Source organism: Chloroflexus islandicus (assembly GCF_001650695.1).
In the GTDB taxonomy this organism is placed as follows: domain Bacteria; phylum Chloroflexota; class Chloroflexia; order Chloroflexales; family Chloroflexaceae; genus Chloroflexus; species Chloroflexus islandicus.
The window spans coordinates 1-57,671 of record NZ_LWQS01000047.1 but is presented as its reverse complement, the minus strand read 5'-3'; the positions used below and the strand labels follow the sequence as shown (position 1 = coordinate 57,671).

Below are 57,671 nucleotides of genomic sequence, written 5' to 3'. Positions count from 1 at the left end.
CTTCGTCGGTGAGAATGTCGCCAAACATATTCTCGGTCACGATCACATCAAAATCAGCCGGACGGCGGATGAGATGCATGGCGCAAGCATCAACCAGCATGGTCTCAAATTGCAGATCAGGGAACTCCTCGCGCATCAGCCGAGTCGTGATACTGCGCCACAACCGGCTGGTTTCGAGCACATTCGCCTTATCAACCAGAGTCAGCTTGCCGCGGCGGCGGCGGGCCAACTGCGCGGCCACCCGCACCACCCGGACAATCTCCTCTTCGGTATAGATGCAGAGATCGCTGGCCCATTCGCCATCAGGGCCACGTTCGCGCCGCTTCTCGCCGAAATAGATTCCGCCGGTCAACTCGCGCACCACGATCAGATCGACGCCTTGCAGCCGTTCAGGACGCAACGGCGAAGCATCGATCAAGCGTGGATGCACCTGCACCGGGCGCAGGTTAGCAAACAAACCGAGCGACTTGCGAATACCAAGCAACCCCTGTTCGGGCCGCACCTTCGCCTGCGGATCATCCCACTTGGGGCCGCCGACCGCACCGAGCAACACCGCATCAGCCTCGCGGCACAACGCCACGGTTTCGGCAGGCAACGGCTCACCGGCAGCATCAATCGCACACCCACCGATCAACGCCTCGCGCAGAGTAAAGGTGTGGCCAAAGCGGGCCGCCACCGCCTGCAACACCTTCACCCCCTCCGCCACCACCTCCGGCCCGATCCCATCTCCGGCTAATACTGCAATGACAGCTTGCACAGCAATCCTCGCAACACAATCTAGATCGTGGTTATGAAATGGTAAGAACGCCTCAGTATGATACTACTAAGTTTGCTAGTCGTGTGACAGATGCTAGAGCGAGGAAAGAAACGTATGGCGACTCGGCGAGTCGAATCATTTCTAGTGCGGATTGTCGTAGCCGAGAACGAAGACGCGGCAGCACAACGGTGGAGCGGGCGGATCCAGCATATTGGCACCGGCTTTGAGTGCCGCATTGACCAACTCGACGAACTCTTAGCCTTTATCAACAATCACTTGCAACAGCACACCCCCACCGAGGCTAACAAAACCGCCTCTGAGGCTACTAGCTAGCTACGATGCACGCTTACCGCGCACCTGTTCAAACAATGCCACTGTCTCAGGCAACGGATCAACGCCGAGATCATCACGCAGCGCGGCAACGCACCGTTGGTACAACCGGATAGCCGTGCTGCGCTCACCAATTGCCCCATACCCGCGAATCAACAACTGGTACGCCTCTTCTTGCGCTTTATCGTATTCAAGCACCCGCCAACCCAACGCAATGGCGTCGTGATACTTCCCCTCGTCAAACAGAATGCGGCCCAAACTGAGCGCCGCATCGGTAAACAACAACCCCAATCGCTCCCGTTCCACCACCGACCAATCTTCGTATAAACTATCAGGCAAAAATTGGCCAGTATAGAGGGATACCGCTACTTGGAAGGCCTCACGCGCCTCGGTGCGCCGGTTGCGCTGCAATTCGCGCCGGCCTCGCTCTACGGCTTGCACGAAATCAGCCACATCATACGAATGATCGCTCTCGATATTAAAGCCGTAGGTATCACCTTGCTGAAGGATATAGTAGGTTGGCGCACCTTCTGGCCGATCCGGCTCCAGCGCCTTAATCAACCGGCTGATCGTCACCCGCAGATTATTGGACGCCGACTCGCTATCGAGACCGGGCCAGAGCATATCCATAATCTGCTCGCGCGGCAGCATACGCCCGCGCTCGATCAGCAACAATTGCAGCAACTGGCGCGCCTTGACGCTCCGCCAATCGCGATCGCGCACCTCTTGATCGCCGCGCAAGACTTGAAAGCCACCCAAAGCGCGGATCATCAACCGGTAGGGCGGGCGATAGCTCAACCGCTCAAGCGCATCCTGAGCAGCTTGGCGAACGTGGGGCGAGCGATCTTTCAATAATGCCCGCAGCGTGCCATACGCATTAACAACACTCAAATCGCCGATCAGGCCCGCGCTGCGCACACGCAGCGCAACCGGAAACGACTCATCGAGCAACGGGATAAGGATCGAGGCCAGCGTCGTCGTGTCAAACTGGCGGAGGGCAGCGATCATCGCCCGGCTCGACAACCCAAGCTGCAATGCCGTCTTGATCGCCCAGAGCATCGCCGGGCGCGGCAAAAAGGGCAGCGATTCTACACCGGCGCGATCGCAAATCGCACATGCCGAGAGCAAATCTTCCTTAATCGTAGGCGAGTTACTCTGACACTGGGCCACCAAATAGGCCCGGTAGATATGGATCAAGGCGCGGAACAAACCATCGTAGCGCCGATCCATGAACAAGAGCAGTTCATCTGCTATCGCCAACGCCTGATCACGTTCGCCGCCTTCACCGATCGCAATCAGCAACAGGCTCTGCAACCAGAGATCCTGCGTATTAAGATACCGGCTATCGCAATAGGGGAGATGCTGCGCACTTACCACCGGCTGTTCACGCAGTTTCTGCCAGAACGCCAGCGCCTGCGCCGCCGCTGCGGCAGGCTGGTGGTTACGCAACAACCCATAGATTTCCACGATCCGGGCCCGCGCCCCCAACAGGCGGTCATCAAGATGGGCCACGATTTGCCGCACGCGCTGTAACGACGTGGCGGCCTCTTCATACCGATCATGTTCGATCAACAACAGGGCCAAGATTAAGGCGGCGTTGCCGGCCAGCACACTACCGGGAGCATAATCGCTCAACCGGTAATAACATTCTTGCACTTGATCGAGCGCGGCTTCGCCTTTCCCCTGCTGGTAGAGCGCCATAGCCTGCAACAACAGCAACGACTGGCGCAGCATATCGTTGCGATCGATGCGGGGCAACTCAAGCGCAGCATTGATTGCCGTCATCGCTTCTGCCGGACAACCCTGCTGGGTATAGATCGACGCCCGCAGCGCAGCCAGCAGCCATTGCCACAGCACACTGAGCGGGCGGCGATCGGCCCAGCGCGCGATCCGCAATGCGGCCCGAAACCGCCCTTGGCTATAGGCGAGCGCCATCAAGCCAACCAACGCCGCGCCGCGCGACCACGTATCGTTGGCGCGCGCCGCTGCCGCAATGACGCGGCGGCACACCGCCGCAAACTCAACCGGCGCATCAGACCAGAAGAGGAGGACTGCCATATCGCGCAGCGCGCGCAGCTCTTGCGCCGGAGCGCCGGCCAGCCGGTATTGTTCGGCTGCTTGGCTGATCAACTGCAACGCGCGCTCGCGATCGGTATTGAACAAACTCCAGCCTTGCATGTGGAGCAATTCAGGATCGCGCTCGCGCACTTCCGGCGGGAGACGCTCGATCCAATTCCGCAAGCTGTCGCGCTGGGGCGAGTCGATCAATGGCCACGCATGCTCGCGCAGAGCGTGCGCGATCGCTGCCGGGTTGCCGGTCGCCGCCAAATGGCGCAACGCCGCCTCGATCTGATCATGGCGCGCCAGCACCATCCCAAACCGTTCGTGGAGGTCACGCACCGTCACTCGATCAAACCGGGTCAGCGCTCGATCGGCTAACAGGCGCTGCCAGAGCGGGTGAAAGCGGAAAATCCGCTCGCCATTGGACGCACCGGTATCAACCGTTAGCGGCAAGCCGAGTGCAATTGCTTGCTCGATCAGTTGGGCGCTATCATCAACACCCAACGCCTCATCGAGCAACGAGGGGTTGGCTTGGCCAAGCAGAGCGGCGCAGATCAAGCGATCGACCAAGCGTGGCGGCAACGCCGCCAACACCTCTGAAGCCAAATACTCAAACAGATCGTGCTGATTTGTTGCCAAGCCTTGCAGATACACCCGGCGCTGCTCAGGCGTCTGGCGGGCCAGCGTGCGCACCGCAAGCTGCACGCTCAACATCCACCCGCCGGTGCGTTCGAGCAGCAGATCGAGTTCATCATCCGTCAACGACACCCCAGTTCGTTGCAACAACTCGATCGCCTCGTGCCGTTGCAACAACAGATCATTTGCTCCAATCTCAAGCAACAACCCCTCAGCGCGCAGGCGCGGGAGCGGGGCAAACGTCAACGGCCGGCGCGAAGCCATCACAATATGCAAATTTGGCGGCGCGGCGCGCAAGAGATAGCCCAGCAGATCAGCCGTAATCGGCCCATCGCTCACCAAATGCACATCGTCGAGGATCAACATCGTTTGTGATTGCAACTCACGTTGCACGTCGCTCAGCAATGCGCCGGCTACCAGCGGCCAATCTCGTTCCAAACCGGATACGCTCTGCAAGATGCGCAATGCTTGCTCACCAGCCTGAGGCAAAATCCGCTGAATCGCACCGATCAGATACGCGAGCAGCAAGGCTGGCTCTTGATCGCTCGCCTCAAAACCAAGCCACGCCACTTGCGCTCCGGTGCGCGCGAGTTGATCGGCCCACTGGGCCAATAAGGTGGTTTTGCCATACCCAGCCGGCGCCACGACCACCGTCACCGGCAGCAGGCGCGCTTCGGCTAATAACGCCTGCAAATCCCGGCGCAGCATTTCATCGTCGCGCACCGGCGGCGGCGAGAGCTTGAGGGGTAATAATGGGGCGCTTACCGCAACCGATGGCGCATGTTCGGCCAATTCGGTCATGGACTGCTCCTTAACCTACCAGAAAAAGCCACACATAGGCGACGTTTGTCATTGTTCGCGTATCAGCGCAATTGCCGGACAAAGTATGATACAGTTGTATACTATACCATAATGTGTATTGTAACACGACCCATAAAGCTATGCGCACGCTCCTTGCCGGTATTCCGGCTCCCCATCATGCACTGCTGTATACCCGCGCCGAACGCGATCAAGCGGTTATCTTCGAGCCAGCTTGCGCACCCTTGTTACGACCAGTGATTAATGCAGGCGCGCTTCGTCCGTGGTACACCCCGACAGGCGATCACTGGCTGCTCGCCCTGCCACCGGGTTATAGCCAGAACCATGCGATTAGCAGCGTTGAGGATCTGGTCAAGCGGCACCCCGGCCTTGGCCAGCGTCTGAGCGCTTACGCTGACGTATCAGAGCCGTTATGGTGGGAATTGCCTCCCGCAGCGAAGCCGGCGCTCGCCGCCCCCATCCCGCGCATCTTGATCGGCGTTGGTGAACACCCGGCCATCGCATGGGATGCCGGCAATGCGATTCCTATCGCCCCGATCCGCATCCTCGCGCCTGCCGATCATGTGTTACTTGCCTTGCTCGCGGCCAGCGCCGGTCGCCGCCGCTTGCAGCAGGCGACTGACACCATTGTCTTGCCAGCGCCGCCAACCACCATTGCCGGTCGCCTTGCCGAGCTAGCGGCGCAGGCAGTAGCAGTGGCCCACGAGCAACATACCCTCACCCGCGAGTTTGCCCGCCGTCTGCTGGCCGATTTCGGCCCTCCCGGCAGCACGCTGAGCGTGGCGCTCCAACGGTGGTGGGAACTCGAATTTCGCGAACTGCTCGCCGAAGTTGTCCGCGCCCTGCGCAACCCGATCCCGGAACCGTTCCAGCCCTTCTGGGCCGCGCGCCACGCCGAAGGCCGCTCCCGTTACTATGCGCTTGCGAGCGAACTGGCAGCGATCGAAGCTGCGATTGATGAGCTCGCTCAACCATTATGGCAGGCCCAAGAGCAATGAATACCACACCCTATCTTATTCCGGCTGCCCCGGCCCGCACCGAGATCGTCGTGCGCGGGTCACGGTTCATTGCCCAAGCAATCCCGACACCCACCGTTGCAGCGGCACGGGCCGCAATCGCCGCGGTGCGCGCCGAGATGCCCGATGCCACCCACCACTGTTACGCTTATGTGGTCGGTTATGGCGCCAGCACGATCGCCGGCATGAGTGACGATGGCGAACCAGCCGGCACCGCCGGTCGCCCGATGATGGCCGTCTTGCGTGGCGCCGATCTCGGCGACATTACCGTGATCGTGACACGCTATTTTGGCGGCACACTCCTCGGCGTTGGCGGGCTCGTGCGCGCCTATAGCGATGCTACCCGCGCGGTGCTCGCCATCGTGCCGCGAACCGAACGGATCATCTACCAACGGGTGATGATCCGCCTCCCGTACCCCGATTACGCGCCCATTCGGCGGTTGCTTGAAGCGCACGCCGCTGTCATTGTTGATGAGGCGTTCGCCGCTGATGTGACGATGGTTGTCGATCTGCCGGCCAATCACGCCGCCGCGATTGCCCAGCAGCTCGGCGAGCAGAGCGCTGGCCGAGCACGCATCGAGCCAGCAGCAGCTATGGTATAATTGCAGGTGATGTACGCACTGCATCCTGCCACCGTCCATATTCCGATCGGGCTGCTGCTCGCCAGCAGTCTCTTTACGTTGATCGCGCTGCGCACCGGGCGCATGCAATGGGATCAGAGCGCATTTCATTGCCTGATCTTCGGCTTGCTCGGCGCGCTCGTTGCTATTGCCAGCGGATTATTCGACGCTGCGCGCCAATTGGCCGGCCTTGCCATCGATGATCCAGTGATTTCATGGACGAACGGCCACGCTGCGGCGAGTTTGGCCGCCAGCGCGTGTTATGGCCGGGTCTGGCTGATGCGGCGCCGGCAACCAGCTATTCTCAACGACCCTGCCCAACGTAACGCCTATCTCGGCTGGCATATCGCCGGCGCGATCTTGCTTCTTGTGGGTGGGTGGTTAGGTGGCCGGCTCGTCTTTGGGTTTGATCTGGGCCGCTAGTGAGGGCGTCATGTTTGCTTATGTCGTCTACGGGTTGCTCTACATCATCATTCACTTCTTCCGCCTGATCGGCTGGTGGCGCTGGTCGATCGAGGGGGTTGAGCGATTGCCTCCTCGCGAACAAGGCGGGATGATTCTGGTGATGAATCACATTAATTGGGTGGACATCCCAGCCGTTGGCGCGTTGCTGCCATTCCGCTATCGATTGTCATGGCTGGCCAAGATCGAGATTTTTGCTAACCCCATCGCCGGCTGGTTCTTCCGCAATATGAATGTGATCCCGATCCGGCGCGGTAAGCGCGATCTGGCGGCGCTCGATGCGGCTGCCGAAGCGTTACGAAATGGCGCCGTGCTGCTCATCTTCCCCGAAGGCCACCGCAGCCGCAATGGCATCTTGCAGCCGGGACGCGGCGGCGCGATCCGGTTGGCGATGCAGGCCGGCGTCCCGATCGTGCCGATGGCAATTACCGGTACCGAGCACGGCTTCCGGGGCACCTTGCGCCGCGAACCGGTGCATATTACGATTGGCGAACCGTACCGGATTGAGCCGTTGCCCGACAATAAGATCCCTGCCGATGTGATGGAACGTCTTACTACTGAGATGATGCTCAAAATTGCCGCGATGCTGCCGCCCGCCCAGCGTGGCCCGTATGCCGCACTGCTCGAAACGACGACATCAACAAGGCAGTAGCAGTGGCGGGTTTGGATGCCCGCCGCTATTGCCCTACCGGTTCTAAGAACTGCGTCCCATCCGGCGCGATCACAGCGCACCAACCGCGCTGATTGCCAACCTCAACCTGCCACCACGTGTATCCATCGGCGAGCACCGGCCCCTCGCGCAACACCACTGCTCTCCCGCCGGGCAGCGAGCCAACCACCCGTGCCTGCAAACCGGGTGCGGCCCGTAACCGCAATGGCGCATTCCCCACATTGACCACCACCGCTCGCCCGCCAATCTGCAAGGTTGGCGGTGGCGGGGTCGGGCTCGGCGTCGGTGAAGGGAGCGGTGTCGGCGAAGGGGGGAGCGAGGTCGGGGTAGCTGACGCGATCGCGGCGACCGGTGAAGCGACCGGTTGGGCAACGGCGGGAGAGCCACGCTGCCCGATCAACCACACTGTGACCGTTATGCCAAGCGCAATAACGGTGATCACAATGAAGAATCCGGCCAACGGAAACCGCGACTGGCGGCGGCGCCGCACCGAGTCGTACCCTTGCCGGTAGTAGTAGTAGTGCTGGTAATAGAAAGGGTTGAACTCGCCCCGTTCGGCATCAGCGGCGCCGCGTTCATACATCTCGCTCGTGGTTGGCATAGGCGCAGCGAATAAACCGGTGCTACTTGGTTAAGACCAGATCTTCGCGCCCCATCTCTCGCAGCATGGTTGGATACATTGTGTATACGGGTTCGACAGCCGGCAAGAGCTTCAGAATTTTGGGAATCGGGCCCTTGGCGATGATCTGCCGGCGAGCCAATGCTGTCATGAGATTAATCTTGCCGTGCCAGAATTGGTGCGCGATATCAGCCTTCATACTCATCTCAACATCTGGCTTCAGGCTGACCTCACCCCAAAAGACATCGCAGTATGCACCGGGTTGGGTTGGTGGATGCGCGGCATCAATGGTAACAACGCCATGCGGTTCTTCATACCGAAACTGAATCACAATCCGGCCTTCACAAATCCGCGGCGCTATTTGCGCATCACACTTCACCCGATCGTAGAGTGTGCCTAAAATGTGCCGCAGTTCTTCCTCGTCTTTGAAGAATGGCATACTTCATCTCCTGCGCCATCGACACTATGATGACGCACTGTCGTAGGAAAGTCCTGTGAATGTGATTATACGCGGTTCACAACCAGAACGCAAGCCGAAATAACGCATCGCGTTAGATCAGCTTGCACTATTGCTATTGATCGTGCGCCGCTTCCCCCAACCGGATCTCACTCGCGTGGATGCCGGCCAACCACGCTGCACCACTCATCGGACGCCGGCTAGCCGGCTGCACCTCAACCAACTCGAGCGCATCGCTGCCGGTTTGCACAAGCGGATGACCGCGCATACTGCGTCCAATCACCAACCCCGGCGTCGCCGCAGCCGCTGTAGCGGTCACTGCCGCGCTGATGACCCGCAACGGCTGGCCTTGCCAAACGGTATACGCCCCCGGCCATGGATCGTAGGCCCGCGTCATCCGCTCGATCACAATCGCCGGTAGCGACCAATCGATGCGCCCATCTTCTTTTTTGAGCATCTTGGTCACGGTCGCTTGGCTGTGATCCTGCGGACGCGGTTCGATCTCACCGCGGGCATAGCGCGGCAATGTCTGCACCAACAGTTCAGCCCCCAAGCGAAACAGCTCATCGGTTAGCGGGCCGGCCCGCGCTGTTGGCGGCAGATCAACTACGGCTTGCGCCAAAATCGGGCCGCTGTCCATCCCCGGATCGAGCAGCATGATCGTTACGCCGGTCACCGTCTCGCCGGCTAAAATCGCGCCGGCTACCGGGGTTGGGCCCCGGTAGAGCGGCAGCAACGAGGGGTGGATGTTGAGATAGCCGAGCGGCGGGATCGCCAATACTGCCCGGCGCAAAATCTCGCCATACGCCGCCACCACACCCACATCAGGTTGCAACGCCGCCAGCGAGGCGACCACCGCCGGATCGCGCAATGTTTCAGGCTGGAACACCGGCAGGCCGTGGGCAAGCGCTGCTACTTTGACCGGCGGCGGCGTCAGCCGGCGATCACGTCCGGCTGGACGATCAGGTTGGGTGACAACGCCAACAATATCATACCCGGCAGCGACCAATGCGTCGAGCGCATGCACGGCAAATGATGGGCTGCCTAAAAATAAAACTCGCATGATGCTACTCCTTGCTCGCGCTTGCCCGCAACACGGCAAGCAGCGGCATATAGTATAATAGAGTTCGGTGTCTTTCAAAGCGAAGTCTGTGACCTTATGCGAGCAATTGTTTTTGATGGCGACCTACGGTATAGCGCCGATTACCCCGAACCTACACGCCCGCCGGGAGAAGCGCTGATCCGTCCCCGTCTGGTGGGTATCTGTAATACTGATCTCGAAATCACGCGCGGGTACATGAATTTTCGTGGCGTTCTAGGCCATGAATTCGTTGGCACTGTAGTCGCCGCCGATAACCCAGCTTGGCTTGGGAAGCGGGTCGTAGGCGAAATCAATGCCGCCTGCCGCCGCTGCCCCACCTGCTTGCGCGGCAATGAAAGTCATTGCCCATACCGCACCACGCTTGGCATCGACCGGCGTGATGGTGCGATGGCCGATCTTTTTACCCTGCCCGAAACCTGCTTGCACGAAGTGCCAGAGAGCGTCAGCGATGAAGCAGCCGTCTTCACCGAACCGCTGGCCGCTGCGCTGGAAATTGTCGAGCAGAGTCATATTCGCCCAACCGAACGAGTGGCGGTCGTCGGCGATGGCAAGTTAGGCGCAATGATCGTGCAAGTCTTGCGCCTGACTGGCTGCGATTTGACGCTCATTGGCCGGCACCCCGAACGATGGGAACTCTACCGGCGGCAAGGCACGACGTGCGTACCGAGCACTGATGTGCCGCCCCACCCGTTTGATGTCGTGATCGATTGTACTGGCAACCCGGCCGGTTTGGCAATCGCTCGGCAACTAGTGCGCCCGCGCGGGCGGCTAGTGCTCAAGAGCACATTTGCCGCCGAAACCCACCTGAATCTGAGCATGCTGGTGGTTGACGAAGTGCAACTGATTGGCTCGCGCTGTGGCCCCTTCGCCCCGGCGCTCCGCTTGCTCGAGCGCGGCTTGATCGAGACCCAACCCCTGATCAGCGCCCGTTATCCGCTTTCCGCAGGATTAGAGGCGTTTGCCGCCGCACCCGGCCAACTTAAGGTTTTGCTCAGTGTCTGAAGAAATCCATTTGCCGACGGTTCTGATTGCCGATGACGACCCTAGCCTGCGCTTTTTGCTTAGCGATACGCTGGCACGCGCCGGCTTCGCTGTGCTCGCCGCCGAAGACGGTCTCTCCCTTATCCGTATCGCGCAAGAGCAGTTGCCCGACCTGATCTTGATCGACCTCATGCTGCCCGGTATCGATGGCTACGAGGCGATCCGCCAATTACGCAACGATACCCGTACCGCCCATTTGCCGATTATCATCGTCACCGCCCGCACGAATCCGGCTGATGTCGTGATTGGCTTTGACACCGGCGCTGATGATTATGTCACCAAACCATTCAATGAAGCCGAATTGATTGCCCGCATTCGCTCGTTGCTACGCCGCACGACTCAGCGTTCAGTCCGTAACCCGCTCACCGGTCTGCCCGGTAATCTCCTGATTAGCGAAGAGATTCGCTATCGCCTCCAGCGCGGTGAGGCGTTTACGCTGCTGTACATTGATTTGAATGATTTTAAGGCCTTTAACGATGCTTACGGCTTCGCCCGCGGCGATCAGGCGATCCGGCTCGTGGCCGAGATTTGTGAACAGGCGCAGAACCACTTTGCCGAACATTCAACCTTTCTCGGACACATTGGCGGCGATGATTTCGTCATGCTTTGCCCCACCGAGATTGCCGTCGAGCTAGCCCGCTGGATCGTCCACCAATATGAGCAAGCGTGCGGTGCGCTGTACGACGAAGCTGATCGCGCGCGTGGCTACTTGATTGGGCACGACCGCGCCGGCAACCTTGCTCATATCCCGATCGGCGCCATCGCCATTGGCGGCGTATCGAGCACACCTACCACCACCGTTGACGAGTTATCGCGCGCCGCCGCGATAATGAAACACACTGCCAAAACGTTTGGCGGCAGCGCGATCGTGATTGATGGCACGCGGCTGCGCTGATGCGATGGCGATGCACCGATCAGAGAACCGTTGCCTCTCAACGGTTCTCTGATTCACCTATAACCCTGTAAGCCATTCTTCTGGCTCACTTTGAGCAACCACAAAGTCAAATTCCTTCCTACTCGCTTGAAATATCGTTAAAACTGCTTACAATAAGAGGCAATGTGGCGCAGGATGGCAAGGAGCCGGAACATGCAATGGCCTTGGCAACGGGTGCGAACAGAGCGCATTATCGAACAAAGCAACGAACATCCCGAACAGCGCCGGCATGGGCGCGGTTGGCGCCGGCTGTTGCTCATACTGGCATTGCTCGGCATCGCCGTGAGCATCTTTTTGCTCCTGCGCCCCTCTGATCCGCGCTTTGTGATTGTGATTACCCCCTTTGCTGACCACGATGACCGCACCGGTTCCCAGATCGCTGGCGCGCTGGCGCGCCAACTCCGTGCCCAAGGCGGGAATCTCGTCCAAGTCATCACCAGCGCCACCCGCCCGGCCAATAGCGCCGAAGCGTTGGCGCTGGCCCAGCAAACCAATGCCGATGTGTTAGTCTGGGGCGCCGTCGAACCCGGCGGGATGATCGATAGCCCGAGCTTGCGACCCGAATTGATCTATCTCCCCCACAATATTGATGTCACGCAAGCATGGCAGGGCTTTGCCATTCGCTTCGCGCTCCCCAACCGGTTTTCCGTGAGTACCGCACCTATTAGTGGCCAAGCCGCCCTCGCGCCTTACTTGCTCGCCTTGGCCGCCTATCACCACGGAGAAGCCGATCTGGCAATCGATCAACTCCAACGTTTGCTTGACCTGCATCCGCAGTTGTCGCCGCTCTTGCCGCAATTGCTGCGCGGTAATCTGCTGTGGGCCCGTGGCTGGTATACCGCTGCTGCGGCTGAATATCAACCCATCCTTGCCCTCGCAGACGGCGAGCGGGCATTGGTTGCCAACAATCTCGGCGCTATTTTGTTCGACGCCCGTCATCCCGATGCGCCGCGCTATTTCGCCGAAGCGATCGATCTGCTCGATGGCCGCGATCTCGGCCAATTGCGCGTCAATCTGGCGCTCTGGGCCTTGCGCGAACAGCGCGCGCGCGACGCCGTCTCTGACCTCGAACAAGCGCGCAATTTGCTGCCAGTGCATCCCGATTTAGAACTCCTCATCGCAACCGCCTACCGCGAAAGTGGCCGGCTTGACGATGCAGCGATGGCGCTCAACCGGCTGGCGCCGGCGAAAACGGTGCTGCTGGCGCGCATCCCCATCGCTGTCCGCACCCCGGTTGAGACGCGCCTCAACGCGATCCTCACCGAAGAGCGCGCCTTGATTCATCTCGAACGCTTGCTGCCGCTGGCTGGCCCACTCTACTGGGCGCTGGAAGCCGCCGATCCGTTGCCGCCTGCCACCGAACTGCGCAATGTCCGCGACCAACTGCGCACCGCAACCGAGCTCAGCAGTCGCTCGGTGAGTCTGTGGCGGCAGCAAGCCGCCAGCGAAGCGGCTATCTTCCCCGGCGCTGGCTTGATGGCAACCGGCCAAGCTGAGCAGAGTGAAGCAACCGCGCGTCGCCAGCGTCTTGCCCTTGCGTTGCTTGATGCAGCGTTGCAAGCGATCGAAGGCCGCAATACGCCCAACCCTGCCGGCCAGTTGATCGGGGCGCTCTTTGGTTCGGCAAGCGCGGCTAATCCAACCATTGAAACGCTGAGCCAACTGCGCGATCAACAACCTGATAATGTCTCGATCTTGCTCGCACTCGGCTTTGCCTTGCGGATTGACCAGCAGCTTGACCAAGCTGCGCAGACCTATCAACAGGTTATTGATCTTGCGCCGCAGTTGCCTGATGGGTATGCCGGCGCCGGCAAGGTAGCGTTAGCGCGCAACGACCGGGCCGGCGCCTTAGCGGCGTTTCGTGCCGCACTGGAACGCAACAACCGTTTCTTTCCGGCCCACGTGGCGCTGGCCCGCCTCGCCGAAAGCGATGGCGATTGGCCGGCGGCGATCGACCATTGGCGCGCCCTCGTCGCTTGGCAAGAATCGCCGTACACCATCATTAACCTGAGCCGGGCGCTTCGGCGCAGCGGTGCGAGCGGATTCGCCGAAGCTGAACGCCTCCTTGCCCCTCTCGCCACGACCAACGCCGAGGCCGCCATCGAGCTGGCCCGGCTTTATAACGATGCCGGCCTGCCGGCTGAAGCCGCAGCGGTCTACCGCGACGCACTGCTCCTCGCACCACGCTCGACTGTCGCGGCATTCGAGTTGGGCGAAACGTATATCAAATTGGGTGATCTGAATTCGGCTGAACGCATGCTGCGTGAAGCCATCGCGTTCGATGATCGCAATCTCGATGCGCGGCTGAAGCTGGCCGAGCTGTACGAAGGCCCCCTCAACCAACCGAATCGCGCGATCGACCAGTATCGCGTGGCGCTTGGGCAAGGCGTCAATGACCCCGCCCGGCTGCTGAGAATCGGTCAGGCTGCGCTGGACGGTAATAGTGCAACGGTGGCCATTCAGGCCTTAGAGCGCGCCCTTACCCTCCAACCCGACTCGGTAACGGCCCGCCAATTGCTCGCCCGCGCCTACTTTGCTGGCAACCGGCTCGATGCAGCGGCGCAAGAGGCCCGCCGCGCGCTTGAACAAACCGCGAATCGCTCCGATCCTGAGGCGATTGCTGCGCGCGCGAACGCTTGGCTGACGCTGGCCGATGTCGCGCGTCGCCGGAATGATCCGGCCGCAGCCGGCGAGGCCTACCGGCAGGTGCTGGCGGCAGATCCGCAATCGATCGCTGCTCATATTGGGTTGGGCGAACTAGCCGGCGGGCAAGGCAATTGGGGAGTTGCCCTTGCGTACTTTGAAACGGCAGCCAATTTGCCCGGTGGCGATACCAACGCAACAGCCCAGTTTTGGCTCGGCGAGGCGCTGCTGCGCAATGGTCAGTTGGCCCGCGCCCTCGCCGCATACCAGCGCGCCTTGGCCCTCCAACCACAGTATCCGGAGGCGCTGTTGGGCATGGCCCAAACCCAATACGCGCTGGGCCGCGCTGATGAAGCATTGCAAACAGTTGAACAGGCGATCCGGCAGCAGAGTAACTATGCCGAGGCCCACCTGTTTCGCGGCAAGCTCCTGCAAGAGGCTGGCCGGTTCAGCGAAGCTCGCGCCGCTTACGATGCCTCCATCAGTGCCAATGATCGCATTGCCGAGAGTTTCTACCGGCGCGCGCTCTTAGCTATTCGCTCCAACGATTACGACCAAGCCATCCGTGATCTCAATCGGGCGGTGGCCCTCCAACCTAACTTCCCCGAAGCGCATTATTGGCTGGGCCGCGCCTACTACGCCCAAGGTCGCAATGCGAGTGCGCTGCAAGCGATCCAGCAGGCGATTACGTTGAATCCCGATTATAGCGAAGCCATCTTCTACAGCGGTCTGATCGCTGAAGATCAGGCCAATTTCACCGCCGCCCGCGCCGCGTACCAGACCCTGATCGCTCGCGAACCAACCAGCGAATGGGGCCAACGCGCCCGCGCCCAACTCGAACGCTTGCCATGAATACGCTGCGCCAATATCGGATTGCATTGCAAATCTTCCAGTCGAATCGCCTCCGCCGCGATTACCGCGATCTGTCGGAAGTGCCGGAGTATGAGCCGCTGGGCGAATTTTTCTTCAACGAGATGTACGGCCCGCGCGATTTTAGCCAGCGCGACCAAGAAGGTCGCCGGCTGCACCACTTCCTCGGCTTCCTGCCCGGTGTCCGCCTCCGTGATCTGGAAGAGGTGCTGGAATTGCTCGAACTCACCTATCAGCTTGATGAGGATCTGGCCCAGCGGATGCTGGCCGCCGATGCCGGCACCGACTTCGATGAGATGACCTACGAATATTTTTACCGGCTGGCCGATAAGTATGACGAGCGCTTCCGCCAGTTAACCCTCGTCAGAAGTTCGTTGTACAATGTCTTTCAGTTGTCGCGCTCACCCATCCTCGGCCTAGCCCTCCGCCGCTCCCACTTCGTCGCCCGCCTCGCCGGGATCGGCACTGTCCATACGTTTCTGTTGCGCGGCTACGAAGCATTGCAGAACGTTGCTACTATTGAGCATTTTGCCGAGACGATCTACCAGCGCGAGTTGGATCGGCTCAATCGCATTTATCAACGATGAATCCATTGGCTGAACGCTTGCCGGTGATGGTCGTCATCCCCGGCCAAACCTTTCGCATGGGCACGCCGGCGCGAGAAACCAGCGAGCTGGCCCGCCGCTATGGCGGCACCCGCGAGAGTTATCACGAAGAGACGCCGCAACACGAGGTGACGCTGCCGGCCTTCGCGATTGCCCAAACTCCGCTCAGCGCCGCCCTCTACGCCTATGCCGTCGCCGCCGGCGCGGTGCCGCCGCCACCCATCTGGCGCGGCCCGCTCCCGCCACCGGCCATCGCATCCCTGCCGGTGACTGACATCAACTGGCACGAGGCGCGGGCCTTTTGCGCATGGCTGAGTTGCCAGCCTGATCTGACCGTGCGCTTGATCGATGCCAGTGGCCGGCCATTGCCGCCACCACAACGGCTGCACTTCCGCCTGCCCACCGAAGCTGAATGGGAACATGCCGCCCGTGGCGTCGATGGCCGCCGCTTTCCGTGGGGTGATGAATTTCACCCCCATCTCGCCAACACCCGCGAGAGCGGACGCGCGGCGCCCAACCCTCCCGGCGCCTATCCCGGCGGTCGCAGCCCCTACGGCATCGAAGATATGGCCGGCAATGTCTGGGAATGGACGGCCTCGCTCGACCAGCCATACCCGTACCGGCCTGACGATGGCCGTGAAGACCCTAACGCGCCGGGACGCCGGATCCTGCGCGGCGGCTGCTACGCCAACCCGCACGGTTATGCGCGCTGCGCCTGCCGCTTTCGGTTACAGCCCGCCCTGCGGAATCAATTCTTAGGCATGCGCTTGGCGTTGAGTGTAGAATAGCCATCGTTGCGCGTTCGCGCCTTTGCGTTTATCATCAGGCGGTTTATTTTGATCACAAAGGGGAGATAGCGTATGGCTCGACCCGGAGCGCCCAAACTCGGCCGCAACGATCCCTGTTACTGCGGCAGCGGCCGTAAATACAAAGACTGTCACTTACGTCAAGAAGAAGAATGGCGCAGCCAGCAGTTGCGCTTGCGCAACGCCCAAGACAATGTGCTCCAGCGTCTGTTGAACCTCGCAACCGAGGCCGACCCCGTCGATCTCCGCACTGCGTTTGATCGCTATTGGAACGGGCGGTATCAGTTTGAGCAGTTGGCCGAATTAAACGAACGCGAAGGCTACGGCGCCGACCGGTTTATGGTCTGGTTTGCGTTTGATTACCGTCAAGCCGATGGTCACACCTTGGTCACCCGACTGGCGGCGAATCTGGATCAGAGCGATCTCGGCGACCTTGAGCGCCAATTGTTACCAACGTGGGTTGATGTGCGGTTACGACCCTACCGCGTCGAGCGGCTGCGGCCCAACGCCGGCGCCAATCTGCGCGACCTCTTGACCGGCGATCTCGTCATCTTGGCTGACAGCCATGCCTCGCTGCGCCTCGAGCTCGATGAGGTGATCGTTGGCCATCTCGTGCCAGTTGATACGCCGATCGGCAGCAGCCAACCCAACTACTACCTCGCCGGCCCGGCTGCCCACCTCACGCCTGACACCGCCGAACCGTTGCGCACATTCGCCGATGTCCATCTCGAAGCATTCCGCCGCGACCATCCAGACGCCGGCTGGCTCGATCTGTTGCGCGATCGCTCAGAGATCTGGAGCCATTTTATCTTGATCCTGCCCACCGACAAGCCTGATCCCGAACGATTGCAACGCTACATTGCCGAGACTCGCCAACAACTGCTCGGTGCGTAGCTGTCACTCACCCCGAATCTCAGCCAGCGGCAGCGTGAAATGAAACGCGCTGCCGCGATCTAGTTCACTCTCCACCTAAATCGATCCTTGATGCGCCACAACCGCCAACCGGCAGAACGCCAATCCCAACCCGCTGCCTTCACTCCGCCAGCGGCCAGCTTGGCTAAACCGTTCAAAGATATGCTCTTGATCTTCCGGCGGGATCCCCGGCCCTTGATCGCGCACCACAATGTGCGCTACCCGATCACCGGGGATGGATACCGTTAACTCATCAGAAAAGCTGACCGTCTGATCAGGGCCATTGGCCGGCGCCACCTTGACCTCAACCGTAATCGTACTATGAGGCGGGCTGAATTTCAGGGCATTGTCCAGCAAATTTTGCAGCACCCGCGCAATAATCGCGCTATCAGCAAAAAGCATGCGCACCTGCGGATCGATCCGCCGCAATACCTTCACACCCTTCAGTTGTGCTTGGATCATTAACGGATCAATCACGCGCTCGATCAAGTTCTCGATCGGCAACGGTTCGCGATCAAGCGGCATTTGGCCGCTCTCGAGCCGGCCAATGTCGAGCATCGTATTCACCAGATTGAGCAATTGCCGGGCGCTGTTCTGGCCAATGCGTACCGCCTGTTGCTGGCGTTCCGTCAAGAGATCGCCCAATTCACTCATCAACTGCTCGAAGGCCAGCATAATACTGGTTAGTGGCTGGCGCAGATCGTGAATCACCATGTGCGTTAAATCGGCCCGCAATCGCTCGGCCTTTTTCGCCGCAGTAACATCACGGATGGTCAGCAGAAACGTCTGTGCGTGACCTGCCGCCAAATCGCTCGCCTGCGTTAATGTCCACGCAAAGACGCCATCACTGCCGGCCAACTCACCCGTCGCGCCGGCTGCCGTGAGCCAGCGTTGCAGATGAGCTACGGTCGTTGGATCGAGCAATCGCTGGGCGGCCCACTGATCGAGCAGTTCATGAATCGACAACCCATCGATCCGCTGGAGCGGCGGCAACCATTCGGCGGTATGCGCCAAACGCGCGAACGCCTCGTTGGCGACGATCACCGTGCCATTGGCTGCGAACAGCAGCAAACCATCTTCGACCGCCGCCATAATCCGGGCCAGATTATCACGCCCGCGCCGCACCTCTTCCAACAAACGCATGCTCTCAATCGCAATCGCCGTTTGGGTGGCGTATAACATCAACATTTCGATATCGGCCGAATCGAGGGCGCGATCGCCGCCAATCACCATCACGCCAATCACGCGCTGAGTGCCGCGTAACGGCAGCGCGACCGTTGTCGCCGACCGGAAGACAGGCCGCCGGTTGATGATTGCGCGCCGGGCAAGCGTGATCACCACATCGTGGCTCAATGAGCAGGCGCCGATCGTGCGCTCGATCCGCAGCTCATCACAGTCTGCGTCAAATAGCACAATCTGCGCCCATTTGGCGCTGACGATCTCGACCATGCCCCGCGCCGTCATTTCCAAGACTTGCGGCTGCGGCAGCGACTGCGAGTGGATCACCATCCCCAACCCATTGAGGGCGGTCAAACGTTCAAGGCTCCGCTGCTGGCGATCGCGCAACAGCGCCATATCAATCGCTGCGCCGGCAATGCTGGCATAAACAGTCAACGCTTGCAGATCAGCCATCGCCGGCCGTTGCCCGCTCACCGGTTGATCGAGCAGCAACACCGCCTGCACTTCACGGTTAGCGGCGCGCAACAACACCACCAGCAAATCATCAGTGTCCCACTGGTTCAAGCCAATTTCGATCCGCTGCCCATTGGGCGGCGGCGGCAGATCGAACAATACGGCAAAGGTCGGGCTGCGCCGGTTCAGCAAGAAACAGTGCTCGCCAAACGACCACTCATTCACCAAGACATCTAACCGTCCGGCCGCCAGATACGTGCCGAGCGGAAACTCGCCGGCCAACCCACCTGTTGCCGCCACGCATTCAAGCATGGGGTGAACGCTATGCTCGCGGCGATTGACAAAGAGGGCCGCACCCAGAAACTGCATGCGTTGGCTGATGGTGTCGATAATCAACCGGAAGAGCTGTTCTTGCGATGCGGCGCTTAACAACTCGCGATTGAGCGCTAACACCGACCGCAGATCGGCATTCCACCGATCCAGATCACGCATCTGGCGGATAATGCCGGTCTCAACGTTCGCGAGCTGCTGGGCACGATCGATCATCTGACCCATCAGGCCAGCCACTGCATTGATCTGTTCAATGTCAGCTTCGAGAAACGGCGCACCACCCTGCCGATTGATGTATTGCACATTGACCCGTACCCCAGCCGGCGTTGTAAATGGCACATTGATGAGGTTGTGGCAAGTGATGCCAATGACGCGATCAACCGTATAACTACGCCGCGGATCTTGGCTGGCATCATTGACGATCACCGGCTTGCCGGTGGTAAACGATTGGCCGATAATGCCGTGCGTCAAGGGAACCCGGAAACCGATCAGTTTATGCGACTGATTGCCGAAGACATAACGGAAGACCAAGTCGTTCTGCGCTTCATCATAGATAAACAATCCTCCTCCGTCTACGTCAAGCAGGCGGCAGCTCGCATCGAGCATCGTTTGCAAGGCTCGATCGGGATTCACCACATACGCACTGGCGGCGACCAGCTCCATCCAAGCCGCCCGCTGCTCCTGTGCGCGCTGCGCTACGCGCCGCAAGATAATCGGCCGCAGCAAGTAGCCGGCATAATACGCCGCTTCATTGACGGTTTGCCGCTGCGTTTCGTCCAGTGCTGTAGTGGTTGTCATACAGACGTACACTGCGCCAAGCGTCTCGCCGGCGAAACGGATCGGCGAACCAACCCAATAGCTCGGCGCTGTTTCCGGGGTTTGATGATCGGGATGGGGGCGTACATCGTAACGGGCACAGTCATCGAGATAGGCAACCGAACTAATCGGTACGCCTAGCTTGATCACCACACTACTGAGGTCGGTATCGACCGGCCAAAACCGTTGCTTATCGGCGCCATCGTCTGGCTGCGCGCGGTACTGCGCCATCAATTCAAGCCACGCGCTTGACCGGATCGGCACGACAACGCCAAGATTGACCGGTAACGCGATCAGTTCGCTCAGCACTTGGCCAAATTGGCGGCAAATCAGATCGGGATCATCGCTATCGCGGAGGACTTCGATCTCAAAGCGCAAGCGCTGCCGCAAACCCTTCCGGCCTGAACGGCGCAGCATTCGCTCATAGCCAGCAACGATCAATCGTTCAATCGTCTGTAAGGCCTCAGCTTCGGCTGGCGTCAGTTCAGCCGGATGGATGAGCAACCAGCCGAATTGATCAACCTCTCCCAGCACCCGCACCGTCATACCCGGCTCAGGCTCGTCTTGACCTACCCACCGTAGCGACACCTGATGCCGCGGCAACGCTCGTTTGAGCGCGTTCAGCGCCGCGCTTTCCAGCTCGCCAAGGTGTTGCGCATCAGTGATCGCCGCAACGACGGAGAACCACTCAGGCGAACTCATCTGCGCAACCCCAACCATAGCAAAACTCCACTGATCACTACCGCATTGGTATTGTACTGCGTTTTGGCAGCGGTGAAACTGACAAAACATTGACAACAAGCAAGGCGCAGAAAGGGTGACGTATCACTCGCGCTTCCTACGCCTTGCTTCGCCAAGAAGAGCCATCACACCGCTACCGGCGGCAACCCTTCCATCGCCGCGTATGCGCGCAAGATGGCTGCCACGTGTTCCAGATCCTCCAAAATAAAGTAGGTTTCATGCATCGCATACGCCGCGCCGGGTGTGTTCGCGACCCGCCGGATATCGAACGGCTCCCGCGGTGTATCCGGCGCAAACGCATGATCGAGTTCACCAATTGACGAAAGCAAACCGGCGCCAAACGCGCGCAACTCGCCATCTTCACGGATCAAGCCGAACTCGATGCTATACCACCACAACCGGGCAATCTCCAGCCGCTGCCGTTCGTCGCCGGCAAAGTAGAGCGGGCCGAACGCTTGCGCAATCTCGGCAAAGCGCCGGTCGGTAAAGAAGGCGAGGTGGCCGATGTATTCGTGAAAGAGATCCGGCATCGGCGTGAAATCCAGCTCATCCATACGCCGGATATAGTTGGTCACCGGGAAGCGCCGCTCGGCAATGTGCTCGAACCACTCGGTTGGGTTGAGATACTCGTTCTGCGCGTCGCATAGCGTCCAACCGGTGAAGCTGGCTAACCGCTCGCTCACCTGCGCCGGATCAGGCAGACGGTTGAGATCGAGGTTGAGCTGGCGAAATCCTTCACGGAACAGACGGCAGGCGTACCGTTCAAGCCGGGGGACTTGGCGAGCGCAGAGCGTTGCCCAGACCGCATGATCTTCTTCGGTATAGGCCGGCAGTGCAGGCGGGGCGATGGCAGGCATGGCAATACCTCCTTGTATTGCATAGCGTTTATTGAAAACGAGCGGCAAGCGTCGCCCAATGCTTGCCGCCCGTTCCACCACACAGCATCTATGCACGAACAGGGTTATTCATCATTAGAAAAATCCTAACTCTTCCCGCGCCTCTTCCGACATCATCGACGGATTCCAGAAGGGCGTCCACACCAGATTGATCTTGACGTTTTCCAGCTCTTTGTAGACCTCTTTCAACGCCATAACTTCCCGCTGGGCCTGCTGCAGAATCTGCGGCCCCGCTGGACAAGCCGGCGTGGTCAGTGTCATATCGATATCGACCGTCTTCCCGCCGTCGAGAATATCGACCCGGTACACAAGACCGAGATTCACCACATCAAGGCCAATCTCGGGGTCAATCACATTCTTCAGCGCCGCGCGCACCATGTCTTCGGTAATCATACGATCCCTCTTTCTTAACCGTGCGTTGACACGTGCATGATACCATACACGGCGGAATGTGACGAGAGTATGACCAGCGTGATCCCAGTCTGATCACGCTTCACGAAGCGAGCAACTGTATGATTGACATTCTGGCAGGCAACCCGCTCCTTCTTCTCTTTACCGTATCGGCGATCGGCTACCTCATCGGGCGCATCCGCATCGGCGGCGTCAGCCTTGGCGTAGCCGCCGTGCTCTTTGTTGGGCTGGCTTTCGGCGCAATCGACCAGCGTCTACGTCTGCCTGACATTATCTACCTACTGGGTCTGGTAATCTTTGTCTACACCGTTGGTCTCAGTAGCGGCCCCGGTTTCATCAACTCGCTGCGCCGGCGCGGGTTGCGCAACAACCTGTTTATCGGCGGTGTGCTGGTCGCCGCCGCCGGGATGGCCCTCCTGATCCGCGCCATCCTTGGGATCAACGGCGCGCAGACCGCCGGTCTGTTCGCTGGCAGTTTAACCAACACGCCGGCGCTGGCTGCCGTGATCGAGCAACTCACCCAACTTGGCGCCGATGAGGCATTGCGCGCCGAACCGGTGGTCGGCTATTCCGTCGCCTACCCTGTCGGCGTGCTGGGCATGATCCTTGCCATCTACCTCACCCGCCGGCTCTGGCGCGTGGATTTCGAGCGCGAATCCCAACAATTGCGCGAACTCGGCGCCGTGGGCGAGCATCTGATCAACCGTACCATCCGCGTAACCAATCCGGCTGTGGCCGGCCAAACCATCGCCGAATTGGTCAAGAAAAATAAGTGGAATGTGATCTTTAGCCGCCACCAACACAACGGCCAGATTGAGCTAGCCACCGGCTTGGCCCAGCTCGCGCCCGACGATCTGATTAATATCGTCGGTTCACCCGAAGCCGTCGAGCGTGTCACCGCGGCCTTGGGCGAACCGAACCCCGAACAACTCGAACTCGACCGGCACACCCTTGATTACCGCCGCATCTTTGTCTCGAATCCGGCAGTGGTGGGGGTGCCGTTGCGTGACTTGCATCTGCCTTCGGTGATGGGGGCCGTGATTACCCGTATCCGCCGTGGTGACGCCGAGATCTTGCCCCACGGCGACACCACCCTTGAGCTTGGCGATCGGGTGCGGGTTGTCACCCAGCGCGACAATATGGAGCGCGTGACTCATTTCTTCGGCGACTCGTACCGTTCGCTAGCCGAGGTTGATGTGGTCTCGTTGGGGTTGGGCATGGCGCTCGGCATGCTGGTTGGTCTGATCCCATTCCCGCTTCCCGGCGGCGGTAGCTTCTCGCTTGGCTTGGCCGGCGGGCCGCTGATTGTAGCCCTCTTTCTCGGTTGGCGCGGACGCACCGGCCCGATCGTCTGGAGCCTGCCCTACAGTGCTAATCTTACTTTACGTCAAGTTGGCATGACCCTCTTCCTCGCTGGCGTCGGCACCCGATCCGGCTACAGCTTCGTCACCACCCTCACCCAAGGCAACGGCTTGCTACTCTTCCTCGGCGGCGCGCTGATTACCGTCCCCGTCGCCTTCGCCACCCTCTTCATCGGCTACAAGCTGCTCAAGATTCCGTTTAGCCTGCTGGCCGGCATGCTGGCCGGTTTACAGACCCAACCCGCCGTGCTGGCCTTCGCCAACGAACAGACCGGCAACGAAGCGCCCAATATCGGCTATGCGATGGTGTATCCGACGGCCACGATCGTCAAGATTATTCTGGCCCAATTGCTGCTCGGCGCCGGCTGAGCGGGGCAAAATGGGGTGCAGCTATCAAACTGCTCATTTAAGTCTCTTATGGAGTGCGGCAGTCAAACTGCCGCACTCCATACCTTGCCAGTATGATATGCGTTCCAGCGTTTAGCAGCACGCTTAAGCGCCTGATTTGTCACCCTGCCGCATTTAACACCCAGTGAGAGTCTTCTATGGAATGCAGCAGTCAAACTGCCGCACGCCATACGATCCCTTCAGCGGACAGAACGGATAAACGTAGATGTGATTTATGGCGTTGCAACGCACCGTTTCGCCCTCACCCCCAGCCCCTCTCCCGCTGGCGCGGGAGAGGGGCGTGGAGAGCCGGGTGTTGAGTCATCGTATAGCGATCAACAGTTGTGCTCGACTACAGCCTGCCCCTCAACCACGATGCCGGCCCAATATGCGCTCAGCCGGATGTCGCTCGCTTAACTCTGTTTGACACCCAGCGATAGCCGCTTATGGCGCGCGACAGTCAAACTGCCGCACGCCATACGTTGCCAGCGTAATATGCGTTCCAGCGTCTAGCAGCACGCTGAAACACCTGATTTGTCACCCTGCCGCATGTGATACGCAGGGAGAGTCTCTTATGGAATGCGGCCGTTAAACTGCCGCACTCCACACGTTGCCAGCATGACATGCGCTCAGCCGGATGTCGCTCGCTTAACAACCCTGTGTAACACCCAGCGATAGCCGCTTATGGCGTGCGGCAGGTTGACTGCCGCACTCCATACCTTGCCAGTATGATATGCGTTCCAGCGTTTAGCAGCACGCTTGAACACCTTATTTGTCACCCTGCCGCCCACCACACAGATCTCACTTGACAACCTTTTTGATATAAGGTATCATTTTGGTGCATTGCCGCTCGGAGCGGCATCTCTTTTCGCCTGAAATAGTTAATACCTTGTATCATCATGAGCCAACACCCTTCTCTATCCCAACCCTTGCCGGTGACGGTGCTCTCTGGCTTTCTCGGCAGCGGCAAGACCACCCTGCTCAATCATGTGCTGGCCAACCGCGCCGGTCTGCGCGTGGCGGTGATCGTCAACGATATGAGCGAGATCAACATCGACGCGCAATTGGTACGCGCCGGTGAAGCGGCGCTCAGCCGCACCGAAGAGCGGTTGGTTGAGCTGACCAATGGCTGTATCTGTTGCACGCTGCGCGAAGACCTGCTGCTAGAAGTAGCGCGGCTGGCACGGGAAGGCCGCTTCGACTATCTGTTGATCGAGTCGACTGGGATTGCCGAGCCGCTGCCGGTTGCCGAGACCTTCACCTTCCCCGGCCCTGATGGCGCAACGTTAGGTGAGATTGCCCGCCTTGATACGATGGTGACGGTGGTGGATGCGTACAACTTCCCCCGCGATCTGGCCTCGCTCGACGAGTTGCGCGATCGCGATCTGGCCGCCGGTGACGAAGACGATCGCTCCATCGGCGATCTGCTGATCGAGCAGGTTGAATTTGCCGACGTGATTGTGCTCAATAAAGTCGATCTGGTCGCCGCTGCTGATCTCGACCGGCTTGAAGCCCTCTTGCGCAAACTCAACCCCGCCGCGCGCATCATTCGTAGTGCGTTTGGAAACGTCCCGCTCGACCAGATTCTCAACACTGGTCTCTTCAGTTTCGAGCGCGCCGCCCAAATGCCGGGATGGCTGCAAGAGTTGCGCGGCGCGCACACTCCCGAAACCGAAGAGTACGGGATCAGCAGCTTTGTCTTCCGCGCGCGCCGGCCTTTCCACCCGCAGCGCCTCTGGGATGTGCTGCACGAGGAATGGCCGGGAGTGTTGCGCTCGAAGGGCATCTTTTGGCTGGCGACACGCATGAACCAATGCGGCATCTGGTCGCAAGCCGGCGCCGCTTGCCGGATCGAACCGGGTGGCTGGTGGTGGGCCGCCAGCGATGAGCAACCAGATGATCCCACCGAACAAGCGGCGCTAGCCGCGATCTGGGACGCGCAGTGGGGTGATCGGCGCCAAGAGCTGGTGCTGATCGGGCAAGAAATGGACGAAACGGCGTTGCGCGCCCAGCTAGAGGCCTGTTTGCTGACCGATGCTGAGATGGCACTTGGCCCGGCTGGCTGGGAAACGCTGCCCGATCCCTTCGGCAGTTGGGATGTTGTCTTTACGGTTGATGACAGCGAGGTGTGAAGTGCGGTACAATTACCGCGTCCATTTCACAACCTCTTTGCATCGAAAGGACAAGAGACCATGAAAGTTGCGTACATCTTCGCCACTTCCGGCCACACCGCCAGCTACAAACTCGGCAAGATGATTCTGCCCCAGCTCGAAGCCGGCAACCACGGCGCGCAGGTCGTCGGCATGTTTTTCTTCGACGACAACACCTACCTGCTGCGCGCCGGCGACCCCATGGGTGAGCGGCTGGCCAAAGTCGCTGCCGAGCAAGGCATCTTGTTGATGATGTGTGACCAGTGCGCGCTCGAACGCGGGTTGGCCGTGGGTGAACCCGGCAATTGCCACGTGACCGGCACGGTGGCCGGGGTACAGGTTGGTTGTTTCCCCGATCTCTACGCGGCGCTGGCTGGCAACCCGCCTGATCAGGTGATTACGTTATAGGAACGGCGCAGAGGGGGCAGAGGCGCAACGGCTTTCAAACGCAAAGGCGCAGAGGGGGCGAAGAACGCAAAGCATTTTAAACGCAAAGGCGCAGAGGGAGCGAAGAACGCTAAGATTCTTATAGGGTATCCCAAGCGCGCTTGGGCAATTCCTTATACAACCCTTTGCGACCTTTGCGTGCTTCGCGCCTTTGCGTTTATCATTCTCTGCGCCCTCTGCGTGCTTCGCGCCTTTAGCGTTAAACCCTTCGTGCCTTTTCCGCTTCTGCGCCGCTGCGATAATGTTTTATCCCCTGTTTCGGCACATAGATCCCATTCTGCAAGACAAACTCACCATCGATCGCCGTAAATGAGTGCCACCCCAAGCAGCACCCCTGCCTTTCGGCCCAAGCCACCCTCACAATGTATGATAGTATGCAACGTATATATTGCATACCTCGTTTTACGGAGCAAGTGTATGCCCACTAGCATTCACCCGGCCACCCACATCGGCACGGTTGCACTCACCGTCACCGATCTCGACCGGTCACTCGATTTTTACCAACGTCTGATCGGGTTACGCTTGCATCGGCGTGACGGCAACACCGCCTATTTGGGTGTTGGCAGCGCCGATTTACTCATTGTGCAGCAGCAGCCCCATGCCCGCCGCTACCGTGGCGTGTGCGGCCTCTACCATTTCGCTCTGCTGGTACCCGACCGCCACGAATTGGCGCGCGCGCTGGCTCGCCTCTTCTACGCGCACTACCCCAACGCGCCCACCGATCACATTATGACGAAAGCTACCTACCTCGCTGATCCCGACGGCAACGGGATCGAAATCTACTGTGATTCGCCGGAAGATGGCGTCTTTGTGATGAATGATGAGATCTTTTTTGCCCGCCGTGCCGACGGCAGCCTGAGCGATGGCCGGGAACCGCTCGATGTGGCTAGCTTTTTTGCCTTACTCCACCCCAACGACGATCTGTCTGCGCCAATGGCGCCAACAACCCGCATTGGCCATATTCACCTCCATGTCGCCGATCTCGCTGCGGCTGTGCAGTTCTACCATGGTGTGTTGGGTTTTGATATCCAAGGCGTTATGCGCCGGTTTCGGATGGCAATGGTTTCTGCTGGCGGCTACCATCACCATATTGGCCTCAACACATGGCAAGGTGAAGGTGCGCCGCCAGCGCCGTCCAACGCCACTGGCTTGCGCTGGTTCTCTATCGTGCTGCCGGATCAGGCAGCGTTGACCTCTGTGCTCGAACGGGTACACGCAGCCGGCATTGCCTATGAACAAATACAGACGGGCTGGCAGTGCTCTGATCCGTTTGGGAACAGGATTATCTTGACGACAGCTACCTGAGAAGACGCAGAGGGGGCAGAGGCGCAAAGGATATGTAACGCAAAGGCGCAGAGATCGCGAAGAACGCTAAGATTCTGATAGGGTATCCCAAGTGCGCTTGGGCAATTCCTTATACAACCCTCTGCGCCCTCTGCGTGCTTCGCGCCTTTGCGTTTATCCCCTCTGCACCCTCTGCGTTCAGCATCGTTACCCGGTCGTGCGCAAGCCAGCGGCAATTGCATTGATCAACAACAACAGATCGGTCAACGTCTCTTCGGCAGCCGGATCATTGGCCGCCTGCTGCGCTCGCCACTGCCGGATCAGCGCAATCTGGCGGCGATGCAAGGGCGCTAGCCCGGCTTGACGGCGAGCCAAGGTGACGGCCACCTGTGGCCGCCGTTGCGCCAGCGGCATGCCGAAAATGGCGGTCAGCGCCGCTTCCGTGCGCTCAAATTCAGCATCAATCAGATCGAGAAAGCGCTGGCGGATGCCGGCGTCTTCCACTAATTCGGCGTAGGCATGCATCGTCGGACGGTGGGCCGTCTGCAAACTGGTTGCCACGTTTGCCAAGAGGTACCGCAAGAGCGGCCAATCCCACTGTTCGGCGCACAGCTTGCGCCATGCGGCTGGATCAGTTCGTTGCAACGCACTGAGCGCACTCCCCACGCCATACCACCCCGGCAAGTAGAAGCGCGATTGATTCCAGCTAAAGACCCACGGAATCGCGCGCAGATCAGCCAACGTCGCTTGCCCCGTCCGCCGCGCTGGTCGCGAACCGATCCGGCTCTGCTCGATCACATCGATCGGGGTCGCCTGCCGGAAAAACGTGATGAAACCTTCGCGTTCGATCAGATCGCGGTAGGCGGCGTGCGCCTGTTGGGCCAGCCAATCCATCACCGGTTCCAGCGGGTGCGGTTCTGGCGCCTGCTGGCGGTGTAGCAAGGTATGGGTGGTGGTGCCGGCAATAAGCAACTCTAAATTGTAGGCGGCGGTCAACCGGTTGGCGTATTTTTGCGCAATCACTTCACCCTGTTCGGTCAAGCGCAGATCACCGTTCAACGTCCCCGGCGGTAACATCGCGATAAAGCGGTTGGTCGGGCCGGCGCCGCGGCTGATGGTACCGCCGCGCCCGTGGAAGAAGCGGATCCGCACCCCTCGCGCCCGGCCCACTTCGGCCATCGCCCGCTGCGCACGGTAAAGCGCCCACTGGCTGGCCAGAATACCACCGTCTTTGTTGCTATCGCTATAACCAACCATCACCTGCTGCACCAACTCGCCGCCATGCGCCTGCGCCATCAGGCTCCGCCGCGTCACCGGATGATCGAGAATATCGGCCAGAATCTGCGGGCTATGCTCAAGGTCTTCGATCGTCTCAAAGAGCGGCACAACCGGCAACCGGCACACCAATCCCTCCGGCGTGGCGCATGCCAATCCAGCCTCGCGGGCCAGTAGGTACACCACCAGCACATCGGTCACGTCGCGAGTCATACTGATAATCAGCGGGCCAATACCGGCAGGGCCGTGACGGGCGATATGGGCAGCCAGCACCCGATAACACCCAACCACCGCCGCCGCTTCCGGGCCGAGCGGCGTATCAGGATGGGCAAACGGGCGCGGCGAGGCCACTTCGCGTTCGAGCATTGCCCGCCGCCGCTCAGGGTCGCCGCCGAGCAAGTCATCTGCCGGCAGACCGGCTGCCGCCAGTAACTGGGCCAACGCCCGATCGTGGAAGTGGCTGTTTTGGCGGATATCAAGCGTTGCCAGATGAAAGCCAAAGGTTTGCACCAGTTGCATCAACGGGCGAATTTCGGCCTCGGCGAGACGATCGGCGCCAATCTCGCGCAGATAACCGGCCAACTCGCGCAGATCGACCAGCAACTCATCGGCATCGCGATACCGGCCGGGTTCATCAACCAACCGGGCCGCTTCCGCTGGCGAATCATCAATCGGCAGCCGCGCCAACATTAGATTCAGCGCCTGCCGCCACGGTTCATTGGGGTTGCGGGCAATCGCGCGCTGGCCGCGTTCGCCCAACCCAGCGGCCAACCGTTCGATCTGCGCCGTTAACCCGGCCGGCGGCGGGAATAAGATATCCGAAATACTCAGATGGCTCGCGGCTGCCCGCAACCGGCGGCGCAGCAACCGCAACGCTTGCAACCGCAGCTCTTGCAGGGTTTGCGCCGTAATGTCAGCCGTCACCAAGGGGTGGCCATCGCGATCGCCGCCAACCCATGAGCCAAAGCTCAGACGCGGCCAGCGATCGGCCAACAATGCCGGATCAAACCCCGCCATCGACCACGCATACCGCAACTGGGTATCGAGCACTGGCAGCACATCGGGGAAGACATTCACCAGATAGTGCAGCACATTGCGCACTTCTGACGGCACCGCCGGCTTATTGAGAAAGATATCGCCGGTGCGCCACAACCGTTCGAGCACCGTCTCAATCTCGGCCTCGATCTCGGCCTGTTCAGCCGGCGACCAGCGCTGGCTCTCGTGCCGCACCATCAGCAGGTACAGCTCACGATTATGCGCCAGTACCGTCGCCCGTTTCACTTCGGTCGGATGGGCCGTCAACACCGGTTCTACCGCAATCGAAGGCAATTCAGCCGCAATCTCGGCGGCGCTCAAACCGGCCCGTTGCAACTTTTGCAGTGCATCCCGCCAACGCCCCGTCTCCGGACGCAATTCCGGATCGCGATCGGCGATGCGCCGTTGTTGGACAGCGGCATTCTCTTCGGCAATATTCAACAACTGGAAAGCAATGCCGAGCGCGCGCACCAGCGACCGGGTTGAGACTGCCGAATCGTCAGTCGCTGCCCGCAGCCATGGCAATGCCTCAGCCACACTCTGTTCACCCACATGTTTCAGGACGGCACGAAAATGCTTCAGCAAGAAGCTAAAATCTTGATCAACCTTTGTCTGATCAAACGGTTGCATTGGCAATGACCTTTCCTTCGAGCCGCGCCAGCGCTGCCAACTGCGATGATGGCCGCGTATGAACCGGGCATATCATACCATTAGAAACCAACATGCAAAGCGGGGCAACCAACGTGGCTGCCCCGCCTTGCGCGTTCGCGGATGATTACCGTCTATGAGCCCTACCTATAGATGACCGGCACAAAGACCTTGCGAATGTCTGGCTCAGGGCTAGGTGGCGCAGTGATCGTTATGGTGCGAATAATCCCATTCGGCGGCGAGACATTCTCGCCACGGTTATTGCTCCGACCCTGCGCATCCTCGCCGGTCAATGCATTATAGTCGACTACAATCCCGATATCATACGTACCCGGCGTGCCGAAAATCGCATTCCAGTCGGCTGGCAGCCCGGTTTGGGCATCAAACCAACCATAGTCGCCACTCATTGGCACAGTGTACCTTGCGTCTACCCCCAGTGCGGTCTTTGGCACTTGCGCTGACACGGTGGCACAGGCAGGCAATGCATTGCCAGCATTCGGATCCGGTGCCGGCACTGCGGTCAGAGCCGGGGTTGCCGGATTCGTGCGCCGGGCAATGCAGAGATCGACGAAGAAGGTTCCGTCGTTAGTCGCCGCCGCCACGCTGCGCGTCGCAGCGGGATTATTCCGGCGCAAGTTATGCAGCGTCAACGCAATCCTAGTGAAACTGCCGCTGTTGGTCTGGACTTCAAACGTATCAATCAAGATATCGGGCCTTGCTGCCACCACCTTCTCGACCGCAAAGTAGTACAGCTTCGGCGAGTACGCTCTTGAAGCTGGCGTCGACGATGCATCTTGGATAAACTGCGCCCGGTACTGCATACAGGTCGCCTGAATCTCCTCGCCGGGGAAGGCATTAATCAGGCGAACGCTGTTTAAGCCATGCAGCGAGCGCAAAACCGGGTCGGGATTGGTATCGAGATCACGCCAGCGCTCGGGATTTGTAGACGACGTTGACGGATCAAAATCACTTTCGCTACAGGTGCCGCTGGTGACCGCCGAACGGAACTGGATGCGAATATCGGCTTCAGGGTTCGTATCTGGCCGATTCAGATCGGTAAACCACTTGATCGCTAGCAAGCGTGAGGTCTCGCCATCGGTTAGCACCGGGAATGGCTGCGAATAGTACCAGCCTTCTGAGGCGCGATTCGTACCCTCAGACTCAGTCACGCCACCGACACCGCCGACAAAAATGGTGTCGGTTGGTTCGTTTCCTTGATTCGACCCGCCAACCACATAGACCCATGCCGCATTTGGCGGCTCAGTGCCATCTTGCGACGGCAAAGCCGGCACAATCGCGACCGACGCATTGAGACGACGGTGCGGCGATGGGAGGATGGCATCGTTATTTTCATCTGTGCCGACAACGTAGCCACCACTACCGGTCAAATCCTCTAGCAAAAACTGGTCGTTATAGATAGCCACCGGGATAGTCGCCGTTGCGCCGGCGGCGTTGGATGTGATAGAGCCAGTCACATAGTAGAGGCGGTTGTTGAAGCTGAGACCGGTAACGCCTTGGCGGCCCTGAATGTTGACGCTAATCGGCAGCGTGGTATCACCAGTACGCCCAACAAGCGTCGTCCACGTAAGCGCACCGGTATTTGGATTCACATCAGCTCGCCGGATCGAGGTATTCAAGGTCGTGCAATTGAAATTAGTACAACCGCCAAGCAAGAAGATCGCCTCCTTTTGCACCGGTACGCCCCCTTCCAGCCGGGTAGCATAGGAAGCAATCGCGGTGCCGGAGTGTAGTTCAAACGGCAGGTCAGCTAACCTTGCCCAAACCGTCGCCGAACTAGGGTTGGTGGGATGCACCAGATTGCCGTTCGTAGCGTCAACCTTCGTATAGAAGACGTAGGGATAGGTCTCTTCGCGCAAGAACTGGAGAGGAGCGATGCTCAAGCCGCCGATCGCGTAGATAAAGTCATTGCCGGTGCTGGTACGAACATGCACCAGTTGCAGATTCTGCACACCCCGCAGATCGACTGAGTTTGGATTGGTAATGATATTCCCGGCATCGTCTAAGGTCGGAAACCGCCAGTTGTTTGGCGCGCTCCAGCCAGTGCTGACAATATTGCCATTGGCGTCAACAGTAGCTCGCTGCACAACATTGGTGGAGAAATCAAAATCTTGGCAGGTGGTATTGTACACACTGCCGCCGACGATAAAGATATAGCCAAGATTAGAACCAGCGGTCGCCGGCACCGCCACCGCGCTGGCGCGCGAACGTCCGGCTATCGGGATGCGATCCGGACATTGTGGACCGGGTTCAACTGCCGGGATGTTGAACGCTGTGAAGACATCATTGCCGGGAGGTACCGGAGTACGCGTTTCGAGCGAACCAGTCGCTTGGTTGACGACCCCGCGATAGATATAGGGTGAACGATTCGCGCCCTGCTCGGCCGAGTTAGTCGCACCGCTAATCACAAACAGATAGCGACCTAACGCCACCACCGGCGCATCGCTCAGCGGTTGGGGCAAGCGAGCGAGGGGATCGCGCCAGTTATTGCGGTTGAGCTTACCAACCGGCGCGAGCTCAATCGCACCGGTAACATCCGGCGCAGTAGGTGACAACGGCGCCGCCGACACCACCGTGCGCTGGAACGTGCCACTGGCAAACTCAGCCTGCGTATTATCGATGATCTGTTCAGTGCCGACTTCATCCGTTAGTGCGCGCGCCGGCGCCGGCGGCCATGCCGGCAGCAGCAACGCCAACAACGCCAACGCTGCCAACAGGGCAAAGGGGCGGCGTAAGCGAGAACTCAACATCATCGAAAACCTCCCCGGAGCTTAGTGGAAGCGTTACGCCGGTATCACGCCGGCGCACTCTACACTATACCACCGCATCGTACCGAGACACAATGCCCCCTCCCACAACGGGAGAGGGCATTGTGCAGCGTCCTAATTGCTTACTGCGCACACATTGCCATCGAGGCGCAAGCGCAGATTCTGTTCAACCGTCGAAATAAACCCGGCCTGAGAGGATGGATCGAGGACAACGACCATATCCGACTGGCTAGAACCACCAGTAAAGATCTGGCTGTACATCCGCGGCTGGGCCGTCGGCGGATCGAGCGGGTGGCGATAGAAGAGATAGGCCTGCATGCGGTAGGTACCCCGCGGGATCTCCTCGAAGGTATAGCGCACCCGGCCATCGGTGCCAGCCACGATCGGCGTCCGATAGACACTGTTGGTCGTGATATCTTGCAGGATAACCTCGCCAACATTCGGGTACCGCAGACCGCCAACCGACTGGAAGTGATTGCCCGGAATAGTGCCGCGCCATTCACCGTCGCTGCCGCTCATACACGGCGACCGCTCCAACTCAGCATTAATCGCCAGCATGATCCGGTCAACGTTATTCAGACCATCCGCCCCACGCTCTAACGTATCGGCGATATAGAAGTGGCGCGGCGTCGTCGCAACGCCATCACGCAGACCCGTCGGCGGAATCGCCGTCAGCGCCAGCACATAGATATCGGTCTGGATCGACTGGTTCGATTTAATCGCATTCGCGTTCTGCACCATCTGGGTAATCGGTCGATCAAACGTCCGATTACCAGTGCGATAGGTACCGCCAACCTCGGTGGTCTGGCATTCCGCATTATCAGTCACCTTGCTGCCCAACGAGCGGCAGAAGTGGCCTTGCGGGTAGGTGTTGGAATTGCTTTGACCACCGTTCAAGGTTGACTTGGTCGTGTCGAAGAAGATATTGGACACACCATCGGTCACGAAGATGATAGCCCGGCGATAGACCCACTCACGGCCCAATTGATTGGTGGTCGTCGGCGCATTCTGCAACAACTGACCCGCCCGGTAGATCGCGCCAGCGCCGTTCGTACCGCCTTGGGTCAGATACGGGCTATTGTTCGTCTTGCCCGCATCTAGCACGGCTTGCTTCAGTGCCGCCGGATTTGAACTGAACGGGAACTGATTGGTTGTTGGGATATCAGCATTAAACCAGACCAATGCCATCTGATCGATCGGCTGATTAGGATTGTAGTTGGGATTACCCGGCATATTCGTCTGCTCGATCAGCAAGCGGATCGCTTCTTTCGCCACGTAGATAATCCGTTCTGACTGTGGCTGCCACGCATAGGTCGGCGAACCGTTGCAGTTCGGGTTTGGCGGCGGCGATCCGGCCGGGCCACTAGCGCACTGCGCCGGGCGACCATTCAAATAGCCTTGCCCATAGAAATTCAGGTTCATCGAGCCAGACACGTCCAGCACCACCACATACTGCACCGGGCGGCGGAAGGTATTGATAATCTGGTACTCCGGCCACAACTCGACGCTGCCGGTCAGGCGGACAATATTCGCATCCTCCGGCGGCGGCGGCGTCGCCGAGCAGGCGGTGCCTTGCCGGTTCGGATCACCGAGGAAGATAAAATCGAAGTAGGGCTTGCCACGCTCTTGACCGTACTCGGCCAACACAAACAGACCAAAGCGCACCACGCGGAAGGCAGCGTTCGAGCCTTGACCCACCGCCACATCGTAGATTGGCAGCACCATCCGGGTGCCGTTGGCAACATGCGCATCCAGCGCATTACGCAGTTCATTGCTATTGTTATAACCTGAACTGCCGTACACCCAGTCACCGACGTTCAGCTCACCGGGCCGCTCCGGATAGTTTTCCGGGCGAGGCAGATTGGTGGCCGGCCACGGCGTCACCTCCATGAAACCGCGCGAGAGGGTGCCAGTACCAGTCAACGCCAGCGCCAATTCTTGGTTGCTGTTCGCATTCGCGCCACTGGCGCCACGGCCATCAAGCCAGCGCAGCCAGCCGAATTGGCCGGGTTGATTGCCATCGGTCGGGTAGAGCCGCATCTTGGTAAAGCCGCGGTACGTCCCGCTGGTCAGGCGCGTCCAGTTATTGTCAGGCACGCCATCGCCATTTGAGTCACGGCTGCGGAATTCGTTGCCGCTCAGATACTCATTACTCACGCCGATCGGATACACGCCGTCAGTCGGCGGGCAGGTGCCGGCATACGCAGTCGCCGCGATCGGCAACTGATTTTGATTGACGACCCGGGCGAAGAAGGTATCAACGTCGCCTTCAAGGTTGACCTGAATATACGCGACATTATCTGGCGCCACCGTACCGTTGCGGGTAATGAGCGCACCACCCTCGATCGGCTCGCCGCGCGCATTCAGGTAATAGGCCTCCATGCGAATATTGGGATTGTTTTCGATGTCAATCCCATTCGAGCGCAATGAATTAACGATCGAGTCGTAGATGACGGTATTCGTCGTACCGGCTGGCCGGCGCACATACGTATTCATCGCCGACAGTGAAGCGGCGTTCGCGGCGGCGACAGCGCGGCGCTCTTCAGAGAAGGTGCGCCCGACGTCAACCGACAACGCCACCATGCCGACGAGCACGACAATCATCAGGGCCAGCAGTGGAATACTCTGCCCGCGTGCCCGTCGTAGCTGATGTTGCACTTTTGTTCGTTTCGTTGCCATTGATTTCCTCCATTTGCTGCGTTGCCATGCTCGTGCTGGAGCTTTGATGATACGGCGACGGACCGCAGATCATTAACCGACAAACTGGCTGCGAATAGGCATCGTATGGGTGACACGCAAGATAATTTCTCGACCGAATGCCGGCGCTAGCGGGAAAAAGAGCCGGTAACGGTACCGCACAGTGACCCGAATCCAACAGTTCTGGCCGGCATTGCGCATATCGGCTCGTGGCGTTGTGGTTGAGCACGTGCCGCTCAGGTTCGTCGGATTAGACCCCCGTGGGTTTTCAATAATCACAAACCCGTTCGGGTTCGTCGGATTATTTGGATTGAAGACGATGGTCTGGGCAGTGTCGTTAATACCATCACCATTCAGGTCAAGCAGATTAGCCACGCCTGATGGGCGAGTGCCGCCAGCGGTGCGAATACGATTGAAAATCTCTTGATAATTCAGCCGCACCTCCGTCACCTGACCGCTGCTATTCGTTACAACCACCGGATAACTACCATACGTAGCGCCTTCTTGAGCAGCAACGCGCAGCGCTTGCAAGGTAAAGAAGATCAAGCCAAGATCAACCGCTGCTGCCAGCAAAAGAAAGATTATCGTAGCCGCGAGAGCGAACTCAACCAGCGCCTGACCAACCGTTTTGCGACGATGTTTCTTGATCATAGTTCCCTCACAACGGCTATCTACCTTGCTGCAAATCGCGCCAATCGGCCACATCACGAGCGCAGGCCACCCCTCGCGGGTTAGTCGGATCAACACCCAGATTTTCAAGCGACCGGCGCTGCACAACCCGCAGATTGATCGTGCCGTTGCGAATCCCGATCAGCTCGAACAACGGGGTAATGGTACGTACCGGATAGTTAATCTCAATCTCAATTGGGCCGCGATCGCTGAGATTGCGCGTCTGGCCGCCATTGGGGTAACGGATGATCACGAAATTCTCGATTGCCCGCCCCTCATTCGCTGAGCCATCGAACAAGACTACGTCCGAACGAATGGCTTCGATAATGCCGCGTACACAAGCGTCAGCGGTAAAGCCGGGATAGCCGGACGGCGGGTTGTTGCGCAGATCCAACCATGTTTGATGGGGTGGCAACTGCGCTGCAACCTCGGCGCCATTGCGTGCTGCCTGCGACACCATCGAATAGGCAAAAATCAAATAACCAAACTCGATGATGCCAAATAACACAATCAGCATGACGGGCAGCAAGAGTGCCATTTCCACGATTGATTGGCCGGATTTTGGTTTCATGGCATGCGCTCCCGTGAACACGTTTGCTCTAGCCGTTAGTATATGACTGGCGTCGATGATGCGGAATAGTCCGAAGGTACCGGGTTTTTCAACGAGCGTCTTCTGGCGTTGCAACGATGTAACAGCTTGATTGAATCACCGGTTTGGTCGCCAGATGCGCCGCGCAAGCATACCCGATAATGAGGTTGCTGTTAGTCATGCCCGCCGATGTACTGCACGATCATCCGTTGCCAATACGGCCAGTCGTGATACCAGCCATCCCAAATCCGCAAGGCATTGCCGATCCCCTTGGCCCACAATTGGCTCGACAGCAGTTCATTTGACCATGCCGACGGGTCGTCGCGCCCCGTGACGAGAATAATGTCGGTTTCGCGCAAGCGATCGATCGTCCACGGATCGTTGAGATTGGGCACGAAATCAATCGGATTGTGGAAGTAGACGCCCTGCGTATAGTTGGTAAAAAACCGCTTGAGATCGTACAACCCTGAGAGGCCGATGACGCGCCGCACTAAGCCGGGATGGCGGAGCGTAAAGATCACCGCCTCGCTGGCCCCAAACGAACAACCGGTGGCCATCAAGAATGGATTGGGATTAAGATGGCGCACCAGCGGCAAGACTTCAGTGATCAGATAGTGCTCATATTGCTCTTCTCGCCACATCCGCGCATCGGCATCAGCGCTATAGTTGTACCAACTTTCACTGTAGACGCTATCGACGCAAACCAGTTGAATCCATCCTTGCTCGAGATGATGGCCAAGCGCCGCCACCATGCCGCGATCTTCGTATTCGTAGAAGCGTCCGTGCGAAGTGGGGAAGACCAACACTGGTGCACCAGCGTGACCGAAGATGAGCAATTCCATCGTTCGATTGAGGGCAGGACTGTGCCATGCATGGTATTGTCGTTGCATATTCCAAACGGGTGCATTTCAAAGCGGCGATGACAATAGGTGAAATGATAGCCTGCGCGCAATGGTCTGTCAATGAAAGGAGTCGATAAAGGAGGGATAGGATTGGGCAATGCGCTGCATAGCCGCTGCCTGCCCTCGCTACGGGTTCAACCCCTGTGATCGCATTGCATTTGACAAGGTTTATTGACATGACAACCCTGACCGCTCAGTACGCACGCGAGCTGACATGGCCCCAACTGTTGACACTGGTCTGGGGCCGCTGGCTGGTCAGTCTCGCCTTCCGCATGGTCTATCCGCTATTGGGATTTTTGGCCGCCGGCTTTGCAGTTGATCTGACCACCGCCAGCCTGTTGATCACGGTTCAAGTAGCGGCGTCGCTGCTGAGCCCGTTGGGCGGGATGCTGAGTGATAGCATCGGCGATCGGGCCACGATGATTTGGGGCGGGGTCATCTTTACGATCGGCGCGGCGCTTTGTGCGATGAGCGCCGCCTTTATCCCGTTTCTGCTTGGGTATGCGGTGATTGGCCTCGCCATCGCGGTGGGTATGCCGGCGCTGCAAAGTTACGTTAGCGCGCGCAGCCGCTACGAACGGCGCGCGCGGATGCTCGGCGTGCTCGAGTTGAGTTGGGCGCTCTCGGCGCTGCTCGGCGTACCGCTGATCACGTGGGGCGCGGAACGATGGGGGATCGCCCCGATCTTTGCCGGCTTGACGATCGCTGGCAGCATGATGGTCATATCGTATATCATGTTACCGAACGATGCCCAACCGCCATCCCGCCAACCGCACCAGCCAGCATCTGCGAATCAGCTCTGGCATCTCTTACGGCAACCGAACATTCTGGCTGCATTGGGATTCATCTTCATCCAATTAGCTGCGGTTGAATTGATCTTTGTCAGTTACGCCGGTTGGCTGAGCAGCGCATTTAACGCCACGACCGCCGAGCTTGGGTTCGTCTTCGGATTGCTGGGAGTGGTTGAGTTGATTGGTTCGCTGGGCGCGACGCTCTTCACCGACCGGATCGGCAAGCGCCGAGCGGTATTAGGCGGATTTTTGCTCGTCGGCGTCTGGTTGCTGCTCTTGCCGCAGAGCGGATCGTGGCCGGTCTTTTTGGCCCTCCTGTTAGCCTTTGACCTGTGCTTCGAGTTTGCGATCGTCTCGACCTTCCCGCTTATGAGCGGGCTCAGCGCGCAGTGGCGCGGCGCGCTGCTCGCGCTCATGACCGCTTGCATTGGCGGGGGGCGGATTGTAGGTTCACTGGCCGGGCCATGGATCAGCGCCACCGCCAGCTATGCTCTCACTAGCACGATTGCCGGCATACTGGTGTTGATCGGGGTTGGGATCGGAGTTCTGTTTATGAAGGAGGGTGATGCCTGAAAAAACGCCGTGTAACCAACACTCCTGCGGGTGCATCTGATAGGTAGCAATTGCAATGATTATGGCGTGAAAGGAAACAAACCAATGGCTCTGATGCAGGAAAAAGATCGCAAGGCAGTGCGGGAGGCGTTCGCTGGTCTGAACCGGCCAGTCGAGATCGTGCTGTTTACGTCGGAAGAGAGCGGCGAATACAGCGATGTGACCCACGAGCTGCTGCAAGAGGTGGTAGCACTCAACCCGCTGCTGCGCTTGAGCGTCTATGATTTGGACAAAGACGGCGCGTATGCAGCCGAGCTTGGCGTCGACAAAGCGCCGGGGATCGTCTTTTTGGTTGGGGAAGAGCGAAAAAATCACGGCCTGCGCTTCGCCGGCTTGCCCAGCGGCTACGAGTTTGCTTCGTTGATCGAGGCGATCCGGTTGGCTGGCGGCGCCACCCAGCCTGATCTGCAGCCGGCGACGATGGAGCTGCTGGACACGATCAAGGCGCCGATGCACTTGCAGGTCTTTGTGACGCCGACCTGCCCCTACTGCCCGCGGGCGGTGGTAATGGCCTACCGGCTGGCGTTGGCCAACCCGTACATTACCGCCGAAGGCATCGAAGTGACCGAATTCCCTGAACTCGGCGATCGCTATGCGGTGATGGGCGTGCCGAAGACGGTGATCGACGATCTGGTGCATATCGAAGGCGCCGTGCCAGAGGGAATGATGGCCAACAAACTGCGCGAGGCGATTGTCGCCGCGGCGTAATGCGTCGTTGGGCGCCCGGCCGGCGGCGCTACAGAACTGCCATCGTAGACGTGATATACTGAATCTATGCCATCACGTCTACGATGGAGGAACTGTTGTGCCGGGACCAATTATTGACCTCTCACTCTATGACGATGAACAGGCCTTGCTCGCCGGCTTGCGCCGCGGCGACCCTGATGCCTGCACCTGTTTTGTCAAACGCTTTGCGCCGCTGGTCTACGCCCGCGCACTGCACCTGCTCGGCGACGCCGACGATGCCGAGAACGTCTTGCAGACGACGTTTATCAAGGCATGCGCGGCGCTGCCGGAATATACTGGCGCTGGCAGCTTAAGCAGTTGGCTCTACCGGATCGCCTCAAACGAAGGGTTGATGCTGCTGCGCCAAAAACGACCGCAAGTCGCGCTCGATGCGGTTGGCGAACTGGCCCCGGACGAGACGGCGCTGCCTCACAAAACGACGTGGGCGATCGATCCGGCGCGGAACGTGCTCGATGGCGAATTACGGCGTGAGATTGCGCAGGCGATTGCCGAATTGCCTGATGCGTTACGGACCGTGATTGTGTTGCGCGATATCGAGCAACTCAGCACGGAAGAGACCGCCGAGCGGCTCGGCATTAGCCCCGGCGCGGTAAAGGTGCGGCTGCACCGAGCCCGGTTACGATTGCGTGAAGCGCTGGCGCGCTATGTTGAAGCGTCGAGTAGTGACAGGTAAGGGCGACGTACACGTCGCCCGCCTGCCCACATCGCCCGCTTGCGCTGGGATCAGCGCGGCAACGCAGAGGTTGCCCCAACCGCGAGGATGCCAATGGAACGCAACGATCACTGCCTCGACCTGATTGATCGCTTGAACGATTACCTTGACGGCGAACTTAGCGCCGCTTCGTGCGCTGAGTTGGAAGAGCATCTGCGCCAGTGCCCCGAATGCCAAGAGTTACTAGCGTCGTTGCAACAAACGGTCGACTTGCTGCACCATCTTGACGATCTGCCACCGCCATTGCCGCCTGCACTCGAAGATCGGCTCATTCACCAGATGCAGCAACAGATGCCGTTTAAGCAGCATTAGCGGCCGTAGTGGGTAATCAGCAATTGGCGAAACGCATAGGCCACTGGCGAGAGCGGGCGGGCCGCGCGCCACAGCAGCCGGAGCGTGCGGCGTAGGAGCCGGCCGCTGATTGGGATGGGATGCAACGCACCCACCTCTTGCTCGGCGGTGATGGTGTAGAGGGGCAAAATCGTCAGCCCCGTGCCGATCATCACCATTCGCTTGATCGACTCAAGGTTATCGAGTTCGGCAATGACGCGCGGCGTGAGCGATTGTTCGCGCAACGCCTGATCAAGCCATGCACGGGTTTGGCTGTTCGACTGGCGCATCACCATCGGCTGGCCAGCCAACTCGCTCAGATGCACCTCTGCGCGCCCCCACCACGGATGGCGGCGGCCCACAATCACGTATTGATCAAACTCGCGTAACGGCTGCTGCTGAATATCAGTATCAGCGCCATCGAGTTCCCCCTCAATCGCGCCAAGATCAAGCATACCACTGCGTAATTCGGCCACAATCGCCGGCGAAGTGCCGGTTTGGGCGCTCACGGCGAGGTTGGGATACCGCTGACCAAACATCTGCACCCACTCGGGCAACAAATAGGCGCTGACGCCGGGAGTAACGCCAATCGTCAACTGGCCGGCCCGCAAGCCGGCGACATCAGTGACGGCCAATTCGGCCTCGGCCACAAGCCGAAAGATGCTCTCGCAATACGACAATAACCGCTGCCCAGCCGGCGTCAACTCCACCCCGCGCCGGCCACGGGCAAACAACTCGGTACCCAGCGCATCTTCGAGCGCGCGAATGTGCTGGCTGACGCCCGATTGGGTCATGTGCAACTGCTCAGCCGCCTTGCTGAGGCTGCCGGCAGCCACCACGCGGGTAAAGATATCGAGTTTGTACAGATCGAGCATCGTTGCTCTCCCAGTTTGCAGCAGCCTTACGATACGCCACGAACGCCGTCGCCATCATGCGCCGTGATTATCACACCGTGGTCATCCTAGCATGCCGTCGCTAGCGGGATCGGCACGTTCATTCTTTGGAGCAATGATCATTTCTCATCACAGATATAAGTTTTTGCTAAGAGATAGTATAAGCAAGATCGGGCTTCTGCCAAGGGGTGATTTTTGTTATCCTGCGTACAAACAATCCCAACACTCCAGACAAGCAGTTGGCGCCAATGCTGTAACACAGGAGTGTGTCCCTCGCTTTGGTGACGAACGGACAGTAATGAAAGAAGGGAACGAGAGCGATGTTGCTGAAGTACTTCTACGATGAGATGCTGGCGCAGGCTTCTTACCTCATCGGGTGCGCCAAGACCGGCGAGGCGATGGTGATCGACCCCATGCGTGATGTCGAGCCATATTTGCGGGTAGCAGCGAAGGAAGGCTTGCGGATCACCCACGTTACCGAAACCCACATTCATGCCGACTTTGTGAGCGGGGTGCGCGAATTGGCGGCTCGCACTGGCGCGCAGATGTATCTGAGCGACATGGGCGATGAGAATTGGAAATATGCCTACCCCGAAGTGAGCAAAGCGATTTTGGTCAAAGATGGCGATACGTGGATGGTCGGCAACATTAAAGTGCAGGTTATCGCCACCCCCGGCCACACTCCCGAGCACATCGCATTTATGATTACCGACACGGCAGGCGCTGACCAGCCGATGGGCATTTTCACCGGCGACTTCCTCTTTGTTGGCGACGTAGGCCGGCCTGACCTGCTGGAAGAGGCGGCAGGCATTGCCGGCACCAAGGAGCCGGGTGCGCGCCGGCAATTCCATTCGGTGCAGCGGTTTAAGGCGTTGCCTGATTATTTGCAGGTATGGCCGGCGCACGGTTCGGGCAGCGCTTGCGGCAAGGCGTTAGGTGCAATCCCATCGAGCACGCTTGGCTACGAGAAGCGGTTCAATCCGGCATTCCAATTTGACGACGAAGATGCGTTTGTGAAGTGGCTACTGCACGGCCAGCCTGAGCCGCCGCGCTACTTTGCCCGCATGAAATACGTGAACAAGGTCGGGCCGGCGTTGCTGCGCGATCTGGCGGTACCGGTCGAGATCGAGCGACCGGTGCTCGACAAAGCCATCGCCGAAGGTGCGATCGTGTTCGACCTGCGCAGCGCCGCCGAATTTGTCGCCGGTCACGTGCCGGGCAGCATCAGCGTACCGATCCGCAAGATGTACAGCAGCTACGTTGGTTGGTTCGTTGACTTCACCAAGCCGACGTACCTCGTGGTGCCGGATGACGCCGATATGACCGAGATTTTGAAGGATTTGCGGGCAATTGGCGTTGATGATATTCCGGGGTACGTGCCGGCGTCGGCGCTGGGTGGCAATCTGGCCCAACTGCCCACCGCCACGGTCAAGGATCTGAGCGCGGCGCTGGCCGACCAGTCGGCTGTCATCCTCGATATGCGCAACCTGACCGAGTACGAAGAGATCCATCTGCCCGGCGCGCTGCACATTCCGGTTGGCTACCTGCCGCGGCGGTTGGATGAAATTCCGCGCGACAAGCCGATCATCGCTCACTGCGCCACCGGCTACCGCTCGCAAGTCGGCACGAGCGTGCTGCGCCGCTTTGGCTTCACCAATATCGCCACCCTTGTTGACCCGCAAGGCACATGGCGCGAATTGGCTGAATCGGTAGCCGTCTAACCCTTCTCGATCACCCCCATGGCAGGACAGGCATTGCCTGCCGTGGGGGTGAGGCCATAGATCGCGAGTGATTGGTTTTGCCCGCCGGTGAGCGGGCGCAACACGCAGGAAGAGCTATGACATACACACCAACCAATGGGACGCCAACCGCTGAGATGCAGACGCTTGACAACGGTCACATCGCTGAGCTGTTGACCCAGATGATGGAGCGGATGGATCGGCTCGAGCAGCATCTGGCGAAGGTAAACACGCTGGCCGACGAGGCGCCGGCGTTATTGGCCATGGCGACCGATACCGTTGACGGATTGTATCGCGATGCAGCGAGCGCCGGCGTCGATATTGACGAGCGGTTGAAGGTGGGGTTGCATGCGCTGGAGCGGCTGACTGAACCGGCGACACTGCGCGCGCTGGCCGGGTTGAGCGAGCAACTCGTTACCCTCGAACAACTGGCTCGCCAAGCCCCCGGCTTTGCCGCAATGACGGTTGACATGATCGACGAGCTGTACGCTGCGGTGAACAAGCAGGGTGTCGATATCGAAGGCACGATCCGCCAAGGCCTCATCGCGCTGCGCAACTTCCTGACCTTGATGCAATCGGAAGAGGTCAAGGCGCTGATGAGCTCAGGCGTGCTCGATCCGAAGACCTTGCAAGTGATGGGAGCCGCAGCGCACGCGCTGGTGAGCGCGCAACGCGAGCCGCGCCGGGCCGGGCCGATGGCGCTGTTTGGCGCGCTCTTTAACCGTGACGTGCAACGCTCGCTCGGCTTTGCCCTCAACTTCGCCGAACGGTTTGGGCAGAAGCTGGGGTAAGCACGATTGCATTGACGACCGTTCAGTAGCATTGCGGCATGTACGCCGCGCAGACAAGAGAAAGAGGAAACTGCTATGGCCAAGAGCCACTATCAAGTCATTATCGCTGGCGGCGGCACCGGTGGTTTGACGGTCGCTGCCCAACTGATGGATCAACCCAATCCGCCGGAGATTGCCTTGATCGAGCCGGCGGAAGTCCACTACTATCAGCCGTTGTGGACGCTGGTCGGCGGCGGGGTCTTCCCGCGTGAGCAATCGGCCCGGCCCGAAGCCGACTACATCCCGCCGGGAGTGACGTGGATCAAAGAGAAGGTCAAGGCGTTCGACCCTGACAACAACAGCCTCACTCTTGGCAATGGCGAAACCATTACCTACGACTTTCTCGTCGTGGCGCTGGGGATTCAGATTGACTGGGGCAAGATCAAAGGCTTGCCTGAAACGTTGGGCAAGAATGGCGTCTGCTCGAACTACTCCTACGACACGGTCGAGTACACGTGGCAGAATATTCGCACCTTCCGCGGCGGCAACGCAGTCTTCACTCACCCCAGCACGCCGATCAAGTGCGGCGGCGCACCGCAGAAGATCGTCTATCTGGCCGACGACTACTTCCGCCGGTCGGGGGTGCGCCAGCAGACCCAGCTCAACTTCTATCACGCCGGCGCGTCGATCTTCGCGGTGAAGAAGTATGCCGATGCACTCAACCGGGTGGTGGCGCGCAAAGGGATCAACGTTCACTTCCAGCATGACCTGATTGAGGTGCGCGGCGAAGCGCGTGAGGCGGTCTTCCTCAACCTTGCCACCCGCGAGACGGTGACGGTCAACTTCGATATGCTGCACGTCTCGCCGCCGCAGAGCGCGCCGGATGTGATTAAGAGCAGCGCGCTGGCCCATTCGAGCGGCTGGGTGGATGTCGACCAGTACACCTTGCAGCACAAGCGCTATCCGAACGTGTTTAGCCTTGGCGACTGCGCCAACCTGCCGACCTCGAAGACCGGCGCAGCGATCCGCAAGCAAGCGCCGGTGCTGGTAGCCAATCTGACAGCGGCGATGGCGAAAGAGACGCTGCCCGCCACCTACGACGGCTACACCTCGTGCCCGCTGGTGACCGGTTACGGCAGCCTGATCTTGGCCGAGTTCGACTATACGAACCAGCCCAAGGAGAGCTTCCCGTTCGATCAGTCGCAAGAGCGCTACAGTATGTACGCGCTGAAGGCGTATGGCTTGCCGGCGATGTATTGGAACGGGATGCTGCGCGGACGGATGTAAGAGCACAGCACGCTGTGCCCGTACAGGGTAGAGCGCGCTAGGCTCGGGCACAGCGCGCCGCGATAGAGAATATTTTCCGGGTCTCCTCCCTCCCCACGTAGAGACGGCCTCATGGGCCGTCTCTATGCGGTTTAATAGCGTTGATCGCTGACCGAAATGCGCAGAAGCAGGCCAACGATCAAAAAGTTGATGATAATCGACGAGCCGCCATACGAGATAAACGGGAGCGTAATGCCGGTGAGCGGGATCAGGCGGAGATTGCCGCCCAAGATAATCAACGACTGCACGGCAATAATCGAGGTCAGCCCCACTACCAACAACTGCTCGAAACCGCGGAAACGACCGGGAATGGCCAGCGCCAGATGGTAGCCGCGGAAGATGAGCAGCAGATAGGCAATCAAGACGGCCAGCGTACCGGCTAAGCCCATTTCCTCGCCAATTGCCACAAAGATAAAGTCGGTATGCACGGCAGGCACGTATTCGGGCACGCCGCGCCCCAAGCCAGCGCCAAAGATGCCCCCTGAAGCCAGCGCGTAGATAGCTTGCACGATCTGGTAGCCGGACCCTTGGGCCGTTGCCCATGGATCGAGCCAGACCGACACGCGCAAACCGACGATCGGCAAGAACCGGTAGAGCAGGTAAGCGCCGCCGGCAAAGGCAGCCATCCCCACCATCACATACAGGCCGCTGCCGGTGGCCACGTACAGCATGGCCAAAAAGACGCCGAAGAGCAACAACGCAGCACCCAAGTCACGCTGGAAGACAATGGTCAGCATCGCGATGCCCCACATCCCGACCAGCGGCACTAAGTAGGGCAACGGCGGCAGTTTCAGCGGGCCAAGCCGGTAATTCGACTGCACCACCTCACGGTATTCGTTGAGGTAGGAAGCCATGAAGATAACCAGAATGATTTTGAGCAATTCCGACGGCTGAAAGTAGAAGAACCCCAAATTAAACCAGACCCGCACCCCGCTGGCGTTGGGATCGACCCCGAAGATGAAGGTGGCCAAAATCAGCAACAGGCCGAGCGACAGCCAGAGGTAGCGGTAGTGATCGAGCACATCAATGAACGAGAGGCGGAACAGCCTGATGCAGATGCGATCGAGCGGCGTGAAGAGGATCGCGGCCATAATCACCGCGCCGAGCGTCACCCACAACGTCTGCTTAGCGGCAATCCCTTCGTAGCACGGGAAACGCTCGCCGGCGGCATTGCTGCAAAAAGCGATTTGGTTCAACCCCGGCTCAAGCCGCGCGGTCATCATAAGGCTCAGACCGGCTAGCAAAGCAACCAGCGGTAAAATCAACTGGTCAGCGGTCGGACTGCGCCACGACAGACCGAGCGAAATCGCGACGAAGAGCAGCAACGGCAAGCTAGAGGGCCAAAGAATGCTCGCCAACCCGCTGAGGGTGGTCTGCAACTCGCTCTGGCCGGTAGCCACTACTACCAGCAGGTAACCGGCGGCAAAGAAGAGCAGCACCGTCACCAGCAATTGCAATTCGACGGTGCGTAAACGGCGGAGCTGGGTAAAGGCAGCGCGTAATGTCGCCATAGATCATCCTGAGCCAACAGAGCGGTGCTTCTTTTTATGTTAAATCGGCCAATTCGATTCGCGCTCGCAATGGAAACCGGCCCGTTCGAGCGACTCGATCACCGCTTGGGCATGGTCTTCATCGCGCACCTCAAGGATCAGCTCGACACCGGCGCGATCGATCGGCACTCGCCACATCCCACGGCGATGGAAGAGATCCATCACACTAGCGCCGGTGGAAGCGACATGGTTGACCAACGCCGCCAAACCTCCCGGACGGTCGTCAACGCTGGTGCGCAGCAAGAGGTAGCGGCCCTGCCGCACCAACGCAAACTCGATCACGCGCATGAGCAGGTTAGCGTCGATATTACCGCCACAGAGTACGGTGGCAGTAACGTGATTCGGCTGCACCGGCACCTTGCCGCTGAGCAGGGCCGCCACACCGGCTGCGCCGGCTCCCTCGACGACCAGCCGGCTATGTTGCAGCACATGGGCAATCGCCATCACAATCTCTTCATCGTCAACCGTCACCACTTCATCAACGAGCGCCTGAATCATGGGCAGAGTCAACTCGCCGGGCCGCTTGACAGCAATACCATCGGCGATGGTATGGGCCGCCGGCGCCGTGACCGGATGGCCGGCGGCGAGGGAAGCGGGTACCGGTGCGCAACCGGCGGCCTGCACGCCAACAATCCGCACGTGGGGGAGAAGGGTCTTGACGGCGAGGGCAATCCCACTAATCAGACCGCCGCCGCCGATCGGCACCACCAACTGGTGTAAATCGGGCAGCGCTTCGACCAATTCAAGGCCAATCGTACCCTGTCCAGCAATCACGCGCGGATGATCGAAGGCATGCACATAGGTCAAGCCGCGCTCTTCCTTAAGGGCATGGGCATAAGCCACTGCATCGTCAAAGGTAGCGCCGTGCAGAATGACTTCAGCGCCGAGACGACGGGTTGCGACCACCTTGGTGAGGGGAGCGCGTTCGGGCATCACAATCGTGGCTTTGACCCCCAACAACTGGGCCGCCTGCGCCACACCTTGGGCATGGTTGCCGGCGGAAGGGGCGATCACCCCGCGACCCTGTTCTTCGGGAGAAAGATGGACAATCGTGTTATAGGCGCCGCGGATCTTAAACGAACCGCTCTGTTGGGTATTTTCGGCCTTGTAAAAGATCGGCCCGCCCAACTCGGCGCTCAGGCGGGTAGCCGGCAACACCGGCGTGGGCAAAATAATGTTGCGCAGCGCGCGCCGCGCGGCCTGAATATCGGCCAACTCAATCGCAAATCGGCTCATGGAACGTCGTTGCTCCTTTTGAGTTCAAGCGTCCTCATTGGCGCCATCATCATCTATTCAAGCTCAAGACTCTCGTGGGGATCGCGCTTGAAACACATTGGCGTATCATCGATTGTCATGCAGAAATGTTCATCAGTCATTACAAACTTGATGGGAGGTAACGATATTGGTACATCATTTAACACATGAGGTATTGGCATCTTAACATACTTCTCAATAAACCGGCTCATGATATCACCGGCAGCTTGCGCAAGATGTTGCCAAGCAGCTTCACCAATATACACCATACCTTGTTCACGCTGAAAGGCTTTGGTCAAATCTTCAAGCCGAGGATTAGGGGTAGGATCGAACACGATGAGCACCGGAACGTATCCGCTCATCCGGCAATCCAGTGGGAAATCGATCTCTTCTTGCCATCTTCCTTGCCCGGAAGCTGCGATTGTCACCCGCATTTTGATCTCATAGGCAAACTGATCACGAATACAATCAACTTGACGCCCTCGGGAAGGATCACGATGGCGCCGAATCGGACTCTTTGCGGCACTTAACGCGACGCCACCAATAGCATTGGCGATAATTGGCTCAAAGAGATAGCCTGTCTCTTGCGCAGCACGATTATCAAGGTCATATAACCATTTTCGCCAAAGTAAGAAAGCAGCTAACGCAGAAGGAGCCATTTGACCGTATTGCAACAATGCACGCGGCCCTATCTGATCAAGAGTAGGAAATGGCTGATACGAGATAATACGCACATATTTGAGGCGACTCTTGTGCAAGGTCGCAAGGCATGCAAAGTACGTATCGGCGTCAGGTATCAGCGCGACAAGACGCTCAAATAAGGGTATGAACTCGATCTGAGGCAGGGAAAGACGTTCAAGATCAGGCTCAGAGAAAAATTCAGGCAATGACAACGCATCTAATTCAGGAAATTTATCAACGATCCCTAAATCACGAATAATGGTAGCAACAAGAAAACTACAGACCGGATCACTCAACGCAACTCCCAGCGTGCTGCTACCAGCCGCTCGTACACGGGCAATGAGCGCTTTTTGCGCTTGAGTCAAGGCCATAGTGACAATTGCTCCTGTACACGATGCGATTGCAAATAACGATTTCGGACCAGCATGTCGACTCGTTGTAGTACTGGACTCATCCCCGAAGCAACAGTTGGAACGAAGGAAAGCAACGCACCTGAAGATATGGTTTGAAGATGGCGTCCAGCTTGCAGGTCTTGCCATAATGTGGACGCCACGATCTTGCTCAGTAAAGATGGAACAGCATTGGCGATCTGGAGGATACAGGAATGATTTGAACCAACAAAGACAAAGTGATCAGGAAAAGACTGGATGCGCGCACATTCGCGCAGCGTCAAAAATCGATGTTCTACAGGATGAACAAATTCCGTCAAGGCGCCCGAAGTGATGGTACTAGCCGGCTGATCAAGGCGTAAACGGCGCAACCCAAATGGCGCACCGCCGCGCCGTTCAGAAGGCATCCCGTCACGAACCCGCCGGAAGGCGCGCCGGCGATAGCTTTCGTGCCATAACGATACTGGTAAGTCCTTCATTGATTGTCCGGGTTGTAAAAGGGTAATGCGTTGTTGATCCAATGGTGACAGCTCACGCACCACATAGCCCTGTGGCTCACCCGGCGGGATCAAGGCCGGCGGCGGCAAATCTGCGAGCGCATCTGCCAATGTGGGACAAAGCGGTAAATGGCGACATGCATTGGCTGCCCCCGGCGCACCAAAGGCTTGATGGGTTGGCAGCGGGAAGGTTGGATCCCACCCAAACCCGCCGATCACAATAATTCGCTTACGATTCTGAGGGACACCATAATTAGCCGCATTCACCTTTCGTACATGAACACGATAGCCAGCTTCAATGAGTGGATCTAATAAATCAAGCAACAAACTGCCATTATCTATCGTTAGAAATCCTTCAACATTTTCAAACACAAAAGCTTTTGGTTTTATGTTAGCAACCAAGTTCGCAAATACTCTTATCAAAGAATTTCTTTGATCATGTAATCGACGTAGACCGGCTGAAGAGAAGCCTTGACAGGGTGGCCCGCCAATAACAACATCTGCGTATGGCAGATCCGTTTGGTTAGTAATATTAAAGCAATGAACATGATTACCTAAATTTAATTGATATGTTCTGACAGCATACTGATCATGATCAGCAGCTAGCACACATGTAAATCCAGTTTCTATGAAGCCAAGTGAAAAGCCGCCTGCACCGCAGAAGAGATCAACAAAGGTAAACCCTGACATATCAGCAACCCCGATACAACAAAAACGATCATTCTACGAAGCTTTATGACATAATTGCCACACGGTGCCAAACTTTATAATGCAATGAGCCAGCCTGTACAAATGAAACGAATATGGTTTCGAGCATACAGGAACAACAGCATAGCATTACCCTGCATACTCGCAGAGACAAGAAGGCCATCCAATAACTCTCCTAATCCTCGCCGGCAATGATTTCTTGGGCATTGGCCGCCCGCGCCGCTAGCACGCGGAAGCGCATTGCCGTGTCGCGGTCGCGCGCTTGTTCGGCGGCGCGCATGAGCACGCCGAGCGCCAACTGCAACCGGCGCAACTCTTCGCGGTCGCCGGCCAATTGTAAGCGAGCCAGCTCTTGCTCGCAATACTGGGCAATTTGATCAATCGTCAGCATCATCAACCTCCTCGCACCCTTTACCCTTGCGCCTTGCTTGGCTGTCATTGTACCATTTGCAGGAAATCGGGAGCAGGGAATAGCGAGTAGGGAATAGGGAGCAGGGAATAGCGAGTAGGGAAGAGAACGTGCTGGGAAGGGAGCGATGCGCGCTGATCTTATCCATCTGTCCCCATCTCCCGGCTCACTACTCCTAAGACAGAAAGGAGCTTTTTCGATGCCAATGAGCATTGCCGAACTGACTGATGCGATCAACCGGTTTGTGACCGACAAAGGCTGGTACGCGCCGGATAGCATCTTCCCGCAGACGCCGCGCAACATTGCGATTTCGGTGGCGGTCGAAGCGGCTGAGATCCTCGAACATTTTCAGTTTCAGGATGAGCCGCGTAACCGCGAGGCGCTGGCCGGCGAGCTGGCCGATGTCGCCAACTATCTGTTCCAACTGGCTTACCTGCTCGATATTGATCTCGAACAGGCGATTCTCGCCAAGCTGGCCGAGAACTATGGCCGCACGTGGGAGGGGTAGCGGTTGTTCGCACTCTGTTTCACAATCGTGTAACCGTGACGTAACGACGGGTGTTATAATGCATTCTACCTGTCAAATATTCAGACCGTGCTCGTCACGTTCAACGAGGAAACCGGAGAAACGCACATGGATCGTGCCGCACAGATCAAGCAAATTGCCGACAGTTGGAACTCGCCGCGTTTTGCCGGCATTGTGCGCCCGTACACACCGGAAGACGTGTACCGTCTGCGCGGATCGGTGCAGATCGAGTACACGCTGGCGCGGATGGGGGCCGAACGCTTGTGGGACTTGTTGCATACTGAGCCGTACATCAACGCGCTGGGCGCGTTGACGGGCAATCAGGCGATGCAGCAGGTGAAGGCCGGGTTGAAAGCGATCTATCTGAGCGGATGGCAAGTGGCGGCTGACGCCAACCTTGCCGGGCAGATGTACCCCGATCAGAGCCTCTATCCGGCGAATTCGGGGCCGCAGTTGGTGCGCAACATCAACAATGCGCTGCGGCGCGCCGACCAGATCTATCACAGCGAAGGGCGCGACGATATTTACTGGTTTGCGCCGATTGTGGCCGACGCTGAAGCTGGTTTTGGCGGCCCGCTCAACGTGTTTGAGATTATGAAGGCCTATATCGAGGCCGGCGCGGCAGGGGTGCATTTTGAGGATCAGCTTGCTTCCGAAAAGAAGTGCGGTCACATGGGTGGCAAGGTGCTCATCCCGACGCAGGCTGCGATCCGCAACTTGGTGGCGGCCCGGCTGGCCGCCGATGTGATGGGAGTGCCGACGATCATCGTCGCCCGCACCGACGCCAATGCAGCAACGCTGCTGACCAGCGATGTCGATGAGCGCGACCGGCCCTTCTGCACCGGCGAGCGCACCAGCGAGGGCTTCTACCGGGTGCGGGCCGGCCTCGATCAAGCGATCGCGCGCGGCTTGGCCTACGCGCCCTACGCCGACCTGATCTGGTGCGAAACGAGTGAGCCAAACCTCGAAGAGGCGCGCCGCTTCGCCGAGGCGATCCACGCTCAGTTCCCCGGCAAGCTGCTGGCCTACAACTGCTCGCCGTCGTTCAACTGGAAGAAGAAGCTCGACGACGCGACGATCGCCGCCTTCCAGCGCGAATTGGGCGCGATGGGCTACAAGTTCCAGTTTGTGACGCTGGCCGGCTTCCACGCGCTCAACTACAGCATGTTCGAGCTGGCGCGCAACTACCGCGATCGCGGGATGGCTGCCTACAGCGAACTGCAACAGGCCGAGTTCGCCGCCGAAGCTTACGGCTATACGGCAACCCGCCACCAGCGCGAGGTGGGCACTGGCTACTTCGATGAGGTGGCGCAGGTGATCGCCGGCGGTGAGAGCAGCACCACGGCGCTGACCGGCAGCACTGAGGAAGAGCAGTTCCATTAGAAGGCTCACACCCCCACTAGGGGAGTGCCCCTCACCCCGCGCCCCTCTCCCGCAAGGCGGGAGAGGGGCGCTGCTGTATTGCGGGATGAACAGAAGGCGCAAAGCGAGCAAAGGCGCAGAGGGGGTTAACGCAAAGACGCAAAGCGAGCAAAGGCGCAGAGGGGGTTAACGCAAAGACGCAAAGCGAGCAAAGGCGCAGAGGGGGTTAACGCAAAGACGCAAAGCGAGCAAAGGCGCAGAGGGGGTTAACGCAAAGACGCAAAGCGAGCAAAGGCGCAGAGGACGCAGAGACGTGAAAACGCAAAGGCGCAGAGGACGCGGAGGGCGCAGAGGGGGTTTGATGAACCCTGTCCTCTGTATCCTCGGCAGTAGCCTAATGCCCTCAACCTAGGGAACCCGGCCCTTCAGAGCCGGGCTATGGTTACGAAGCCCGCTGCGCGGGCTGTTGGCCCTCACCCCCAACCCCTCTCCCACTGGCGCGGGAGAGGGGAGATGTTTGTTGCCGCAGAGAGCGCCGCGGGCGCGGAGAAGGGCAGGGACACCAGCACGCTCGTATCGCTTCCACCAAATCCCTTCGCGTTCTCTGCGATCTTTGCGCCTTGGCGTTGAAATCCTGTGCGACTTTGCGGTTGCCCCCACCCCTAACCCCTCAACCCACTGGGGTTCAAGGGCGGACAGAACATCTGTCCAGAACCCGGCCCTCAAGGGCCGGGCTATGGTTGCAAAGCCCGCTGCGCGGGCTGCTGACACTCGCCCACGATGCGGGAGAGAGGCTGACCCTTACCGCTACCCCCGGCAAGCAGATCCAACGCGATGTATAATAACAAGCGTGCAAATTCCAACTTTAATCATCGTCACCGGGCATCCGGCAACCGGCAAAACCACCCTCTCGCAAGCGCTGGCCGCTGGCCTGCGCCTACCGCTATTGAGCAAAGACGCTTTTAAAGAATTGATGTTCGATGGGCTTGGTTGGTCGGATCGGGAATGGTCGCGGCAAGTAGGGGCAACAGCGATTGCGATGCTCTACCATGCTGCGGCAACGATTTTGGCCAGCGGCCAATCGGTGATTATGGAGAGCAATTTCCGCGTCGATCTCGACACACTACGCATGCAACGCCTGCAAGCGATTGCCCCCTTTCGTCCGGTTCAGATCCGCTGCGTCGCCAACGGCCATGTGCTGGCCGAACGCATTATTCGGCGCGTGGCGCTCGGCCAGCGCCATCCCGGTCACTGCGATGATATGTCGCCGGCAGATTTGGAAGTCGTGCGCACGCGTGGCGATATTACCCCCTTGCCAATTGGCGGCCCACTACTGACGGTTGATACGACGATTCCCGAATCAATTGATATGGATGCCATTCTGCAATGGACGATAGCCCAATTACGAGCACAGGGTCTCTGATTGCTCGCTGTATGCAAGGAGCAACCGCAATGAGTCAAGCCATCATCCATCTGACCGCAACCGTCGATCCGCGCGCTCACATCGGTGAAAACACCCGTGTGTGGCATTGGACTCAGATCCGTGAAGGTGTAACCGTAGGCAGCGAGTCGATCATTGGCAAGGGGTGTTATCTCGATGCCGGAGTCCAGATTGGCAACCGGGTCAAGATGCAAAGCAATGTCTCGGTGTTTCACGGCGTCACGATCGAGGATGGGGTCTTTGTGGGGCCGCACGCTTGCTTCACCAACGATAAAACTCCGCGAGCGATCAACCCGGATGGGACGCTGAAAGGGGCGGACGATTGGACGGTAACGCCGACACTGGTGCGTTACGGGGCCAGCATTGGCGCGAATGCAACAATTGTGTGCGGGATCACGATTGGCCGGTTTGCGATGGTGGCCGCTGGCGCGGTGGTGACGCGCGATGTGCCAGATTACGGGTTGGTGATGGGCAATCCGGCCCGGCTGGTTGGGTATGTTTGCCCATGCGGTGCGCGCTTGCCGGGAGGGCCGGCGCCAACGACTGAGGCGCGCACGTGCCCGGTGTGCGGGAGAGTGACGTTGGTGGGGAGCGGTGAGTAGGGTAGCGGGCATTAGCGAATGGTGTGCGGGGCGAGTGGGAGCGTGAGCTGCGCCCGCGCCATCTCCCACTCGCCAAGCGGGGCCAGTTCGATCTGGTTGGTGGCCGGATCGAGCAACAGTACAGCGCGCTCGAAATACTGGACTACGCGCTGGCTGCCATCGGGCAAGGTCGTAGTCAACGGCGCGCTCAGCGGATCGCCGAAGAGCATCTGGCCGCCGTTACGCTGCCAGTACGCGGCAAACGGGCCGGACGGCCAATCAGCGGGCCGGCCCATTGCTTCGCCGCCGCCATACGCTTGCGCCGCCGCCGCCTCTGCCCCCAACGGCGCCATCTGCACGTAGGTGGCGGTATCACGCAAGGTTTCATCAACCACGATTACGGCGCGAGCGAAGCGTTGGCGCATACCAGCGGGTGAAATCTCGGCTGGCGCGAGCGGTGCGCCAAAACGCTCTGCACCGCCAAGCGCACGCCAGAAGCGATAGATGACTGCCGGTACCGGCGTGTCGTTAATGATCCCCGGCGCGGGCAACGGCAACACTTCATCAGCATGAGTGAGCACCGCGCGCAGACCGGCGAGATTCTCGGCTACCTCAGGCTGATCGCCGGTGACGAGTTCGGGGGTAATGGCGGCAATACCAAGACCGCCGGCCCAGTCGTGCATCCCGCCGGTGATGGCGTAGCGATCCCAGAAGCGCGCATATTCGTAGCCAGCGGCAGCGGCGTACACTTGAGCCATAGCAATGGATGGCTGATGTTCGCAACTGGCCGGAAAGACCAACCCGGCATTGGAGTGGAGAAAGATGGCGCCGGCGGCATCGAGCAAGAAGGCGCGGATGAGGCGCGTTTCGACTTGGGAATCGGGATAAGGGCCGCCGGTGTCTGAGACAATCCCGCGCGCGCCTTGCACCCGTTGCCGCCAGTCGTTTTCCGGGCAGGCATCGTGGCTGGTATCCATATTGCGGTTGAGATCGACGCCAGCGGCGTCAAACCGCCAGCCCCGCGCCATACCATCAGGATTGAGCAGCGGAATGATCACAAGCCGCACTTCTGGCGGCACTTCGGAGGGATTAGCGCGAAAATGCTCGATCAGCGCCAAAGCCAGCCGGTAGGTATTGGCTTCGGGTGCGCCATGGGTTGCCCCCACCACCACCAACTTCCGCGGGCCATCACCGAAGATGACGGCCTCGATGGGGCGGCCTTCAGCCGAACGGCCAATTTCAACGGTGCGGATCGGCGTGGCTTGAGCTGGCGGTACGCTGGGCAACCAGCTTACGATGATGAGCAAGATGGCCAAGACGAGATGTGGCATAGTTTAGCTGAGACCAATGCAGGCCGGCACGCGCGCAACGAGCAGTTTTCATCTCTAGTGTACCATTAGGGGCCGTGCGTTTGCTAACATAGTCTAGTTGCAATACCAGTTGAGCGTCGCAAGCAGCGGGTGGATCGATCACGTGCAAGTGTGACTCCCGCTCGCGCAGGAGATTGCTTCGCCGCGCGGCTCGCCATGACATCTGGAAGCTGGATTCCGGACGCTCCTTGGCGGATGTACCGCCCCCAATCACCGATCTTGCCATACGGCGGGCCAGCGGCCCGCGCGCCCTCTTCCCACCATCAGGCGGGCCAGCGGCCCGCGCTCCCTCTTCCCGCCGCCGGTTCAAGGGCGGACAGAACATCTGTCCTGTACCCGGCCCGAAAGGGCCGGGCTAGGGGTACGAAGCCCGCTGCGCGGGCTGATGCCCCCACCCCTTGCCCCTCCCCCGCTGGGGGAGGGGTGATGGGGAGCGCAGCCCGGGGCTGTACGACATCGCACAGCGATCAACGGTTATGCTCGATTACATGTTCTGTCCGTCCCTCAACCTCCTGAGGGGGAGCCGCCGGATTGACGGCAACGACATTGCTTGCGGCGAAACAGGGC

Annotated in this window: 47 protein-coding genes (1 of these 47 running past the window's edge); 26 read left to right on the top strand and 21 right to left on the bottom strand. The window is 59.2% G+C overall.

Features of this window, described 5'->3' with window-relative positions; genetic code table 11:
• Positions 1-757: the 5' portion of a 3-isopropylmalate dehydrogenase gene (leuB, locus tag A6A03_RS08300; RefSeq protein WP_066786263.1), read on the bottom strand. Its footprint begins 323 nt before the window's first position; only the first 757 of its 1,080 coding nucleotides appear in the window; the start codon lies at positions 755-757; the stop codon falls past the left edge of the window.
• A gap of 114 nt (positions 758-871) precedes the next feature.
• Here leuB and A6A03_RS08295 point away from each other — a divergent pair, with 114 nt between their 5' ends.
• Positions 872-1,090, top strand: coding sequence for a hypothetical protein (locus A6A03_RS08295; protein WP_066786261.1), 219 nt, complete (start codon positions 872-874; stop codon positions 1,088-1,090).
• Here A6A03_RS08295 and A6A03_RS08290 read toward each other — a convergent pair whose 3' ends face one another.
• Entirely contained in the window at positions 1,091-4,585 is a 3,495-nt protein-coding gene (locus A6A03_RS08290; RefSeq protein WP_066786260.1) for an AfsR/SARP family transcriptional regulator, read from the bottom strand.
• A gap of 140 nt (positions 4,586-4,725) precedes the next feature.
• Between A6A03_RS08290 and A6A03_RS08285 the strand changes: the two genes are divergently transcribed.
• From A6A03_RS08285 to A6A03_RS08270, 4 genes are read left to right on the top strand one after another with little or no spacing between them, the layout of a single operon-like run.
• Entirely contained in the window at positions 4,726-5,601 is an 876-nt protein-coding gene (locus A6A03_RS08285) for a hypothetical protein (protein ID WP_066786257.1), read from the top strand.
• Positions 5,598-6,221 (top strand): YigZ family protein, encoded by a 624-nt coding sequence (locus A6A03_RS08280; protein WP_066786254.1) that lies wholly within the window; start codon positions 5,598-5,600, stop codon positions 6,219-6,221. The genes A6A03_RS08285 and A6A03_RS08280 overlap by 4 nt, the downstream gene beginning before the upstream one ends.
• 9 nt (positions 6,222-6,230) lie before the next feature.
• The gene (locus tag A6A03_RS08275) at positions 6,231-6,662 is read left to right on the top strand and encodes a DUF2231 domain-containing protein (RefSeq protein WP_066786251.1); all 432 of its coding nucleotides are present in this window, start codon (positions 6,231-6,233) and stop codon (positions 6,660-6,662) included.
• A 10-nt stretch (positions 6,663-6,672) separates the two neighbouring features.
• On the top strand, positions 6,673-7,353 hold the full coding sequence (locus tag A6A03_RS08270) for a lysophospholipid acyltransferase family protein (protein ID WP_066786248.1): 681 nt from the start codon (positions 6,673-6,675) through the stop codon (positions 7,351-7,353).
• 25 nt (positions 7,354-7,378) lie between these two features.
• On the opposite strand, the gene A6A03_RS08265 is transcribed toward A6A03_RS08270, so the two are convergent.
• The 3 genes from A6A03_RS08265 to fmt all read right to left on the bottom strand — a co-directional run bounded on the left by A6A03_RS08265 (position 7,379) and on the right by fmt (position 9,510).
• Positions 7,379-7,972 (bottom strand): SH3 domain-containing protein, encoded by a 594-nt coding sequence (locus A6A03_RS08265; protein ID WP_245668910.1) that lies wholly within the window; start codon positions 7,970-7,972, stop codon positions 7,379-7,381.
• A 22-nt stretch (positions 7,973-7,994) separates the two neighbouring features.
• Positions 7,995-8,429: a hypothetical protein gene (locus A6A03_RS08260; protein WP_066786243.1), complete on the bottom strand. Its 435-nt coding sequence runs from the start codon at positions 8,427-8,429 to the stop codon at positions 7,995-7,997.
• 133 nt (positions 8,430-8,562) lie between these two features.
• Positions 8,563-9,510: a methionyl-tRNA formyltransferase gene (gene fmt / locus A6A03_RS08255; RefSeq protein ID WP_066786241.1), complete on the bottom strand. Its 948-nt coding sequence runs from the start codon at positions 9,508-9,510 to the stop codon at positions 8,563-8,565.
• 96 nt (positions 9,511-9,606) lie between these two features.
• Here fmt and A6A03_RS08250 point away from each other — a divergent pair, with 96 nt between their 5' ends.
• The 6 genes from A6A03_RS08250 to A6A03_RS08225 all read left to right on the top strand — a co-directional run bounded on the left by A6A03_RS08250 (position 9,607) and on the right by A6A03_RS08225 (position 17,342).
• Positions 9,607-10,551, top strand: a complete 945-nt coding sequence (locus A6A03_RS08250) for an MDR/zinc-dependent alcohol dehydrogenase-like family protein (RefSeq protein WP_066786239.1) — start codon at positions 9,607-9,609, stop codon at positions 10,549-10,551.
• On the top strand, positions 10,544-11,485 hold the full coding sequence (locus tag A6A03_RS08245; protein WP_066786236.1) for a GGDEF domain-containing response regulator: 942 nt from the start codon (positions 10,544-10,546) through the stop codon (positions 11,483-11,485). The genes A6A03_RS08250 and A6A03_RS08245 overlap by 8 nt, the downstream gene beginning before the upstream one ends.
• Positions 11,486-11,677: 192 nt before the next feature.
• On the top strand, positions 11,678-15,019 hold the full coding sequence (locus A6A03_RS08240) for a tetratricopeptide repeat protein (protein ID WP_066786234.1): 3,342 nt from the start codon (positions 11,678-11,680) through the stop codon (positions 15,017-15,019).
• The gene (locus A6A03_RS08235; protein ID WP_066786232.1) at positions 15,016-15,624 is read left to right on the top strand and encodes an FFLEELY motif protein; all 609 of its coding nucleotides are present in this window, start codon (positions 15,016-15,018) and stop codon (positions 15,622-15,624) included. The genes A6A03_RS08240 and A6A03_RS08235 overlap by 4 nt, the downstream gene beginning before the upstream one ends.
• Positions 15,621-16,430 carry a formylglycine-generating enzyme family protein gene (locus A6A03_RS08230; RefSeq protein WP_066786227.1) on the top strand — a complete coding sequence of 270 codons (810 nt, stop codon included), beginning with the start codon at positions 15,621-15,623 and terminating at the stop codon, positions 16,428-16,430. Before A6A03_RS08235 ends, A6A03_RS08230 begins: the two co-directional genes overlap by 4 nt.
• A 72-nt stretch (positions 16,431-16,502) precedes the next feature.
• A complete protein-coding gene (locus tag A6A03_RS08225; protein ID WP_066786222.1) occupies positions 16,503-17,342 on the top strand; it encodes a YecA family protein in 840 nt (279 codons plus the stop codon).
• 75 nt (positions 17,343-17,417) lie between these two features.
• Here the strand turns inward: A6A03_RS08225 and A6A03_RS08220 are convergent, their stop codons facing one another.
• From A6A03_RS08220 to A6A03_RS08210, 3 genes are all read right to left on the bottom strand, one after another.
• On the bottom strand, positions 17,418-20,858 hold the full coding sequence (locus A6A03_RS08220; RefSeq protein ID WP_245668909.1) for a sensor histidine kinase: 3,441 nt from the start codon (positions 20,856-20,858) through the stop codon (positions 17,418-17,420).
• Between the two features lie 146 nt (positions 20,859-21,004).
• Positions 21,005-21,736: an amino acid hydroxylase gene (locus tag A6A03_RS08215; RefSeq protein WP_066786220.1), complete on the bottom strand. Its 732-nt coding sequence runs from the start codon at positions 21,734-21,736 to the stop codon at positions 21,005-21,007.
• A 114-nt stretch (positions 21,737-21,850) separates the two neighbouring features.
• The gene (locus A6A03_RS08210) at positions 21,851-22,168 is read right to left on the bottom strand and encodes a metal-sulfur cluster assembly factor (protein WP_066786214.1); all 318 of its coding nucleotides are present in this window, start codon (positions 22,166-22,168) and stop codon (positions 21,851-21,853) included.
• Between the two features lie 119 nt (positions 22,169-22,287).
• On the opposite strand from A6A03_RS08210, the gene A6A03_RS08205 reads away from it, so the two are divergent.
• The 4 genes from A6A03_RS08205 (at position 22,288) to A6A03_RS08190 (ending at position 27,836) form a co-directional block, all read left to right on the top strand.
• A complete protein-coding gene (locus tag A6A03_RS08205; RefSeq protein WP_066786211.1) occupies positions 22,288-23,916 on the top strand; it encodes an aspartate:alanine exchanger family transporter in 1,629 nt (542 codons plus the stop codon).
• 917 nt (positions 23,917-24,833) lie between these two features.
• Complete coding sequence (zigA, locus tag A6A03_RS08200) at positions 24,834-26,066, top strand: zinc metallochaperone GTPase ZigA (RefSeq protein WP_066786208.1); 1,233 nt, start codon at positions 24,834-24,836, stop codon at positions 26,064-26,066.
• 60 nt (positions 26,067-26,126) lie between these two features.
• On the top strand, positions 26,127-26,492 hold the full coding sequence (locus tag A6A03_RS08195) for a SaoD/DsrE family protein (RefSeq protein WP_066786205.1): 366 nt from the start codon (positions 26,127-26,129) through the stop codon (positions 26,490-26,492).
• Positions 26,493-26,948: 456 nt separating this feature from the next.
• Positions 26,949-27,836 (top strand): VOC family protein, encoded by an 888-nt coding sequence (locus A6A03_RS08190; protein WP_066786201.1) that lies wholly within the window; start codon positions 26,949-26,951, stop codon positions 27,834-27,836.
• Positions 27,837-28,022: 186 nt separating this feature from the next.
• On the opposite strand, the gene A6A03_RS08185 is transcribed toward A6A03_RS08190, so the two are convergent.
• The 6 genes from A6A03_RS08185 to A6A03_RS08160 all read right to left on the bottom strand — a co-directional run bounded on the left by A6A03_RS08185 (position 28,023) and on the right by A6A03_RS08160 (position 38,404).
• Positions 28,023-30,755, bottom strand: coding sequence for a phosphoenolpyruvate carboxylase (locus tag A6A03_RS08185; RefSeq protein WP_066786198.1), 2,733 nt, complete (start codon positions 30,753-30,755; stop codon positions 28,023-28,025).
• Between the two features lie 161 nt (positions 30,756-30,916).
• Positions 30,917-33,544, bottom strand: a complete 2,628-nt coding sequence (locus A6A03_RS08180; protein ID WP_066786190.1) for a hypothetical protein — start codon at positions 33,542-33,544, stop codon at positions 30,917-30,919.
• A gap of 129 nt (positions 33,545-33,673) precedes the next feature.
• Positions 33,674-36,238, bottom strand: a complete 2,565-nt coding sequence (locus A6A03_RS08175; RefSeq protein ID WP_066786188.1) for a VWA domain-containing protein — start codon at positions 36,236-36,238, stop codon at positions 33,674-33,676.
• Between the two features lie 72 nt (positions 36,239-36,310).
• Positions 36,311-36,907, bottom strand: a complete 597-nt coding sequence (locus tag A6A03_RS08170; protein WP_066786185.1) for a TadE/TadG family type IV pilus assembly protein — start codon at positions 36,905-36,907, stop codon at positions 36,311-36,313.
• A gap of 16 nt (positions 36,908-36,923) precedes the next feature.
• A complete protein-coding gene (locus A6A03_RS08165) occupies positions 36,924-37,496 on the bottom strand; it encodes a TadE/TadG family type IV pilus assembly protein (RefSeq protein WP_066786182.1) in 573 nt (190 codons plus the stop codon).
• Positions 37,497-37,687: 191 nt separating this feature from the next.
• Positions 37,688-38,404, bottom strand: a complete 717-nt coding sequence (locus A6A03_RS08160) for an esterase family protein (protein ID WP_066786179.1) — start codon at positions 38,402-38,404, stop codon at positions 37,688-37,690.
• A gap of 188 nt (positions 38,405-38,592) precedes the next feature.
• Between A6A03_RS08160 and A6A03_RS08155 the strand changes: the two genes are divergently transcribed.
• The 4 genes from A6A03_RS08155 to A6A03_RS08140 all read left to right on the top strand — a co-directional run bounded on the left by A6A03_RS08155 (position 38,593) and on the right by A6A03_RS08140 (position 41,590).
• Positions 38,593-39,780, top strand: a complete 1,188-nt coding sequence (locus tag A6A03_RS08155; RefSeq protein ID WP_066786175.1) for an MFS transporter — start codon at positions 38,593-38,595, stop codon at positions 39,778-39,780.
• Positions 39,781-39,864: 84 nt separating this feature from the next.
• Entirely contained in the window at positions 39,865-40,527 is a 663-nt protein-coding gene (gene pdo / locus A6A03_RS08150; RefSeq protein ID WP_066786172.1) for a protein disulfide oxidoreductase, read from the top strand.
• A gap of 97 nt (positions 40,528-40,624) precedes the next feature.
• The gene (locus A6A03_RS08145) at positions 40,625-41,239 is read left to right on the top strand and encodes an RNA polymerase sigma factor (protein WP_066786169.1); all 615 of its coding nucleotides are present in this window, start codon (positions 40,625-40,627) and stop codon (positions 41,237-41,239) included.
• A gap of 93 nt (positions 41,240-41,332) precedes the next feature.
• A complete protein-coding gene (locus A6A03_RS08140) occupies positions 41,333-41,590 on the top strand; it encodes an anti-sigma factor family protein (RefSeq protein ID WP_066786166.1) in 258 nt (85 codons plus the stop codon).
• Here the strand turns inward: A6A03_RS08140 and A6A03_RS08135 are convergent.
• Positions 41,587-42,483, bottom strand: a complete 897-nt coding sequence (locus A6A03_RS08135) for a LysR family transcriptional regulator (protein ID WP_066786163.1) — start codon at positions 42,481-42,483, stop codon at positions 41,587-41,589. The two genes, A6A03_RS08140 and A6A03_RS08135, sit on opposite strands and share 4 nt — an antisense overlap.
• A 338-nt stretch (positions 42,484-42,821) precedes the next feature.
• On the opposite strand from A6A03_RS08135, the gene A6A03_RS08130 reads away from it, so the two are divergent.
• The 3 genes from A6A03_RS08130 to A6A03_RS08120 all read left to right on the top strand — a co-directional run bounded on the left by A6A03_RS08130 (position 42,822) and on the right by A6A03_RS08120 (position 46,297).
• Positions 42,822-44,222: an MBL fold metallo-hydrolase gene (locus A6A03_RS08130; RefSeq protein ID WP_066786155.1), complete on the top strand. Its 1,401-nt coding sequence runs from the start codon at positions 42,822-42,824 to the stop codon at positions 44,220-44,222.
• A gap of 116 nt (positions 44,223-44,338) precedes the next feature.
• Positions 44,339-45,031 carry a DUF1641 domain-containing protein gene (locus tag A6A03_RS08125; RefSeq protein ID WP_066786153.1) on the top strand — a complete coding sequence of 231 codons (693 nt, stop codon included), beginning with the start codon at positions 44,339-44,341 and terminating at the stop codon, positions 45,029-45,031.
• Between the two features lie 75 nt (positions 45,032-45,106).
• Positions 45,107-46,297, top strand: a complete 1,191-nt coding sequence (locus tag A6A03_RS08120; RefSeq protein ID WP_066786150.1) for an NAD(P)/FAD-dependent oxidoreductase — start codon at positions 45,107-45,109, stop codon at positions 46,295-46,297.
• Between the two features lie 131 nt (positions 46,298-46,428).
• Here the strand turns inward: A6A03_RS08120 and A6A03_RS08115 are convergent, their stop codons facing one another.
• The 5 genes from A6A03_RS08115 to A6A03_RS08100 all read right to left on the bottom strand — a co-directional run bounded on the left by A6A03_RS08115 (position 46,429) and on the right by A6A03_RS08100 (position 51,809).
• Positions 46,429-47,847: an FtsW/RodA/SpoVE family cell cycle protein gene (locus tag A6A03_RS08115; protein ID WP_066786149.1), complete on the bottom strand. Its 1,419-nt coding sequence runs from the start codon at positions 47,845-47,847 to the stop codon at positions 46,429-46,431.
• A 39-nt stretch (positions 47,848-47,886) separates the two neighbouring features.
• Positions 47,887-49,122 (bottom strand): threonine ammonia-lyase, encoded by a 1,236-nt coding sequence (gene ilvA, locus A6A03_RS08110; protein WP_066786147.1) that lies wholly within the window; start codon positions 49,120-49,122, stop codon positions 47,887-47,889.
• Between the two features lie 53 nt (positions 49,123-49,175).
• Positions 49,176-50,192 carry a hypothetical protein gene (locus A6A03_RS08105; RefSeq protein WP_066786145.1) on the bottom strand — a complete coding sequence of 339 codons (1,017 nt, stop codon included), beginning with the start codon at positions 50,190-50,192 and terminating at the stop codon, positions 49,176-49,178.
• On the bottom strand, positions 50,183-51,397 hold the full coding sequence (locus tag A6A03_RS19965; RefSeq protein WP_076798235.1) for a DNA cytosine methyltransferase: 1,215 nt from the start codon (positions 51,395-51,397) through the stop codon (positions 50,183-50,185). The genes A6A03_RS08105 and A6A03_RS19965 overlap by 10 nt, the downstream gene beginning before the upstream one ends.
• Before the next feature lie 193 nt (positions 51,398-51,590).
• Positions 51,591-51,809, bottom strand: a complete 219-nt coding sequence (locus tag A6A03_RS08100) for a hypothetical protein (protein WP_245668907.1) — start codon at positions 51,807-51,809, stop codon at positions 51,591-51,593.
• 214 nt (positions 51,810-52,023) lie between these two features.
• Here A6A03_RS08100 and A6A03_RS08095 point away from each other — a divergent pair, with 214 nt between their 5' ends.
• From A6A03_RS08095 to A6A03_RS08080, 4 genes are all read left to right on the top strand, one after another.
• Complete coding sequence (locus A6A03_RS08095; RefSeq protein WP_066786139.1) at positions 52,024-52,332, top strand: nucleotide pyrophosphohydrolase; 309 nt, start codon at positions 52,024-52,026, stop codon at positions 52,330-52,332.
• 126 nt (positions 52,333-52,458) lie between these two features.
• Positions 52,459-53,733, top strand: a complete 1,275-nt coding sequence (gene aceA / locus A6A03_RS08090; RefSeq protein ID WP_066786136.1) for an isocitrate lyase — start codon at positions 52,459-52,461, stop codon at positions 53,731-53,733.
• A gap of 829 nt (positions 53,734-54,562) precedes the next feature.
• Positions 54,563-55,135 carry a P-loop nucleotide/nucleoside kinase family protein gene (locus A6A03_RS08085; protein ID WP_066786132.1) on the top strand — a complete coding sequence of 191 codons (573 nt, stop codon included), beginning with the start codon at positions 54,563-54,565 and terminating at the stop codon, positions 55,133-55,135.
• A 29-nt stretch (positions 55,136-55,164) separates the two neighbouring features.
• Positions 55,165-55,755, top strand: coding sequence for an acyltransferase (locus A6A03_RS08080; RefSeq protein WP_066786129.1), 591 nt, complete (start codon positions 55,165-55,167; stop codon positions 55,753-55,755).
• Between the two features lie 11 nt (positions 55,756-55,766).
• On the opposite strand, the gene A6A03_RS08075 is transcribed toward A6A03_RS08080, so the two are convergent.
• A complete protein-coding gene (locus tag A6A03_RS08075; protein WP_066786126.1) occupies positions 55,767-57,065 on the bottom strand; it encodes a M14 family metallopeptidase in 1,299 nt (432 codons plus the stop codon).
• Positions 57,066-57,671 lie beyond the last annotated feature (606 nt).

Coding starts and splice junctions, on each gene's coding strand:
- A6A03_RS08295 (WP_066786261.1), top strand. CDS start 872: ATGGCGACTCGGCGAGTCGAATCATTTCTAGTGCGGATTGTCGTAGCC.
- A6A03_RS08290 (WP_066786260.1), bottom strand. CDS start 4,585: ATGACCGAATTGGCCGAACATGCGCCATCGGTTGCGGTAAGCGCCCCA.
- A6A03_RS08285 (WP_066786257.1), top strand. CDS start 4,726: ATGCGCACGCTCCTTGCCGGTATTCCGGCTCCCCATCATGCACTGCTG.
- A6A03_RS08280 (WP_066786254.1), top strand. CDS start 5,598: ATGAATACCACACCCTATCTTATTCCGGCTGCCCCGGCCCGCACCGAG.
- A6A03_RS08275 (WP_066786251.1), top strand. CDS start 6,231: ATGTACGCACTGCATCCTGCCACCGTCCATATTCCGATCGGGCTGCTG.
- A6A03_RS08270 (WP_066786248.1), top strand. CDS start 6,673: ATGTTTGCTTATGTCGTCTACGGGTTGCTCTACATCATCATTCACTTC.
- A6A03_RS08265 (WP_245668910.1), bottom strand. CDS start 7,972: ATGCCAACCACGAGCGAGATGTATGAACGCGGCGCCGCTGATGCCGAA.
- A6A03_RS08260 (WP_066786243.1), bottom strand. CDS start 8,429: ATGCCATTCTTCAAAGACGAGGAAGAACTGCGGCACATTTTAGGCACA.
- fmt (WP_066786241.1), bottom strand. CDS start 9,510: ATGCGAGTTTTATTTTTAGGCAGCCCATCATTTGCCGTGCATGCGCTC.
- A6A03_RS08250 (WP_066786239.1), top strand. CDS start 9,607: ATGCGAGCAATTGTTTTTGATGGCGACCTACGGTATAGCGCCGATTAC.
- A6A03_RS08240 (WP_066786234.1), top strand. CDS start 11,678: ATGCAATGGCCTTGGCAACGGGTGCGAACAGAGCGCATTATCGAACAA.
- A6A03_RS08235 (WP_066786232.1), top strand. CDS start 15,016: ATGAATACGCTGCGCCAATATCGGATTGCATTGCAAATCTTCCAGTCG.
- A6A03_RS08230 (WP_066786227.1), top strand. CDS start 15,621: ATGAATCCATTGGCTGAACGCTTGCCGGTGATGGTCGTCATCCCCGGC.
- A6A03_RS08225 (WP_066786222.1), top strand. CDS start 16,503: ATGGCTCGACCCGGAGCGCCCAAACTCGGCCGCAACGATCCCTGTTAC.
- A6A03_RS08220 (WP_245668909.1), bottom strand. CDS start 20,858: ATGGTTGGGGTTGCGCAGATGAGTTCGCCTGAGTGGTTCTCCGTCGTT.
- A6A03_RS08215 (WP_066786220.1), bottom strand. CDS start 21,736: ATGCCTGCCATCGCCCCGCCTGCACTGCCGGCCTATACCGAAGAAGAT.
- A6A03_RS08210 (WP_066786214.1), bottom strand. CDS start 22,168: ATGATTACCGAAGACATGGTGCGCGCGGCGCTGAAGAATGTGATTGAC.
- A6A03_RS08205 (WP_066786211.1), top strand. CDS start 22,288: ATGATTGACATTCTGGCAGGCAACCCGCTCCTTCTTCTCTTTACCGTA.
- zigA (WP_066786208.1), top strand. CDS start 24,834: ATGAGCCAACACCCTTCTCTATCCCAACCCTTGCCGGTGACGGTGCTC.
- A6A03_RS08195 (WP_066786205.1), top strand. CDS start 26,127: ATGAAAGTTGCGTACATCTTCGCCACTTCCGGCCACACCGCCAGCTAC.
- A6A03_RS08190 (WP_066786201.1), top strand. CDS start 26,949: ATGCCCACTAGCATTCACCCGGCCACCCACATCGGCACGGTTGCACTC.
- A6A03_RS08185 (WP_066786198.1), bottom strand. CDS start 30,755: ATGCAACCGTTTGATCAGACAAAGGTTGATCAAGATTTTAGCTTCTTG.
- A6A03_RS08180 (WP_066786190.1), bottom strand. CDS start 33,544: ATGATGTTGAGTTCTCGCTTACGCCGCCCCTTTGCCCTGTTGGCAGCG.
- A6A03_RS08175 (WP_066786188.1), bottom strand. CDS start 36,238: ATGGCAACGAAACGAACAAAAGTGCAACATCAGCTACGACGGGCACGC.
- A6A03_RS08170 (WP_066786185.1), bottom strand. CDS start 36,907: ATGATCAAGAAACATCGTCGCAAAACGGTTGGTCAGGCGCTGGTTGAG.
- A6A03_RS08165 (WP_066786182.1), bottom strand. CDS start 37,496: ATGAAACCAAAATCCGGCCAATCAATCGTGGAAATGGCACTCTTGCTG.
- A6A03_RS08160 (WP_066786179.1), bottom strand. CDS start 38,404: ATGCAACGACAATACCATGCATGGCACAGTCCTGCCCTCAATCGAACG.
- A6A03_RS08155 (WP_066786175.1), top strand. CDS start 38,593: ATGACAACCCTGACCGCTCAGTACGCACGCGAGCTGACATGGCCCCAA.
- pdo (WP_066786172.1), top strand. CDS start 39,865: ATGGCTCTGATGCAGGAAAAAGATCGCAAGGCAGTGCGGGAGGCGTTC.
- A6A03_RS08140 (WP_066786166.1), top strand. CDS start 41,333: ATGGAACGCAACGATCACTGCCTCGACCTGATTGATCGCTTGAACGAT.
- A6A03_RS08135 (WP_066786163.1), bottom strand. CDS start 42,483: ATGCTCGATCTGTACAAACTCGATATCTTTACCCGCGTGGTGGCTGCC.
- A6A03_RS08130 (WP_066786155.1), top strand. CDS start 42,822: ATGTTGCTGAAGTACTTCTACGATGAGATGCTGGCGCAGGCTTCTTAC.
- A6A03_RS08125 (WP_066786153.1), top strand. CDS start 44,339: ATGACATACACACCAACCAATGGGACGCCAACCGCTGAGATGCAGACG.
- A6A03_RS08120 (WP_066786150.1), top strand. CDS start 45,107: ATGGCCAAGAGCCACTATCAAGTCATTATCGCTGGCGGCGGCACCGGT.
- A6A03_RS08115 (WP_066786149.1), bottom strand. CDS start 47,847: ATGGCGACATTACGCGCTGCCTTTACCCAGCTCCGCCGTTTACGCACC.
- ilvA (WP_066786147.1), bottom strand. CDS start 49,122: ATGAGCCGATTTGCGATTGAGTTGGCCGATATTCAGGCCGCGCGGCGC.
- A6A03_RS08105 (WP_066786145.1), bottom strand. CDS start 50,192: ATGGCCTTGACTCAAGCGCAAAAAGCGCTCATTGCCCGTGTACGAGCG.
- A6A03_RS19965 (WP_076798235.1), bottom strand. CDS start 51,397: ATGTCAGGGTTTACCTTTGTTGATCTCTTCTGCGGTGCAGGCGGCTTT.
- A6A03_RS08100 (WP_245668907.1), bottom strand. CDS start 51,809: ATGATGCTGACGATTGATCAAATTGCCCAGTATTGCGAGCAAGAGCTG.
- A6A03_RS08095 (WP_066786139.1), top strand. CDS start 52,024: ATGCCAATGAGCATTGCCGAACTGACTGATGCGATCAACCGGTTTGTG.
- aceA (WP_066786136.1), top strand. CDS start 52,459: ATGGATCGTGCCGCACAGATCAAGCAAATTGCCGACAGTTGGAACTCG.
- A6A03_RS08080 (WP_066786129.1), top strand. CDS start 55,165: ATGAGTCAAGCCATCATCCATCTGACCGCAACCGTCGATCCGCGCGCT.
- A6A03_RS08075 (WP_066786126.1), bottom strand. CDS start 57,065: ATGCCACATCTCGTCTTGGCCATCTTGCTCATCATCGTAAGCTGGTTG.